This is a genomic window from Rhodopirellula islandica (assembly GCF_001027925.1).
GTDB classification, from domain to species: Bacteria; Planctomycetota; Planctomycetia; order Pirellulales; family Pirellulaceae; genus Rhodopirellula; species Rhodopirellula islandica.
In genome coordinates this window covers 1-57,671 of the sequence record NZ_LECT01000017.1, presented here as the reverse complement: position 1 = coordinate 57,671, position 57,671 = coordinate 1, and the positions used below count along the sequence as shown (strand labels likewise).

The 57,671-nt window shown below is 57.6% G+C and carries 50 protein-coding genes and 1 riboswitch (1 of these 51 running past the window's edge); of the genes, 17 read left to right on the top strand and 33 right to left on the bottom strand.

Translation table 11 applies throughout. The annotated features are described in order from the left end of the window. Positions 1-809, bottom strand: partial view of an AAA family ATPase gene (locus RISK_RS08675; protein WP_047813892.1) — the 5' portion only. 235 nt of this gene lie to the left of the window's left edge; 809 of the gene's 1,044 nt are visible here — the first part of the coding sequence; it begins with the start codon at positions 807-809; its stop codon lies beyond the left edge, outside the window. A 483-nt stretch (positions 810-1,292) separates the two neighbouring features. Between RISK_RS08675 and RISK_RS08670 the strand changes: the two genes are divergently transcribed. Then, entirely contained in the window at positions 1,293-2,102 is an 810-nt protein-coding gene (locus RISK_RS08670; protein WP_150122524.1) for a hypothetical protein, read from the top strand. Beyond that, positions 2,099-2,305, top strand: coding sequence for a hypothetical protein (locus RISK_RS08665; RefSeq protein ID WP_047813890.1), 207 nt, complete (start codon positions 2,099-2,101; stop codon positions 2,303-2,305). Before RISK_RS08670 ends, RISK_RS08665 begins: the two co-directional genes overlap by 4 nt. On the opposite strand, the gene RISK_RS08660 is transcribed toward RISK_RS08665, so the two are convergent. Together RISK_RS08660 and RISK_RS08655 are read right to left on the bottom strand one after the other, a co-directional pair. After that, on the bottom strand, positions 2,290-2,643 hold the full coding sequence (locus RISK_RS08660) for a hypothetical protein (protein ID WP_047813889.1): 354 nt from the start codon (positions 2,641-2,643) through the stop codon (positions 2,290-2,292). The genes RISK_RS08665 and RISK_RS08660 overlap by 16 nt on opposite strands. A 31-nt stretch (positions 2,644-2,674) precedes the next feature. Further along, positions 2,675-2,926: a helix-turn-helix domain-containing protein gene (locus RISK_RS08655; RefSeq protein WP_047813888.1), complete on the bottom strand. Its 252-nt coding sequence runs from the start codon at positions 2,924-2,926 to the stop codon at positions 2,675-2,677. A gap of 340 nt (positions 2,927-3,266) precedes the next feature. Next, positions 3,267-3,515, top strand: a riboswitch (cobalamin riboswitch). Positions 3,516-3,764: 249 nt separating this feature from the next. Here RISK_RS08655 and RISK_RS08645 point away from each other — a divergent pair. After that, the gene (locus RISK_RS08645; RefSeq protein ID WP_236696159.1) at positions 3,765-4,769 is read left to right on the top strand and encodes a DUF4465 domain-containing protein; all 1,005 of its coding nucleotides are present in this window, start codon (positions 3,765-3,767) and stop codon (positions 4,767-4,769) included. Here RISK_RS08645 and RISK_RS08640 read toward each other — a convergent pair. The 8 genes from RISK_RS08640 to tpx all read right to left on the bottom strand — a co-directional run bounded on the left by RISK_RS08640 (position 4,758) and on the right by tpx (position 15,465). Next, complete coding sequence (locus tag RISK_RS08640; RefSeq protein WP_047813886.1) at positions 4,758-6,224, bottom strand: hypothetical protein; 1,467 nt, start codon at positions 6,222-6,224, stop codon at positions 4,758-4,760. The two genes, RISK_RS08645 and RISK_RS08640, sit on opposite strands and share 12 nt — an antisense overlap. Positions 6,225-6,350: 126 nt before the next feature. Beyond that, positions 6,351-8,255, bottom strand: a complete 1,905-nt coding sequence (gene asnB, locus RISK_RS08635; RefSeq protein WP_047813885.1) for an asparagine synthase (glutamine-hydrolyzing) — start codon at positions 8,253-8,255, stop codon at positions 6,351-6,353. A 72-nt stretch (positions 8,256-8,327) separates the two neighbouring features. Next, on the bottom strand, positions 8,328-9,620 hold the full coding sequence (locus RISK_RS08630) for a hemolysin family protein (protein WP_047813884.1): 1,293 nt from the start codon (positions 9,618-9,620) through the stop codon (positions 8,328-8,330). Then, the gene (gene ybeY, locus RISK_RS08625; protein WP_047813883.1) at positions 9,617-10,180 is read right to left on the bottom strand and encodes an rRNA maturation RNase YbeY; all 564 of its coding nucleotides are present in this window, start codon (positions 10,178-10,180) and stop codon (positions 9,617-9,619) included. The genes RISK_RS08630 and ybeY overlap by 4 nt, the downstream gene beginning before the upstream one ends. Beyond that, on the bottom strand, positions 10,180-12,564 hold the full coding sequence (locus RISK_RS08620; RefSeq protein WP_047813882.1) for an HD family phosphohydrolase: 2,385 nt from the start codon (positions 12,562-12,564) through the stop codon (positions 10,180-10,182). Before RISK_RS08620 ends, ybeY begins: the two co-directional genes overlap by 1 nt. Continuing rightward, positions 12,561-13,619 (bottom strand): PhoH family protein, encoded by a 1,059-nt coding sequence (locus tag RISK_RS08615; protein WP_236696158.1) that lies wholly within the window; start codon positions 13,617-13,619, stop codon positions 12,561-12,563. The genes RISK_RS08620 and RISK_RS08615 overlap by 4 nt, the downstream gene beginning before the upstream one ends. Positions 13,620-13,725: 106 nt before the next feature. Continuing rightward, entirely contained in the window at positions 13,726-14,781 is a 1,056-nt protein-coding gene (locus RISK_RS08610; protein ID WP_047813881.1) for a phosphatidate cytidylyltransferase, read from the bottom strand. Positions 14,782-14,946: 165 nt separating this feature from the next. Further along, positions 14,947-15,465, bottom strand: coding sequence for a thiol peroxidase (gene tpx, locus RISK_RS08605; RefSeq protein ID WP_047813880.1), 519 nt, complete (start codon positions 15,463-15,465; stop codon positions 14,947-14,949). 684 nt (positions 15,466-16,149) lie between these two features. Here tpx and recO point away from each other — a divergent pair. The 3 genes from recO to lptE all read left to right on the top strand — a co-directional run bounded on the left by recO (position 16,150) and on the right by lptE (position 18,859). After that, positions 16,150-17,037 carry a DNA repair protein RecO gene (recO, locus tag RISK_RS08600; RefSeq protein ID WP_047813879.1) on the top strand — a complete coding sequence of 296 codons (888 nt, stop codon included), beginning with the start codon at positions 16,150-16,152 and terminating at the stop codon, positions 17,035-17,037. A 65-nt stretch (positions 17,038-17,102) separates the two neighbouring features. Then, positions 17,103-18,311, top strand: a complete 1,209-nt coding sequence (locus tag RISK_RS08595) for a tetratricopeptide repeat protein (protein WP_236696157.1) — start codon at positions 17,103-17,105, stop codon at positions 18,309-18,311. Beyond that, positions 18,308-18,859: an LPS assembly lipoprotein LptE gene (gene lptE, locus RISK_RS08590; protein WP_047813877.1), complete on the top strand. Its 552-nt coding sequence runs from the start codon at positions 18,308-18,310 to the stop codon at positions 18,857-18,859. The genes RISK_RS08595 and lptE overlap by 4 nt, the downstream gene beginning before the upstream one ends. Before the next feature lie 40 nt (positions 18,860-18,899). Here lptE and RISK_RS08585 read toward each other — a convergent pair whose 3' ends face one another. Continuing rightward, positions 18,900-19,913, bottom strand: a complete 1,014-nt coding sequence (locus RISK_RS08585) for an AEC family transporter (RefSeq protein WP_047813876.1) — start codon at positions 19,911-19,913, stop codon at positions 18,900-18,902. Positions 19,914-20,002: 89 nt separating this feature from the next. Between RISK_RS08585 and RISK_RS08580 the strand changes: the two genes are divergently transcribed. Together RISK_RS08580 and RISK_RS08575 are read left to right on the top strand one after the other, a co-directional pair. Then, positions 20,003-20,854 (top strand): tetratricopeptide repeat protein, encoded by an 852-nt coding sequence (locus RISK_RS08580; protein ID WP_047813875.1) that lies wholly within the window; start codon positions 20,003-20,005, stop codon positions 20,852-20,854. Positions 20,855-20,905: 51 nt separating this feature from the next. Further along, complete coding sequence (locus tag RISK_RS08575; protein WP_083434855.1) at positions 20,906-21,856, top strand: DUF1559 family PulG-like putative transporter; 951 nt, start codon at positions 20,906-20,908, stop codon at positions 21,854-21,856. A gap of 427 nt (positions 21,857-22,283) precedes the next feature. On the opposite strand, the gene RISK_RS08570 is transcribed toward RISK_RS08575, so the two are convergent. The 6 genes from RISK_RS08570 to RISK_RS08545 all read right to left on the bottom strand — a co-directional run bounded on the left by RISK_RS08570 (position 22,284) and on the right by RISK_RS08545 (position 27,040). Further along, positions 22,284-23,345 (bottom strand): GNAT family N-acetyltransferase, encoded by a 1,062-nt coding sequence (locus tag RISK_RS08570; RefSeq protein WP_047813874.1) that lies wholly within the window; start codon positions 23,343-23,345, stop codon positions 22,284-22,286. A 129-nt stretch (positions 23,346-23,474) separates the two neighbouring features. Then, positions 23,475-24,458 (bottom strand): dihydrodipicolinate synthase family protein, encoded by a 984-nt coding sequence (locus RISK_RS08565; RefSeq protein WP_047813873.1) that lies wholly within the window; start codon positions 24,456-24,458, stop codon positions 23,475-23,477. A gap of 7 nt (positions 24,459-24,465) precedes the next feature. Further along, on the bottom strand, positions 24,466-25,071 hold the full coding sequence (locus RISK_RS08560) for a thioredoxin family protein (RefSeq protein ID WP_047813872.1): 606 nt from the start codon (positions 25,069-25,071) through the stop codon (positions 24,466-24,468). 309 nt (positions 25,072-25,380) lie between these two features. Further along, the gene (ruvA, locus tag RISK_RS08555; RefSeq protein WP_047813871.1) at positions 25,381-26,004 is read right to left on the bottom strand and encodes a Holliday junction branch migration protein RuvA; all 624 of its coding nucleotides are present in this window, start codon (positions 26,002-26,004) and stop codon (positions 25,381-25,383) included. Beyond that, entirely contained in the window at positions 26,001-26,438 is a 438-nt protein-coding gene (nusB, locus tag RISK_RS08550; protein ID WP_083434854.1) for a transcription antitermination factor NusB, read from the bottom strand. The genes ruvA and nusB overlap by 4 nt, the downstream gene beginning before the upstream one ends. Before the next feature lie 269 nt (positions 26,439-26,707). Next, entirely contained in the window at positions 26,708-27,040 is a 333-nt protein-coding gene (locus RISK_RS08545; protein ID WP_007326964.1) for a HesB/IscA family protein, read from the bottom strand. A 672-nt stretch (positions 27,041-27,712) separates the two neighbouring features. Between RISK_RS08545 and RISK_RS08535 the strand changes: the two genes are divergently transcribed. Then, positions 27,713-28,954, top strand: a complete 1,242-nt coding sequence (locus tag RISK_RS08535; RefSeq protein ID WP_236696156.1) for a Gfo/Idh/MocA family oxidoreductase — start codon at positions 27,713-27,715, stop codon at positions 28,952-28,954. A gap of 116 nt (positions 28,955-29,070) precedes the next feature. Here RISK_RS08535 and RISK_RS08530 read toward each other — a convergent pair whose 3' ends face one another. The 4 genes from RISK_RS08530 to RISK_RS08520 form a co-directional block, all read right to left on the bottom strand. Then, a complete protein-coding gene (locus RISK_RS08530) occupies positions 29,071-32,502 on the bottom strand; it encodes a PVC-type heme-binding CxxCH protein (protein WP_236696155.1) in 3,432 nt (1,143 codons plus the stop codon). 47 nt (positions 32,503-32,549) lie between these two features. Continuing rightward, positions 32,550-33,476: a ThuA domain-containing protein gene (locus tag RISK_RS32975; protein ID WP_236696154.1), complete on the bottom strand. Its 927-nt coding sequence runs from the start codon at positions 33,474-33,476 to the stop codon at positions 32,550-32,552. Positions 33,477-34,046: 570 nt separating this feature from the next. Beyond that, entirely contained in the window at positions 34,047-34,325 is a 279-nt protein-coding gene (ppnP, locus tag RISK_RS08525; protein ID WP_047813868.1) for a pyrimidine/purine nucleoside phosphorylase, read from the bottom strand. A gap of 150 nt (positions 34,326-34,475) precedes the next feature. After that, a complete protein-coding gene (locus RISK_RS08520) occupies positions 34,476-35,810 on the bottom strand; it encodes a DegT/DnrJ/EryC1/StrS family aminotransferase (protein ID WP_315852642.1) in 1,335 nt (444 codons plus the stop codon). Between the two features lie 86 nt (positions 35,811-35,896). On the opposite strand from RISK_RS08520, the gene yajC reads away from it, so the two are divergent. The 3 genes from yajC (at position 35,897) to RISK_RS08505 (ending at position 41,332) form a co-directional block, all read left to right on the top strand. Then, positions 35,897-36,316, top strand: a complete 420-nt coding sequence (gene yajC / locus RISK_RS08515; protein WP_047813866.1) for a preprotein translocase subunit YajC — start codon at positions 35,897-35,899, stop codon at positions 36,314-36,316. A gap of 78 nt (positions 36,317-36,394) precedes the next feature. Then, entirely contained in the window at positions 36,395-39,688 is a 3,294-nt protein-coding gene (locus tag RISK_RS08510; RefSeq protein WP_047814144.1) for a protein translocase subunit SecDF, read from the top strand. A 159-nt stretch (positions 39,689-39,847) separates the two neighbouring features. Then, complete coding sequence (locus tag RISK_RS08505; RefSeq protein ID WP_236696153.1) at positions 39,848-41,332, top strand: sulfatase; 1,485 nt, start codon at positions 39,848-39,850, stop codon at positions 41,330-41,332. A 1,043-nt stretch (positions 41,333-42,375) separates the two neighbouring features. Here RISK_RS08505 and RISK_RS08495 read toward each other — a convergent pair. From RISK_RS08495 to RISK_RS08465, 7 genes are all read right to left on the bottom strand, one after another. Further along, positions 42,376-42,972: a cytochrome c oxidase subunit 3 gene (locus RISK_RS08495; protein WP_047814143.1), complete on the bottom strand. Its 597-nt coding sequence runs from the start codon at positions 42,970-42,972 to the stop codon at positions 42,376-42,378. Between the two features lie 118 nt (positions 42,973-43,090). After that, positions 43,091-43,318: a hypothetical protein gene (locus RISK_RS08490; protein ID WP_047813863.1), complete on the bottom strand. Its 228-nt coding sequence runs from the start codon at positions 43,316-43,318 to the stop codon at positions 43,091-43,093. A 330-nt stretch (positions 43,319-43,648) separates the two neighbouring features. Beyond that, positions 43,649-43,864 carry a SlyX family protein gene (locus RISK_RS08485; RefSeq protein ID WP_047813862.1) on the bottom strand — a complete coding sequence of 72 codons (216 nt, stop codon included), beginning with the start codon at positions 43,862-43,864 and terminating at the stop codon, positions 43,649-43,651. A 2-nt stretch (positions 43,865-43,866) separates the two neighbouring features. Next, positions 43,867-44,730 carry a thiazole synthase gene (locus RISK_RS08480; RefSeq protein WP_047813861.1) on the bottom strand — a complete coding sequence of 288 codons (864 nt, stop codon included), beginning with the start codon at positions 44,728-44,730 and terminating at the stop codon, positions 43,867-43,869. Positions 44,731-44,953: 223 nt separating this feature from the next. Then, positions 44,954-45,157, bottom strand: coding sequence for a sulfur carrier protein ThiS (thiS, locus tag RISK_RS08475; protein ID WP_047813860.1), 204 nt, complete (start codon positions 45,155-45,157; stop codon positions 44,954-44,956). A gap of 5 nt (positions 45,158-45,162) precedes the next feature. Beyond that, positions 45,163-46,167, bottom strand: coding sequence for a sugar phosphate isomerase/epimerase family protein (locus RISK_RS08470; RefSeq protein WP_047813859.1), 1,005 nt, complete (start codon positions 46,165-46,167; stop codon positions 45,163-45,165). 387 nt (positions 46,168-46,554) lie between these two features. After that, the gene (locus RISK_RS08465) at positions 46,555-47,076 is read right to left on the bottom strand and encodes a CBS domain-containing protein (protein ID WP_053061128.1); all 522 of its coding nucleotides are present in this window, start codon (positions 47,074-47,076) and stop codon (positions 46,555-46,557) included. 278 nt (positions 47,077-47,354) lie between these two features. On the opposite strand from RISK_RS08465, the gene RISK_RS08460 reads away from it, so the two are divergent. Both RISK_RS08460 and RISK_RS08455 read left to right on the top strand, forming a co-directional pair. Then, positions 47,355-47,834 (top strand): hypothetical protein, encoded by a 480-nt coding sequence (locus tag RISK_RS08460; protein ID WP_047813858.1) that lies wholly within the window; start codon positions 47,355-47,357, stop codon positions 47,832-47,834. Between the two features lie 233 nt (positions 47,835-48,067). Further along, positions 48,068-49,138 carry a hypothetical protein gene (locus tag RISK_RS08455; RefSeq protein WP_236696151.1) on the top strand — a complete coding sequence of 357 codons (1,071 nt, stop codon included), beginning with the start codon at positions 48,068-48,070 and terminating at the stop codon, positions 49,136-49,138. A 20-nt stretch (positions 49,139-49,158) separates the two neighbouring features. On the opposite strand, the gene RISK_RS08450 is transcribed toward RISK_RS08455, so the two are convergent. The 4 genes from RISK_RS08450 to cysS all read right to left on the bottom strand — a co-directional run bounded on the left by RISK_RS08450 (position 49,159) and on the right by cysS (position 55,171). Then, positions 49,159-50,508, bottom strand: a complete 1,350-nt coding sequence (locus RISK_RS08450) for an outer membrane protein assembly factor BamB family protein (RefSeq protein WP_053061096.1) — start codon at positions 50,506-50,508, stop codon at positions 49,159-49,161. Between the two features lie 651 nt (positions 50,509-51,159). Continuing rightward, complete coding sequence (locus tag RISK_RS08445) at positions 51,160-52,734, bottom strand: hypothetical protein (RefSeq protein WP_083434853.1); 1,575 nt, start codon at positions 52,732-52,734, stop codon at positions 51,160-51,162. 299 nt (positions 52,735-53,033) lie between these two features. Then, the gene (gene ruvC / locus RISK_RS08440; RefSeq protein WP_173442637.1) at positions 53,034-53,570 is read right to left on the bottom strand and encodes a crossover junction endodeoxyribonuclease RuvC; all 537 of its coding nucleotides are present in this window, start codon (positions 53,568-53,570) and stop codon (positions 53,034-53,036) included. Then, positions 53,552-55,171 carry a cysteine--tRNA ligase gene (cysS, locus tag RISK_RS08435; protein WP_047813856.1) on the bottom strand — a complete coding sequence of 540 codons (1,620 nt, stop codon included), beginning with the start codon at positions 55,169-55,171 and terminating at the stop codon, positions 53,552-53,554. The genes ruvC and cysS overlap by 19 nt, the downstream gene beginning before the upstream one ends. Before the next feature lie 619 nt (positions 55,172-55,790). Between cysS and RISK_RS08430 the strand changes: the two genes are divergently transcribed. From RISK_RS08430 to RISK_RS08420, 3 genes are all read left to right on the top strand, one after another. Continuing rightward, entirely contained in the window at positions 55,791-56,396 is a 606-nt protein-coding gene (locus RISK_RS08430) for a hypothetical protein (protein ID WP_047813855.1), read from the top strand. Next, positions 56,393-56,920 (top strand): hypothetical protein, encoded by a 528-nt coding sequence (locus RISK_RS08425; protein WP_047813854.1) that lies wholly within the window; start codon positions 56,393-56,395, stop codon positions 56,918-56,920. Before RISK_RS08430 ends, RISK_RS08425 begins: the two co-directional genes overlap by 4 nt. A gap of 194 nt (positions 56,921-57,114) precedes the next feature. After that, complete coding sequence (locus tag RISK_RS08420; protein ID WP_007326931.1) at positions 57,115-57,312, top strand: cold-shock protein; 198 nt, start codon at positions 57,115-57,117, stop codon at positions 57,310-57,312. The last annotated feature ends 359 nt before the right edge of the window (positions 57,313-57,671 follow it).

Genomic DNA, 57,671 nt, shown 5'->3' with positions numbered 1-57,671 from the left:
CGAGCGTCTATCACTTTCGGGATCCGGTTCGCCGAGGTCGTCGGGTGGAGTTCGTTGTCGATGATCAATACATCGCCGGGTTCGGTGTCGAACCGTACGAGCCAAGAACGTCCGATAACCACGGCGAGTGCCATGTCGCTGGCCAACCACGACTTGCCGACCTTCGGTGGCGCGATGACGTTCATCGTTTCGCCGGCACGAAGCAGCCCATGAATGACTGGCGGTTTGAGCAGCGGATAGCGATCGAGCAGTCGTCGTCGACTCCGCGGTCGGATGTCGGCCGCCCGAGGCAGCGTATCGTGTGTCAGTTCCCATGATTGGCGAATCTCATCGAGGCGATCTTGCGTACTGGCATCGAGGTTTTCGTGCGGCCGAGGCGGAACGATGATCTGGTCGGGACACAGCAAGCCTTTGCACCATCGTTGCACGCGAGCGTTCCATCCCGTCATCGCCACGGTGCGAATGGTCTGCGTATCGAAACCCTCGCGACTGAAATGCCGCCACCCTTCGATAGCGATCCAAACCGCCTGGGCTCGCCCGCGAGCTTTCGACGCTTCGATTGGATGATCCGGCCGAAACACACAAACGCCGTGGTCCGCACCGACAACGGCTTTTGCACGCAAGCGTTCCCTGGCCAACATCAGTTGGCGAAACAGAGTCCGGTTGGGTTGCTTCCAAGCTGGAACGCTCATCGCGGTCTTCGCAAACCAATCGCGATACGCCTTCTCCGCTTCCACCGCCAACGTGGTTCGCGGGAAGCAAGGTCCGTCGTTGTAGATTCGGGTTGGTTGGTTATCGCTATCGGCCATGGCGGCGAGTTCTATTGAGCATCATCGTCATTGAGAAATCAAATCGATCACAGCGAGCACGGGCATCGCACACATCTGTTGACGTTGGCATCTACTGAGGCCACAATCTTCTACCCTCTTCCACCGAAGGGTTAGCCGCAAAACCGCTCAAACTACGAGGGGAGCTGGCCCGTTGTTTCAACGGCATAGATGGCTAATCCGGTTAACCGATGAGTTCTTAAATCTTGAGTAGAATGAATCGAAATAGTGTTTGGTTGCCTGTGGTCTTTTGTTCTTTAGTCTTGTCGTTCGCAACTGGCTGCCGACCTGCAATGAACGCTGCCAAAGCAGCGAGATCAGCCGCGCCGACAATTGGGCGTGAAGGAGGAAAAAAGGCAACTGGGGGAGCAGGAATGATGGCGGGACAAGAAGCATACTCTGCTGGAAAGGAATACATGAACTCAAGTGAATAGCTCAGTAGCATCAGCGTGAAGCTACAGGAGCTTGATCATTAAACAGATTCGCAAGTATGAACTGCGTGCCAACGTCATCCAAACCACGAACCGCATGTCTCAACCACAGTCATTCATTGCTTCGACGATCGGCATCTTGCTGCTGTCGTACATACCACTTCCGATCTATTTGCTGATTCCTGTGCTGGGTGCACTCGCCTACTTCATGCACCTTCAGGTTTTCTACACACGTACGCTGGCGCGTGAATTCTGGATATCAACCTATCTTCGCGACGAGAGTCCCATCCGAACGTTTCTGCGAACGACTAAATGGCTAAGGCTGATTTCGGTTGCACTCTGCATTCCACTTGCACTCGCAACGTACATCGTGATCTTTTCGTACGACTTCATTGATTGCATTGCTATTTCCGCTGCGGTTTTCGTGGCCTCAACTATTCACAAGAAGTTGTCACGACCAGTGGATACGAACATAGCTGAGCGACTGACGGAGCTGACGCACGTGCGAGTCTTCTATTGGTTCGCGGTGATCTTGGTTCTGTGTTTCATTGCTTTGACCAGCGTTGCTAAGGGAATTGCAACTGATCATTCGGCGTCGACAAGCAACGAGATTGCCACAGAAACAATTAATGGCGTTAAACACCCAGTTTTGATCGTTCGCCACTGCGTGCGGACATTACGCTATTTCGATCTTCAAATGCTTCGGATCCGCGACTTAAATGGCTGGCCATATGGATGGTTGATATACTTCTTTTTCCTGATACCCAATGCTCTGCCGGCGTACGGGCTAGTAACGCTCTTTTCTGGAATCGATTGCCAAATCAAAGGACTAGAACGAACATGAGAATCAAGTTTGTTGTTGCTGTTTTCGCGATGCTACTGATCGCCCCAGGATGCATGCCCTACCAAGACGAATACGAGCAGGCGATGGAAGCCAAAGAGGAAGCCGAACGCATGTACGAAGAAGCGAAGGTTGAAGCGGAGACCGCGAAGGGCGCACTTGAGGCTGAGCAGCAGTCTGTACAAAGAATCTACAACGAAGACTGATGTTTATTGTCGGATTCTTTAGTTGAGGTTTCCGTTCCGCTCGAATTGGACAGTCGCCGATTTCGTGACTCCATCAACTGCCGAGCGGTATCTTCGGCCGCAACCTCGGCTTCGGGATGTCCGTCATCGTCTTGCACCGACTCCTTCTCCGCATCTACGCCAGAGTCGATCTTTGTGTTTTCATGCACGTCGATCAGCACGGCCGCCCAGGTGTCGGCTACGCGCTCGGGGAGATCGATACTTCCGTCATCGCCATCTTCGCTCCCGTCGTCCTTGGCGACGGCGGACAAATGCCTCATGGCGTTGTTTGGGGAAGACGCGGTGTTCGCGTTCGACATGCTTTTTGAATCTATTCAGAACTTTCGGAGCCTATCCGTTGGCGTGGTCGGTCTCTGGCATTAGCCAACCCCGACGGGGAACATGGAGCAGCAGTCCGAGTTTCCCTGCCCGATGCAAATGCGTTTTCACCGTTCCGTAGATCCGCGACAAACGATCCGCCACATCCTTCGTCCGAACCGGCGTCTTCCCGTCAAACATTTCCCGAACCGTCTCCGCCATCTTCTCGGGTTCGGTCAACGGTCGGTCCAGATCCGCTTCGGTGAACTCAAGCAGATACGGCATCGTTCCGCCACTGAACTAAGCAGGTACGCAGGTGTCATCGGGTATGTGAGCCGCTGGCGTTAGCCACGGTTTTCACGCACAACCGGGGCTAACGCCCAAACGGCTCACATGGTTGTGCTTGATCACTCCTGCCGACCTGCTTAGACGTGCTTGTTGTTGCCTTCCTGCCGCCAGAGCTGAGCGAAGCGGGGGGACGAACATCGGATGCAGCGCGTCCCCCTCCCTGGCCCAGTGCGGCCTGCGTCCTCTGGAGGAAGGGTAAAGTAGAGCCGCTTGACCTCCGTTTTCTCTGGCAACTCAAAGCGTTTCGAAATGTGTTGACAGGAGATCGACCGTGGCTAGAATCGCCGGCGTTCGAGGTGACTGATTGGGTTTCAACCCAATCAGTGAACAGGGAACTCCGGTGAAATTCCGGGACGGTCCGGCCGCTGTGTGCCACCAGAGATCTTCGGAAGTCGATCTCATTGTTCACTTTTTCTATTCAGCCATTGTTCTCGTTTTTGCGTCGTGACGTGATACGTGAATGAGAAGGCAGTGAGTGAACAAACGGGTGGTGAGTCAGAAGACCTACCTCGCGCAAGACGTTTGGGTGCCTTCTTGGATTGAGGCAAACGTTGCAACGTATGAAACCAATGTTGCCATGCTTTGATCGAGGTTGCGGCGGTTCATGTGTTGGGTTTCCGTCTTCAGCAATTGAATCGAGTTTTCGTCGCAGCGTCTCCATGGATTGAACTTCTCGCACTTGGCTCGCAATTTTCGCGAACAAGCTGGAAGTCATCAGGGGAAATATGCGCCGACAACAGAAGATTCAATGCAAAGTGCATTTGGAATTGTCATCATGTCTTCTTCTCGCCCATGCCGTTTTTGTTGGGTCACCGTTTCTTCACGCGATCCGCTACAGGACCATTCACTGGCACTGCCTCGGTGGGTGCTGCTGGCTTTGGTTTGTCTCTCGAGTTTGCGAGGCAGCGTCATTCAGGCCGATGTGGTGGTTGGTTTCGAGAACCAAACTCTGGGGGCATCAGGCGTGTTCAATGGGCCTGTCAACAATGCCTCCGTCGTACCGGGCACCTATGGAGGGAATGACCACATCGGAGTCTTTTCCGCTGATGGAGTGGACTTTTCCAACCGCCACAATGATCTGTACGGCAGTTGGAGCGGGTTTGCCGTTTCCAATCACACCGACACCACCACAGAGGGCTACACCAATGAATTCAGTGCTTACCCGGGGGCGGGATCAGACGGTTCCAGCAACTACGCAGTGGCCTTTGGCTATGCCAACTCGACTCCAACCAACATCAACACGTTGACCGCCCTGCCAAGCATTTATCTGCCCGATGGGGAGCAGGCGATCCGCTTGGATGTGAGCAACACGACGTACGCAGCACTTTCGATGCGTGACGGCGATTCCTTTGCGAAACCGTTTGGTGGAGTGTCGGGAACAGATCCCGACTTTCTCAAACTGTCCATTTTTGGAATTGATGCGAACGACCAAATCCTGGACACCAGCATCGACGTGTTCCTTGCGGACTTTCGCTTCACTGACTCACTGGAGGACTACATCCTGGATGAGTGGCGGACCGTCGATTTGTCTTCTCTGTCCGAAGCCACAAGCTTGCATTTCAATTTGTCTTCCAGCGACGTGGGACCCTACGGCATGAACACGCCGGGTTACTTTGCACTGGATAACTTTGCGACTGTGACCGCGGTTCCTGAACCGGGGTCACTGGCGTGGATAGCCTGCGTGGGGTTGGGGGTGGCTTGGCAACGACGACGTCGCCAAAAACACGGTCTCGACAATCGTGAAATGCCAGGGAACGTTGGGGCGAATTCAATTGGATGACTTCAGCGTACCGGCTTCTCCAGCCACGATGGCCTCGTATTGCGCGACAAGCCGTTCGTCACCGAGACGCCGGAGGTTCTCCCCCAACGCGACATTGTCAGCGATCCGAACGAATCGTTCGTACTTCACTTTCGTTTTGGCTTCATCGGATTCGCGGGCATCGGTTAGTTCGCGAAAACGCGGGTAGTCGGGATGGTTCTCCACCACTTCGACAAACTCGTCTTGGCGACTGGTCAGCAGTTCGATGGCAACTGGGTTGAGGACGTTGGCCAGTTCCGGCCATTTGCGTTCCAAGTCACGTGTGATCTGACGTCGCAGGCCATCCTCCGGGGAGGAGCGTCGGCGGCGGCGATTCGAATTCCGGTCTCGATCGGATTGGGTCGTCTTCCAGGCTTCATTGATGCGTTCATCACCGGAAAGATTCAATTGATCGGACAAACCTTCCAGCATCGCACGTTGGGAGGGAGTCGCCAGATCCAGGATCAACGCGTAGGACTCATCGTTTCGCAGTAGGTCCGGATTGTCTTCGTCGAAATGGCTGTGGATGCTCAGGAACTCGCCCGAACTCATCACGGGCAAATCGATCGTGTCGGCGGTGATCACCGTGTATGCATGGGCTTCATCAAATGAAACAACACCATCGCCGTTGTAGTCCGGACGTTCAATCAAGCGTCCGGAACGGTTTCGACCTGAGAGTGCCGCCCAAAAGTAGGTGCTGTATTCGACGTAGCTGGCTTCGTCCACCTCCGGGGTGCAGCCCGATGCGGGGCGATCGTGCACGGTGGCGAAGAAGCCAATTCGGTTTTGTTGAGAAAGGCCTTGGTCGGGATCGCCTTCATCGAAAATAAATCTCGCGAACCCGCCCGCATGGCACTGGACCATGATCGCAACGACATCCACTCCCTTTGGCAGACCATCCAACATCTCAACGAACTCCTTCATTCGAATGGAGCTGTTGTTCCAGGTTGCGATCGTGGTGTCATAGGGCGATTGGCGATCGCTGCTTCGGCTTCCATGGGCGGTGACGTAAACATACAACCGATCTCCTGATTGCATCGTTTCGCCCACGTCTCGAAACCAATTGCGAATGTTTTTGGGTTCGGTGCTGCCCTTCACGTTGGGAACACTGTGGTTGCGATAGGACAGCCCCAGAGAATCGCGATTGCCGAAGAACTCGGCCATCAAGCGATTGGCTTTCGGAACCGAGTTCGGATCCATCACTTGAAGGTCCTTTCCGACCGCATCCCCATCTGAAAAGTAGATGTCGTTGTGCTCGCCGAGCACCCCTTGCTCACTCAAGGCGCGCTGCGAGAACAGCACGTTGTTTTCTAGCGAGGCTTGATTGCCCGAGGGCGAGTACCCGCCCCCGATTGTGAGGAAGAAATCTTCGGCAGTGGCGAAGGAGCAACAACCGAGCAGCCAACAGCCAAGCAAGCAGCACAAAGTTCGTCTCATCAGATACTCAATCGAATTCGCGGGAGCGCGATGCTGATTCGTGGATGATCAGCAAAGACCGCAGTTTATCAGTTCATCCGAGAGTCGTTTGTATCTTCTTGGTGGGGGGCGGGCGATCAGCGAGCCCTAAAGCTGACGCAGCCAGGTTTCCAAAACCAGCAAATTCCAAAGTCGATACCCATGATTTTGCTCGCCGTTTTCATGGGACCGGACCAAACCCGCGATGGCCTCGGGGCGGAAAAATTGATTGATTCGAGCGTCTTGAGCCAGCATCGTGTCGTGGACCAACGGTTTGAAGTCCTCCCGGAACCATTGCCCGATTGGGATCCCGAAGCCCATTTTGGGACGAGTGAAGATCGAGGCAGGAATCCGATCACCAAAGGCATCTTGCAGAATCAGCTTCCCGCGTCGCCCACGGAACTTGTGCTCCACGGGAAGGGAGGCCGCCAACTCAACGAAACGATGATCGAGCATCGGTTGGCGAACTTCCAAACCGTGAGCCATCGATGCGATATCGACTTTGGTGCACAAATCGCACGGCAAGTACGAAAGGATGTCTGAGGTGGAGGCTCGCGTGACAACGTCTCGCCCTTCACTGCGAGCCCAAACGGATTCCAGAAAGTCGACGGGGTCATTCCCGGGCAATCGTGCGATGAAGTCATCGTTGTACATCGACGCCCGCATCGATTCGGGAAAGATCTGCAACCAATTCAGATAACGCCGAACGACGGGTTGGTCGATCGCTTCCAAGAAACGCTTGGCTCGCCGGATGACCGAGCGGCGGCGATTCGAATCGGGAAGTTTTTGAATCAGTCCAATCCCGGGGATGCGGTTCAGTGGAAACAGGCGAGCAATTTTTTGACTCATCCAAAGAGCTCGGTAACGCTCGTAGCCAGCAAACAGTTCGTCGCCACCATCGCCCGACAACGCCACCTTGACGCTTTCGCGGGTGAGTTTCGACAAGTACCAAGTTGGCACCGCAGATGAATCACCGTAGGGTTCGTCGTAGTGCCAAACCAGCTTTTCAAGAATCTCGATGCCGCTGGGTTGGACCTCAAACCGGGTGTGGTCGGTTTGCAAGTGTTCCGCCACCTGCGCGGCGTAGCGTGTCTCGTCAAATTCCGCGACGGGGAACCCGATGCTGAACGTTCGCAGGGCGGTGTCGGTGTGATCGCCCGCCAAGGCCGTGATCAACGACGAGTCAATTCCGCCTGACAAAAACGATCCCAGCGGAACGTCACTGCGCATTCGCAACCGCACCGAGTCGGAAAGCAAGTCGCGAACTTTTTCAGTGGCCTCTTCCCGACCGATTGGACGTTCCACCGATGGATCAAAGTTCCAGTACCGTTCCACTCGAAGCCCACGCTGGTCCAAGACCGCGAAATGGCCAGGCGGTAGTTTGTGAACGCCTTTGAAAATGGTTCCTGGATGGGGGATGTATTGATAAGTCAAGAACTCATCGATTGCGTTGGGATCCACTTCCTCACAAACGCCAGGCACCAATCGAAGTGCTTTCAGTTCGCTGGCAAAAACCAAACGCCCATTCTTGTACGAATAGTAAAGCGGTTTTTGACCAATGCGATCTCGAGCGAGAACGATTCGGTTGCGTCTGGCATCCCAAATCGCGATGGCGAACATCCCGTTGAGCGACGAGAAACAGTCCGTCCCCACATCTTCATAGAGGTGCAGGATCGATTCGCCGTCACCTTGCGTTGCGAATTGGTGCCCAGCGCCCTGCAAGCGTTTTCGCAGCACTTCGTAGTTGTAGATCTCCCCGTTGAAGACCATCCGGACCTGGCCGTCTTCGTTGGCAAGTGGTTGGCGTGCGCCGTCCACGTCGATGATCGACAAGCGTCGAAATCCCAGCCCAACCCCCATGGGTTGGCCGGTCGCATCGCGATGCTCGGCGTCCATCCAGATTTGCGAATCATCGGGACCGCGATGAGCGATTTCGGTTGTCATCCTGGACAGCAATTCGGCGCTGATCGCTTGGTCTTCGCGTTGCCAGAGACCGCCGGTGATACCGCACATAGATAACGAGAGGGCTGGAGTCAGGAAGGGAAGTTAAATCACATAATCGAACGCCATCATCTCGATGACGATTTAGCCGACGCGTTGAGTTTCGCCGTTTGCACGACGAATCCGCATGCTTTCAATCTTGCGACTGGTGGCGTGCAACACTTCGATCTCCCAATGGCCGACGCGAATCAGATGCCCGGTGGTGGGGATCATTCCCGTGTGATGCAGCACCCAGCCGGCCACGGTTTCGTAGTCATCGCTTTCGGGCAGGTCCCAGTGAACCAAGTCGTTGACGTCATCAATCATGACCCGTCCGTCGACGTCGATGGTGTCGTCGTCGATCACTCGCATTTCGATCTCTTCTTCTTCGTCTGATTCGTCAACGATTTCGCCAACGATTTCTTCCAACGCATCTTCGATGGTCACCACACCGGCAGTTTGCTGAAACTCATCGAGCACAATCGCCATGTGCGAGCGGCTGTGTAGAAATTCACGCAGCAACAGGTCGACGCTGCGATCTTTGGGCACCGACCAAGGGCGACGACAGAGATCAATCAAAGGTTTGTTCGGCAAACCTTCGCCCGCCAAATACGGCAGCAAATCTTTGACGAACAAAATCCCCACCACATTGTCGATGGTGTCTTCGTAAACGGGATAGCGTGTCCGTCCGGTTTCGATGATCGACTCGATGGCTTCTTCCCAAGTCGCTCTGATTTCGATGGCATTGACGTCAACACGAGGCGTCATGATGTGACCCACGGTGTCCTCGTGAAGTTCCATCACCCCTTGGATCATTTCGCGAACACCGGGGGCAAAGAAACCTTCCCGGGTTCCCGCGGCCACGATCGTGCGAATTTCGTCTTCGAGTTGTTCTTCGTCCTCGTCTTCTGTTTCTTCCACGCCAGCCAAGCGGCGAGAGATGATCTCGAGCAGTTCACCGGGAGCATGCAGCGGGCGCATCACAAATGACATCGTTCGCCAAAACGGCCACGTGTGGTAAAGCAGTGGTGCGGAGGCGAACCGAGTCACCGCGTTGGGCAACCAAGTGTGAGTCAGCATGGTTAGACCAGCGGCCGCGATTCCCCATGCCAACAACGTGTTGAGATCCACATCCACGCGATTGACGACCACGATTGTGCCGAACAGAACGAACATCACCGAACCGATGACGTGCAGGTAGGCGCCCGCGCGAATCACGGTGTCTTGGTGGTCCAGCACCGAACCAAAGCGGTCCCGGTTCTTTTTGACCCGGCAATAAATCTCCAGCGACCGACCGGCGAAACGATCCAGCAGTTCACTCCCCAGACCGCCGATGCTGCCGAGCACAAAACCCAGGGCTGCCCACGGCAACGCATTGAGATCGCTCAAGTTGCTCATGAAAAGTCTCCGCTCGACATGCCGTCGTCCGACGAGTCATCGTCCGGGGACGTCTCCAACAAGGAAGGGGGGCTCAGTGGCAATTCGATCCCGATCGCTTTCATGGCCACGGCTTCTGCGCGACGCATGGCAGCACGAGGCTCTGGAGATTGATCGTCATGACCAACGATGTGCAGGGTTCCGTGAACGACGTACAGCAACAATTCTTCGCGGGGCGAAAGCGGGTTGCTGGGTTCACTTGCGTTTTCGATGGCGGTTTCAAAGCTGGCGACCAATTCGCCTTCGACCTGAGGCGGGGCCAGTTCATACGGGAAACTGATCACGTCGGTCGGGTAATCGTGCTGCAAGAATTCGCGGTTGATGGGATGGATCGTGGCATCGTCGCAGATCCGGACTCCGATCGAACCATGGTCGCAGCCTTCCACAGCGGCGGCGGCAATCGCAGCTTCCGCAAGTTGCGTGCGCGCAATCTCCAGGGAACCAAACCACACCGATAAGTCAGGTTCTGCTTCCTCGTCGACGAGGACATCCGCGGTCAAGTTGGTCTCGAGTTGTCCCATCACGCCGATTGTTGTCCTGGATACTTCACGCGAGCGTGATAAATCGCAGTCAACGATTTCACGAGGCTTTGTCGCACACGATGCAGCTGGGCAAACGTGATCCCGCAGTCGTCGAACTGACCGTCCGCGACTTTCTTTTGGGCGATCGCGTCCACCAAGCCTTGAATTCGAGCGGGGGTTGGGTCGACCAGCGTCCGCGAAGCGCTTTCGACGGTGTCCGACAGCATCAACACGGCGGCCTCAAGTGTCTGCGGTTTGGGGCCTGGGTAGCGGAAGTCTTTGTCGCTGACCGCTTCGCGATTGGGGTCTTCTTCGCTGCGTTTGGCGGCTTCCCGATAGAAGTATTCGACCAGTGTCGTGCCGTGGTGCTGCAGGATGAAATCGATGATCGGTTCGGGCAGGTGGTGATTGCGAGCCAGGTCCGCGCCGTCTTTGACGTGCGCGATGATGACCAGCGTGCTCATTGCCGGTTGCAGGGAATCGTGCTGGTTGATTCCCGCCGATTGATTCTCGATGAAGTATTCCGGTTTGAACATCTTTCCGATGTCATGGAAGTACGCTCCCACGCGAACGAGCAAGCCATTCGCACCAATCGCATCGGCGGCGGCTTCTGCGATCGACGCCACGTTGATGGAGTGGTTGTAAGTCCCTGGGGCTCGTTGTGCCAAGCGACGCAGCAGCGGGTGCGATGCATCGCCGAGCTCCAACAGGCTGAGGTCGGTTTGAACGCCGAATGCTTTTTCAACCAAAGGCAACAAACCCGTCATCGCCAGCGACGAGAACAAGATGCAGACGCCTGCCCAGCCCGCTTCGCCGATCAATCCATTGACGACGTGATTGAGCGATCCGCCGCTGAGCATGCCTTCCAGGTTGCCGCCCGGAGCGCCCGAGGAAAGGGTTTGTCCAGTGACGATCCCGACGCCGACGACCGTGAACATGGTGATCGTGGCGGAGATCAGGCCGACGGTGACCAGGTAGGTGCGAGAACGGATGCGACCAGTCAACAAGGTGCAGGTGGTGCAGGCCGCCGTCACGGCAACCAGGTTCGGGATGTCGGCACCGAGCAACAGGATCACGGACAAGCAAACCGACGCCATCAGTAGAATTGCCAATTCACGACCGTAGATCACCGCGGCCGTGATCGACGCCAAAACCAGAGGAACCAGTTCGGCTCGCCAGGCATCGCGTGAGGCGTGGTAGGCCAACGCAATGGTGATCACCATCAACGCGAGCAGTTTGGCGAGTTTGTTGCGATCCAGCAGCAGGGAACGGTCGTCAACAAACCAAATGTACGATCCGCACAGCAGGTAAAGTGCGGCGATCATGCCAGCGTAGGCAGCGACTCGAGCGACACGGTCCATCCAACGCATGGACTCCACCAATTTGGACCACTCGCTGCGGAGCAGCCCCAATTCGCGGCCCGTCAGCGGTTTGCCAGCATCGGCCAATTTGGTTTGGCCAGCGTAGAACGTCATCATCACGTCTTCGACCGCCGCGGCCGCTTGATCGCGAACCTTTTGGCTGGCTTCGTCGTCGTATTTCAGTGTCTCAAATTCGGGCAGTCGTGTTCGCAGCCAATCGCCAATCATGTCGGCGGCGATCAAGCCTTCGTCACCGGGGAATCGTGACCGAAATTGGTCACGCAGTTCTTTGACGAGTTGGTTGCCGGCTTCCGCGATGATGACCTTGGACAGTTCCACGGGGACCGCTTCTTCGGTTTGATCGCCAGTGAAGACACGGATCATCCGCTGCGACCCTTTTTCGGGCGGGTGCTGCGGGGCCTGCAAAATGCCGTTCTTGTAGAGCTTCAGCATCGACGAATCGACGGCGGCTTCCAGCGTTGCCAGGTCCTTGTCCTTGCTGAAGACTCGCTTGAGCAAAGCAAAACGCTCGGCCGGTGATTCACCATCGGGAGCGGTCTCGCTGCCCTCGTAGAATTCCGTCAGCGCGGATCGTTCTTCTTTGCCGAGTTGTTCGTAATTGGCAGCACCAAGGACCAGAAACAGTCGGTTCTTGAGCGCGGCACGCAATTGTTCCAGACGCTGAGGTGAATTGCGGTACAGCGTCATCACTTCCCGACGCCGGCGTTCCTTCAAATCACCGGTTGCAATCGCGTCCGCCACTTGAAAGTCAACACGTGAGATCAAATCGCGAGCGGGGATGGCGCCGCTGCGATAACTGAAGGCTGGTTTCCAGGTGGAGCACAAAACCAGGATGGTGATCGCTGCGATCAGCGTCATCCCGACGCGGAGCGACCATTCCGCTTTGTCTTTTCGAGACCACCAGGTCGCCCATTTGGACTTCGGGATTCCCAGCGACTCAATGCGTTCTTTGCCCGCACGTTGTTTGCCTTTGGTCGTCCCGCTTTTGCTCGCTCCGCTCATTCGCTCGCAGCACCCGGATCGTTTGAAATGGCTTCGTCGTCGCTGTTGAGTTTCGTTGACGAAGACACTTCGTCCACAACGGTTTCGCCGTCTTTGTTTTCGTAGGCAGCCACGATTTGTTGCACCAGACGGTGACGCACGATGTCGGCGGCTCCCAAGCGAACCTGAGCGATGCCTTGAATGCGGCTGAACCGATAAACCGCGTCATGGAGCCCACTGCGGACCCCGCGTGGCAAATCCAGCTGGGTTGCATCTCCACTGACCACCATTTTGCTCCGTTCGCCCATCCGGGTCAGGAACATCTTCATTTGTGCCACGGTCGTGTTTTGAGCTTCGTCCAGAATGATGAACGCATCGTTGAGTGTGCGGCCTCGCATGTACGCCAAAGGAACAATTTCGATGACATCATGTTCCATCAATGCACGGGCTTGGTCAAAGTCAACCATTTCGCCCAGGGCATCGAGCAGGGGCCGCAAATAGGGGTTCAGCTTGGCTCGCAAGTCACCCGGTAGAAAACCGAGGCTCTCGCCGGCTTCCACGGCGGGACGCACCAGCACAATTTTCTTGATCGATTCGTTGCGAAGTGCTTCGACGGCGGTGGCCACGGCCAAATAAGTCTTGCCGCAGCCGGCGGGGCCCGTCGCGATTGTTAAATCGTGCTGCCGGATCGCTTCGACGTAGCGAGCTTGACCAGGCGTTCGCGGGGCGATTTTGCGTCCCGCGTTCTGCAGGTTGATGGCTTCGCCACTGGGGGTCGGTGGGCGACCATTTTCGATTTCGGCACCCTCTTCGGCGGCCGCGGTTTCAATGTCGCCCAGACTGAGTGAGCCATTTTTGCGGCAGAGCAAACGCAGTTTTTCCAGCGTTCGGATCGCCGCCCCCACGCCGGTCTCTTCACCAGCGACGCGGATTTTCCCCGCTCGATGCGTGATGTCGACACCAAACAGCCGTCGCAGCTTTCGCACGTGTTGATCGCGAGGACCGAACAGCGTCAGGACTTCATTGGGACCCGCTGTCGACAGCGTGGCTTCGTTCATTGCAGATTGGACCGACATGCGTCAGAGCGTTTCATTAAGAGTGACTCATTCTAACCGTCCCACACGTGGTCCGACCATCGTGCGGCGTTGGATTGGGCAGAATTCACGGGAGGCCGGGGGGCCGTCATGCCGCTGCCGCTAAACACAGGAAAGCCGGCAAAATCGCAGCAATCAATGAATCCGTCACATCCCAGACTCCCCCCAAACCGGGAAGCCAATTTCCGGAATCTTTTGCCCCGCAGTCGCGTTTGAACATCGATTCCGCCAAATCACCGACCATGCCTGTGATTGCCAGAGCCGGGCCCAAAATCAACGCCCAACCGATCGAGGGAAGCGAGGCAGGAGCAACCGAACCGGCAACCATCGCTGGGAACAACCACTGGAAACAAGCCATCGCGACCAACGTCGACATGAGCACTCCGCCGATGGCGCCTTCCCAAGTCTTGCCAGGACTCAGACGCGGAATCAGTTTGTGGCGGCCCAATGCCTTGCCGGCAAAGTAAGCCCCTGCGTCGGCTGATTTCGTCACCGCGATCATGGTCAACAGCGCCGCCAGCCCCCAGGAGGTGCTGATGTCGCTGCCCAAACCGCGAATCGAGAAGAGCAAACTCATTGGCAACCCGATGTACAGGGAGACAAACGCGGCCCGCATGGTTCGGTCGATGCTGCTGGATCGGTCCCTGCCACTGGGGCGGTCCATGCTGCCTGCACTGGGTTCGGACGCCGTGTCGCTGGACGCGATCGAGGCATCCAAGTCAATCGCGGTATCCAAATCGTTCGTCGCTGTCACGCCATAGGTTCGCATTTCGCGAATCAACAACGCGAACAGGGACGCGATGGCCATGGTCATCGCCCACCCCAATGGCCCGATCGGACAATTCTCAGGGTACACCCCGATGGCACCCCCACTGAACTGGGACGCTGCGTTGACCAAGGTCGGGATGGCCGAGCCTAAGCTGATTGCTCCCACCGCGATCATGCACCCGGTTCGCCACAAGTTGCGGCCAGATGCCAGCAAGAGAGACGTGACGTCCCAGGTGGTGCCCAGGGCGAAAAACAGCAGCAACGGAATCAGAAGGAAACCTTCCGTTCCAGGGGCACTGAATTTCGAATCGGCGAACAGGCACCCCATCGAGATCGCTATCAACACCGCTGCGCTGCGAAGCCGGTCGATCAACAATGAAGGGGGTCCTTGAAAAAAAACGAATCGAGAAATTGAAATCGGGGCACGAAAGGTGACTCAGATATCAGGAGCGGCTGACTGGAAACGATTTCCCTCGCGTCGACGTTGCCGACGGAGGAAAACGTTTTCAGGGCCTTCATTTCACTCTGCCAATCAAGTCAATCAGCCAACCAGATCTTTGAGAGCCTGCAGGGCTCCGTCGTAGTTGGGTTCTTCGGTGACTTCTGACACGACCTGCTTGTAGACCACTTTGCCATCCGCGTCCAAGACGATGACAGCACGACTGAGCAATTTCAGTTCTTCGATTTCGACGCCGTAGTCTTCACCAAACGCGTGCGTTTGATAATCGCTGGCGGTTCGCATCGAAACGTTTTCGGCTCCGCAGAAACGAGCTTGTGCAAACGGCAAATCGCGGCTGACGGTGACCGCGTTGATCTTGTCGCCCAGTTCGCCCAACTGCTCATTGAATTTTTTTGTTTGGATCGCACAGGTGGGCGTGTCCAAGCTGGGAACGATGCTGATCATCGAAGGTTTGCCCTTCAGGTCCGCCAACTTCAGTTCTTTCAAACCTTCGTGGGCGTAGTGCAAGCTGAAATCGGGAGCCGCTTGGCCGATTGCCAATTCGCTACCAGCGAGAGTCATCGGATTGCCTTTGAACGTGATCACACCACTTTGACTCATCGAAATTCACTTTGATTGAGAGAACAGGTTGGACGGGAACCCGGCAGTATGCGCATCGCCGTTCCGGTCGTGAACCCCGGGGCACTTCTCAGGTTTCCCGGCGGAAGATGTCGTCAATTGGAGCGTCGCCGCGAGAGTGTCCCTGTCAAATCCAATCGGAATCAGGATTGATCCGCTGACAGCGGACAAATCCGACACAGTGCGGGAAAATTTAGGTTGCAAACATCACCCCGGAAGATGCAAATAGGTCGTTTCGGTTGGACGCAGCTTTCCCTGAACGGCCCAGTAGTTAGACTACGAAACACCGTGGTAGAATTCACTTCGCAACCCAGTTTTGCTGTGTGTTCAAATGGAGTGCACCGCAGAGCGAAGGCTTGCGGAGGTAAAATTCCGCGGCGGCGAATTGCGTCCGGACGGGGTGCGCAGGAGTAATGGGATTTGCATGTAACGGCTGTGTATTTCAAGGTTCCTCGCACTCCCTCCGGGCGCAACTCGTTTTGGGAACACTCAACCCGGAATGCCCAAGCAGTTCAGCTTGCCGCCTTCCGTGGTGTCGCTGATGTCAATGCAGGCGATAGGAGGCGTTCGCCCGCTTCTCACGGTTGCTCTGGCGAGGACAAGCGATCGCTGCCCTGACGCTGAACCAATGAACAACCTTGGGTCGGACCCCATCCCACTTCATCGATGATCAATCAATCCACCACCGCGATTGTTCTGCGAACGGTGGAATTCAGCGAAACCAGCCTGATCGTCACGTTGCTGACGAAGGATCTCGGGCGGATCTCGGCGCTCGCCAAAGGGGCTCGGCGACTGAAAGGTCCGTTTGAGGGATCGTTGGACCTGTTGTCAGTGTGCGCCATCACGTTGATTGACAAACCAGGCGATACACTGGATTTGTTGACGGAATCCAAGCTCCGCCGCCGTTTTCGCGGCGCCCAGCGATCGTTGGACCGACTGCACGCTGGGTACCACATCGCGGAAATGCTGCGGTTGTTGGTCGACGACGACGACCCGCACGGCGAATTGTTTGAGATGACATTGTCGGCCATGGGGATGATCGATGGGGATGGCCCGGTCGCGGAAACGTTGTTGGCCTTTGACGCCCAGTGTTTGAGATTGCTGGGGCATTCGCCAGCAACCGATCGTTGCACGGTGTGCGGGAAGGACGTCGAGCGAAGCCGACGACGTGCTGCGTTTTCATTGGTCGGCGGCGGCGTAGTGTGTGAAACCTGCCGTCCGGCGCAGACCCATCTGATGACAGTCAGCTGGGATGCCCTGGGGGCGCTGCGTGAACTGGCCCGCGACCCTAGTGAAGACCCGGTCGGCGCGGCAAATTCAGCCACCCGGAGTGGTGAAAATGGCGTCGCAGGGGGCACGCCCTCGGTGAATCCCAGACCCGATAATCCGAGTCTGCTGCCTACGGCCGCGTTTCCGATTGGCCGCCTGTTTCCCACGCTGACCCCGGCAATCTACCGCGACCTGCGTGGGTTGCTGAATCGTACTCTGGAAGCACTGATCGGGCAGACGCCGCGAATGCAAGCATTCCTGCCCAGCAAGCTCGATTCGCACTAGCGACGCGGCGAGCGAGTTGAGTATCTCCAACGAGTCATTTCGAACTTGACTGAAGGAAGCTGCTCGTGACGTTTCGCCGTTCGCTGTTACTCGCATTCGCTGTTTTTACTGCTCCGTTGTTGGGCGTGAATTCTCTTCAGGCCCAAGATGGGTTTTGGGACTCGACGAAAGATTCCACTGACCGTGCCCTGCGGTTTCTCACCATGCGTGAGCAACCCGATGCGGAGCGAGCCCGAGAGCTCTACCAAGAAGCCGACCAGTTGTTCCGTGCTGCTGCCGCTCGCACCAAGCAAACCGAACTCGATGGCGAAGCGGAAGGCACGGAAAAGAAGGACTTTGCCCGCGCCGCGAAACTATTCGCTCGCGCCGCCGACGCGCAGCCCGGCACAGCGTTGGCGCAAGATGCGATGTTCATGCAAGCGGAGAGTTTGTTCTTCTCGGACCAACTCCCCGATGCGACGGACGTCTACGAACGCTTGAACAAAGAGTTCCCCAACAACCGCCATGTCGACCAGGCCGCCGCACGCGCGTTTGCGATTTCTCAGTACTGGATCGACACCGAACGGGCGACCGAAGACGATTGGTTCAAGTTCAATCTGTTCGACCCCAGTCGCCCGCGTTTGGACACCGAGGGACACGCGGTTCGCGTCCTGGACCAAATCCGATACGACAATCCAACCGGACGCTTGGCCGATGATGCGACGATGGCCGCGGCCGTCGAGTACATGCGTCAGGGCGATTTCGAAACTGCCGATGAATTCTTGACGGACCTCCGCGAAACCTTTCCCGAGAGCGATCACTTTTTCAACGCTCACCTGATGGGCATCCGATGCAAGCTCGAGGTTTTTGCGGGGCCCAAGTACAGCGGGTTGATGTTGGAAGAAGCTGACAAGTTGGTTCGGCAAACCAGGGAGCGTTTCCCGGATCGCCTGCAGGATCCAGAAACCTCCGAGATGGTGGCTCGCGCCGCCGCCGAAGTCGCCTTCCGCCGCGCTGAAAAGCTGAACGACCGAGCGACCTTTCGTGAGAAGCGATCGGAGTATGGTGCGGCACGCTTGCACTACCAAATGATTCTCCGTGACTATCCCAGCACTCCCTTCGCAGAACGTGCCCGTGAGCGTTTGGAGGCCATTTCAGGGTACCCCGCCGTTCCCGCTGAGCGAGTCACCGCGATGATGCTCAAGCGAGTCTTCCCAGACAGTCGCCGGTCGCCACCTCTGGAAACCAAGTTCAACTCGTCGACCGGTGAACAAAACGAGTCGATCTACCGATGAGTCAACGCACAAGACGACCGAATTCAGGGACGTTGTTTGGGATTCTTGCCACAATCGTTGTGGGATGCCTCTCGGGTTGCACGCCGTATCAATTCGGCAATGCCTCGATGTTCCCGCAGAACATTCGAACTGTGCACGTGCCGGTCATCCGCAATGCGACGTTTCGAGAAGACCTTGGTGTTCGCTTGACCGAAGCGCTCAACAAAGAGATTGAGCTGCGAACCCCTTACAAGGTCACGGCGGACCCGCTCGCCGACACGGTGCTGCGTTGCGAGGTCGTCGACGAAACCAAACGGGTACTGACCGAGAACGATGCTGACTACGTGCGTGCTCTGGATGCAGCGATTCAGGTCCGAGCCTCTTGGTCGGATCGGCAAGGCCGATTGCTGATGAAGAATTCCATTGTCCCCACGGATGACCTGACAATCCTTTTCAGTCAGGACGAACGCTTTGTTCCCGAAGCTGGTCAATCGATCGACACAGCCACACAGAAAGCCATTGAAGATCTGGCAAACCGAATTGTCAGCCAGATGGAAGCTCGTTGGTAAGCCCGTTTGATCGGAGCGTTTGATCGGAGCGACTCGCGAATCAGACGCCCAGCCACCAAGCACCGATGGCCATCCAGACCGGAATCAACACGATTCCGAGCAACGAAGTCGACAGCACGACTCGCAGGGCCGTTGCCGTGTCACCTTCATAGAGCCTGGTCAAGACGATCGGGAACACCGCCGATGGCATGGCGGCTTCTAGCAGCAACACTTGCTTCAGGTCGGTGGCGGTCACCGTCACCGAGGCGACGCCGAGCATCACGACCGGCATGAACAACTGGCGGAAACCAACCGCCAATCCAATCACCGGTGCGGACCCCGTCCAGTCGGCTGCGCGTAGGAAGTCGACCAGGATCGCTCCGCTGAGCAGCAGTCCGAGCGGGATTGAGCTGGAGGCCAGCAATCCCACCGAACGCATCACGGAGGTTGGAATCAAGGTTTCGGCTCCGGTGGCGCGAAGGAACAGGGCAACGATCACAGCGATCAGGGGGGCGCTTGTGGCAACGGGGCTGATTCGGTTCCAGTTTCGGCGCCACACACTTGTCTGTTCTTGGGGGGCCTTCTTTCCGCTGCTGCCAGTCACAATCGCGACGCCGACACTCCAGAGCGCGATGTCGACGCCGACGTTGTGCAGAATCATCTCGACTTCCGCGTTGGGGTAAGTGATCTGGGCCAGTGGCAGCGGGATGTAGCCGTAATTGCAGATCCCTGCACACAACGCGAACGCTCGTTGCTGGGCGTCGGTTTTCAAACCCACCCAGGGCCCCATCTTTTTGGCGACATACCACGCCGCAAGAAAACCGAACGTGGTGATCGAAAAACCAAGCACCGGGGGCAGCCACGCCGACGCCAGGGAGTCCAGCGTCGGATCACCGAGAATCCGGTCCAGAAACAGGCAGGGCAGCAGGACTTTCGCCGTCAGTTTGGCAAGCGAAACATCGGCCTGATGAGTCAACCAATGCTGAATCCGGCACACCGCACCGACGCCCATGACCAGGAAAACGCCGAGGACACTGCTGATGATGATGGCAAAGGCTTCTGGGTCCATCAGCATGAGCAAGTTCCCTGGCTTGGACGGATGCGAGTTTCGCTTGCTGCGTTTCGACTTGCTGCACAGGCACTGAATTTCGTATTTGTCGTGCGATGGAAATCGTGTCGATCCAAGCGAAACATTATTGGACGTGCCTGTGGCCGGGGATGTCGGAATTGTGGTGGCGTGGACGGTTGTCGGCTCTGCCTGCGTCCGTCGCGTTTGCCGCGGTGGTCAACGCATTGCTGATCGCCAAGTTCATTTATCCCGGATGGTTGTCCGGGGCATTGGTCATGCTGGCCTGTTGGATCGTTGCCGCCGCCTGGGGTGTGTTGACGGTTCGTTCGATTCGCGAGTTGCCGTTGCTGTTGTCGCCCCGCCAAGTCAGCGACCAGCCGGACCGCTTTGCCGAAGCACAAGTCGCTTATTTAACGGGCAACTACGCGTTGGCAGAAGAGGCGTTGACAGCTGGGCTGTCAATCGAGCCGCGTGATCCACCTGCACTGTTGTTGCTGGCCGCCGTGCTGAGGCACACCGGGCGATTGAACGCCGCAGACGCCTTGTTGACCGAAATTCCAAAATTGGAAGCCGCCGCCGCATGGAACTTGGAGTGGGAAAGCGAGCGGGCTCGGTTGGAGCGCGACCTCGATTCGCGAGGTGAACTGCAAGACGACTCGGGGGACCCCGCAGAAGAAGCGGACGAACCAGAATCCGGGGACGACGAGCAAGCCAAGGCGGACGCCGCCGCAGTGGCATCGCGCGAGAACACCGGCGAAGAGGACATCTCCCCCGCTGCGAACGCCCCCAGTCGATTGGCCGAGCCAGATGGCGAGCCATCGACCCTGTCGCTGGACACGGCACTGGAGTCGTTTTCAGCAGTAGACCTCGAGGAGCAGACGGACGACCAGCTCGATGGGCAGCGGGATGCCGATCAGAAATCCACCGATTACCCTGAAGCGGCTTGACCAGGATTCAGCGATCTTCGCGAAGACGCCTTGGCTCGATAAAGTACGGGCATGAATGCTGCTTCCCATCGCCGACTCGTTCGTTTCGAAACGTCACTCCCCTGGAACCGCCGCCAGCGTCCACTGCCGCGACCTGGCGTTTCTTTGGTGGAAGTGATGGTCGTCGTGCTGATCGTGTTGATCTTGCTGTCGCTTTCAATCCCGTTCGTTCGCAACATGCGCGAACTGACTCGGCGCAGCAACTGCGATCAAAACCTGGTCCGACTCTCACTTGCGATGCAGGCCTATTCGACTGATCAGGCTCATCTGCCCACGGGCACGGCTTCTTTCAATGCCACGTTTCGATTTTGGCCGGAGGTGCCGTCGACGGGCGAACCGGTTGCCGCGGACGCGGAGCTCGCGATCGCCAGCGCTCCCGAAGGTTATCACCACAACTGGGTTCCGGCACTGCTTCCCTACGTCGATCAAACGGGACTGTTTCAGTCAATCGATTTCACGTCCAGTGTTTATTCCGATTCCAATCGCTTGATTCGCGAAACAATGGTTCCTGTTTTTCGTTGCCCCTCCGACGATTCCGCACCCACCAATTCAAGTTACGCTGGGTTGCATCATTCCGTCGCCAGCCCCATTGGCACGTCCAACGATGGGCTGTTGTTTCTCAACGCCTGGGTTCGCTCGGAAGAAGTTCCTGACGGGATGTCTGCCACGATCTTGCTGGGAGAAAAGCTTTCGTTTCCAGGCGATCTGGGTTGGTTGAGCGGCACACGAGCGACGCTCCGCAACTCAGGCCACCCAATCAACTCGTTCCCACAAGAAGAGCAGCTCAGTGATCTGAGTTTCGTTGGAGGGTTGGGCAGCCGGCACTTCGGCGGCGCCAGTGTCCTCAAGGGCGATGGTGCGGTGACGTTTCTTTCCGAGACCGTTGATCAGCCGCTGTTTCAATCCATGGTCAATCGGAATGATCGAGCGGACGCCGAATCCAACGCAGCGGATGCCGAATGAAATGCATCGAAGCAGTGAGGCAGGAACGATCGAAATCGCCTCCTGTGCCATTGGGCGCTGGCCTGGACTGCTGAATATTTGGCGTTGTGACGCACTGTGGTTGCGCAAGTTTTCATCCCGGTAGGGATGTCAGAGGGTAGCCGTCGGCAAGCGATCGCGCCACCGACGGACAGGTGAAACCCACGTCACCACTCTCCATCCCGCCGTGGCCATTGGCCACGGCGGGATGGAGAGTGTTTATTGGGGCGCTCGTTTTCCGGGGGTACGCTGCTACGCAGCAACCCCCGGCTACCATCTGGCATCCCTACCGGGATGAAGAAAGACAGCATGCCGGAAGAAAAGTTGCATCCGCTATCGGAGCGTCAACACCAAACATTTGACAGTCCAGCGCTGGCCCCGGTTGCAGGTGCGAACCGTGATTGTCGATTCAGGCGAAGTCTTTTTCCCATTGGCGACCTTGTTCGTCATCGCTGAACTTCAGCGTCCCGAACTGTTCTTTCAGCTTCACCGCGTTGCAGTCGATCGTGGTTTCAACGGTGAAGATTTGCCGGTTAGAAAGTGACTGAACGATCGATGCCACTAAGAATTGTTCGTGCGTCGACAATTCGCGTTCGGCCATCGATGTCACAAACCCTTTCTTGGGCTTGGGTGCCGGGTAGCCATTGAGTTCCACCGGATGCATCAACCGCAAAGACAAGATCGAACGGGCCCCATCCATAACTTGGCCTTCGGGATCACCCACCCACAGGTCAATTGCGGCGAGTGGCTCGTTGGTTTGGTGGTCCATCAAGACATTGCGTTCCATGTCGAAATGGCTCATCGCGACTGCCGTGCGATGATTCAGCGGCAGCATGGGCAACCGGTCGATCCGAGTGGAACGACGCAGTTGCAAAAACTCTCGATTGACTGGCGGGCGATAGGTCGATGTGTTGGCGACCAATCGCAGCAAACTGCGAGCGACACGGAAACCATGTCGCGACAACAGGGAGGCAACGCGCGCGTCCGAAACGGGGACCCCCATCCCGTGCCCGATGGGAGGCAAACCGCCATATCCATTTCTTGCGTCGCGAACGGGACCGACGCACATCCGTTTGACGCCCGCGTCGACGGCTCGCTGCATGGTTTCGATCAGCAAGGAATCGCAAACCGCCAGTCCAGCCTCGCCGGCAAAGCAAATCGCGGCGACCAGAGATGTCGGCACCGCATCGACTTCGGGAACTTCGTTGAGGGCAACCTGCGAGTCGCCTTCCAACAATTCCGGCGGGGGCGATTGCCAGTCGTCTGAAAACTGATGGCACCACGCCACGACTTCGCCATCCACCTCCGCCACCAGCAGGCTGGCAGGGGAAAAGAACGTTCGTGAAAGCACGGCTCGTTCGAGGATCGAAACGCTGACCGGAGGGATTTGGCCGGCCGCCTCCCAGTGACGCATCCAAACGTCAAACAGGCCCGGGAGATCAGAGTTGCGAAACGGTCGGATGTTCGCCATGACGGTAAAACACGATGCAGTGAAAACGAAGCAGGTCGACGCGTTATCCTACCGCGCAATCGCTTTGATGTGTCCCACAGATCGGCACGTCTGGCTTCCCAGGCGACCTTCTTTTTCAAAAGTGGCTCGCTACTTCTGAAGCTGTTCCATCACTCGGCGAGCGATCACTTGGATTGCTTCCAGCGGCATTTCCGATGTGGCAGACATCTTGGCTTGCGTGGAATGGACCATCGCGTTGATGTCGCGTTCCGCCTCTGCGATCAGGGCTTGTTGTATGTCCGACAGTGGCAAGCGACTGCGACCGAGGTCCCAGCCACGGGCACGGGCTCCTGCTCGGAAGCCTTCTGGGAATTCACCCAAACCGATCATTGCGTCGAACAATGGCAGCAACAAATACTGCAGTTCCATGGCCAGCTTGTGATCACCTTCCCCGCAGGCGCGGTGGATGGCCCGGGTCAGTTCCGGCAACACGCCGCTGGTTGCGTTGGTGCCGCCGTCCGCTCCGGCGATCAGCATCGGTGCAAGCGACGCGTCCCAGCCGGTCAAGAACGAAAAATCGTCTCGCATTGGGCGAATCGCGGCCATCATTCGCATCAAGTTGGGAAGATCGCCTGAGCTATCCTTCAGGCCAATGATCCGGGGATACTCTTCGGCCAGCCGGATGACCACATCGACCTCGATCGGTGACGCAAACATCGGGATGTTGTAGAGCGTCACGTCGACTCGCACGTCGCGAGCGATCCGGGCGTAGTAGGCATGCACGCCTTCGCTGCTGATCGGGTAGTAAAACGGCGCCACAATCGCCACCGCTCGAACTCCCATGTCTCCGTAGGCGTTGCAGGCTTCGATGGTTTCATCAACGTTTGCCTCCGCGGCACCCGCCAGAACGGGGACTCGACCGGCGGCTTGGTCCACCACGATGCGAACGATCCGGCGGCGTTCCTCCGCCGTGAATCGAACGAATTCGCCTGTGCTTCCATTCGGGTACAGCCCATCCACGCCATGGTCGATCAACCAATCCACGTACCCTCGCAACTGGTCTTCGTCGACACGTCCCCGGTCATCGACCGGCGTGATGTTAGGAGTCAAAATGCCGGAGATGCGTCGATTCATAGTGGGGTCAGTTCGGAGGGGAAGGGGCCAGGCCCAACAGTTCGTGGAAACGGTCAGGAGGTTGATAGCCTACTCGGTGAGCGATCACTTTGCCGCGCGGAATGGCCAGCAAAGTGGTCGGGTACGTTGTCACAGGGATTCGCGACAGAATCTCTGGGTTGGTGTCCGGTCGAAGGATAATCGGCACAAAACCATTCGCCAATCGAGATTGAATCCCAGCGTCACACAACGTGTTTTGTTTCATCGCGTCACAGAATCGGCAATGTTCTGACGTGATGAAGATCAACATCGGTCGCCCTGAGCGACGAGCTGCGGCCCAGCCGGATTCAAAGTTGTCGTGCCACTGGGGCGTCTCTGGTGAAAAGAGTTCCTTGACTGGCGGGCGATTCGAGTTTGCCGACGAGAGAGCCGACGCGACTTTGCCAATGATTGGCAACTCGGCTCGGGCTGTGGTGGCGAACAGGCCAAAGAAAGTGGCCAGAGCAATGTTCCAGCAAGGCTTGGCCGGCCGGACCAGAAAGAAAACTCGCTGTGAAAAGCGTGGCGTCACCGAGTGGCGATCTTCGCCGGTTCCGCAAAAACGGCTGCGTCCCGCAACCATCGACTGAGCCATAGGATTCCCCTTCTTAAGGCAGCCACCTGTCCCTCGTGACCCGAAGATGGGCGTCGAAAGGACCTTGGACCGGGGAAACCTAAGCGTCTCAAAATGGAATCACAAGAGTTCAACATGGAGGCCTAGGCAATTTGCGCAGTTTTTTTGACGACAGTCGCGGAAACGCTCGTTCGTCGCCCCTCGCGTTTCTGTGCCTGTCCCAACCGTCGTAGGGGCAATACCAAAAACGTCTGAACAGGCGACCACCGGCTCAGGAGATCCACGGCAGGTCCTTCGGCCTGTTGCCTGGACCTGGTTGCTTCGCCCTGGTTACTTCGACCGCTGATAGATGGCGGTGAGGAGCGACTCGGTGTCTTTGAACTTTTTGCCGGTCGCCAGGGTTTCGTCGATCAGCTTGCGAGCATCCGCTTCGCTGTGACCGAGCATCACGAGTGCCTCGTAAGTGTCCGACATGATGGGCGACTCGGACTGCATCGAATCGGCGACTTCGCCACCGGCCACCATCAACGCGAATCGTGGCATCTTGCGACGCAGTTTCGCAATCACCTTTTCGCTGGTCGCTGGTCCAATGCCAGGAAGTGCTGACAGCGTTTTTGCGTCTTGTTCTTCGATCAACACCGCCAGTTCTTTGACGGGGCGGACCATTGCCCGCAGAGCCTTTTTCACGCCGACGCCGTCCACGCTGCAGAACAGGTCAAAGAATTGACGTTCAGGAAGGGTTGAGAATCCGATCAAGCGTGGTGTCAGGCGTCCGCCTTGAGCGTTGCCTTCGATGTAGTCCAGCGTGTGCAGCCGAACTTCGTTGCCGATTTGGTTCTGCAATTGTCGGCGGGTGAAATCGCCCACGTAGACCTCGTAATCAAACGGGGCCGCCTGGATGATGACGCTGATCTCGCCCACCTGGACCAATTTGCCGGCGATCGAAACGATCATGAGGAAATGGATTCAGGGCTGGAGTGATACTTGAACAACCGGTCCAAAACGCCGTTGATGAACCTCGGACTGTTCTCGCCGCCATAGCGTTTCGCCAACGTCAGAGCCTCTGAAATCGCCACTTGGCCCGGCGTTCCACTGTAGAGGATCTCGTAGGCACCCAGACGCAAAACATTGCGATCGGTCACCGGCATGCGATGCAATGCCCAGTTGGTGGAAAGCTTGGCGAGCTTGGCATCAATGTCATCCCGCCGAGCCATCGTGCCATCGAGCAAGTCAGAGGCAAAGTCGGTGAGGACTTTGCGACCTTGCAAGCGAGAGCGGATGAACTTGCGTGATGTGGCGGCATCACGCCAATCATTGAGATCGGCTTCGTAGAGAAGCTGCAGGACTATTTCGCGGGCGCGTCGACGTGTGGACATGCGAGCGATCATCCCGCAGGAACCTCAGAAGTGTCAACTAGGCCAAGGCAAAGTTGTCGGAGGGATTTTGGTGGAGCGCCTGTTGGACGCGATCGGACGGGCCAAACGAAGTGGACGAGGCGATCGCAACGGTTGTTTCTCCCCAGACGATTCGCGAAGGACTTCCCCGCCAAGAGCGGTTCTCCATCCCGGGGCAATCCGCGCAGCAAAAAACGAAAGCCGGCCGCTTCAGGGAAGCGAGCCGACTTTCGATGAGTCGTTTTCCATTCGAGCGAGCTCGATCAGGCTTGGAAGGAGCTGCCGCAACCGCAGCTTTTCACAGCGTTGGGGTTGTTGAACGTGAAGCCTTGCTTTTCGAGGCTGTCGTACCAGTCGACTTCGGTTCCATCGAGGTACAGCGAACTCTTTTTGTCGACGACGACGCTGACGCCGTGACAGTCGTATTTCGAGTCGGCTTTCATGTCAAAGCTGTCGTCGAAGTTCAGCGTGTAATTGAATCCGCTGCAACCACCACCGGCGACACCAATCCTCAACAGCATCGAATCGTCGAAGTTGTGTTCCTTGCGAAAACGCATGACTTCTTCGGCTGCGCGTTCGGTCAATTTGATTGCCATCGTTCGGATGATCCTCGTGAATGGATGGACAGTTGTTTTGAAGTTAGGTCCGAGAAAGGCTCGCCAATGCGAAAATCCGGCATCTTGGCAGTTTTGGCACCAATCGGCCCACTACTGAGTGATCGGAAATTGTACCCGCAGGCCAACCCGATCAACAACCTCTTTTCGCAGCGAAGGAGTGTCCGGTTCATTTGGAAATCCAAGGCGAACCCCCAAGGAACTCGGCGGACGGCGGCCAAATGCTAGCATTCCACTCCGCATTTGACGCCATTTCATGGGCGATCGCAGATTGGGAACAGTTTGAAATGGGGCAACGATCCGGTGAAATTTGACGCCCGAAAATTGAAAATTGGTCCGCAAGCTGCTTGACCGGTAGAATGCTCGCGTCAGGCGGAGACTCGCTGAGAACGATCGCAGCGAGGTCTTTCGCTTGTCCTTTTCTCTTCTTTGCACCGTCAGGTGATCGCAATGACCGATTCTTTGGCCAGCCGGGGTGGACGCTGCGCGTCCGCCGACCGTCGCTCTTTTCTGAAACGTTCGACGCTCGCTGCAGCGTCCGTGATGATTGTCTCCCCCCATGTTTTGGGTGGACCCGGCAAAACTCCCCCCAGCGATCAATTTCGATTTGCCCAGATCGGCGTTGGAGGTCAGGGGGCCCGAGATGTACGCCGAATGATCCACGCCGGTGGGACCCCCGTGGCGCTCTGTGACGTCGATGTTCAAAGAGCAGGCAAAACCTTTTGCCAGCATCCCGATGTCGAACGGTTCACGGACTATCGGGTCATGCTCGATGAGTTCGACAAGGAATTCGACGCGGTCGTCATCAGCACACCAGACCACACCCATGCGGCCATCGGTTTGGCAGCGATGCGGCATGGAAAGCACGTTTACTTGCAATGCCCAATGGCTCGCACGTTTGATGAAGTCCAACGGTTGCAAACTGCCGCCGCGGAATCCGGATTGGCAGTCCAAGTTGGCAACCAGGGCCACTCGAGCCTTCATATGCGAGCCTTCCAGGACTTCGTTCAGCGTGGCGTGTTGGGTGAGATCCAATCGGTTCACTGCTGGACAGACCGTCCGGAATGGCCACAAGGAATGGCGACGACACCGGTTTCGACATCGCCCCCCATTTCGCTGGACTGGGACCTGTGGCTCGGCCCGGTCGCGGATCGTCCGTTCTGCAAAGGCTACCTTCCCGTGGCCTGGCGCGGTTGGTGGGACTTCGGCACCGGAGCTCTCGGCGACATGGGGTGCCATCTGCTGGATCCCGCCTTCACTGCGCTGCGGTTGAAACTGCCGCGAACGGTCACTGCCGATTGTGAAACGGCGGCGTCGATTTCTTATCCCGTCTGGTCCCAAGTCCAAATGGAGTTCGATGCCACCGATGTCTGTCCCAAGGGATTGAAGCTGACCTGGGACGACGGAGGCAAGCAGCCCGAAACGCCGACCATCATTGCGGATGAAACCACCGGCGAACCTGGTTTCTCCGCCGGCGGCAGCGGCTGCATGATTGTGGGCGACAAGATGACACTTGTCGGATCAACGCTCGCGAATGAATCGGATCAGATGCCGCAGATCGTTGCCGTTGCCAGCGATGACGACAGCGAACTCGCCGCAGCACGGCAAGCTGCTCGGGAACGGGCTGAGCAACTGTCTGCCGAGGGCAGCAAGACATCGAAGTCTCACTATGAACGCTGGATCCAAGCCGCCCGAGAAGGCAAGTCGGATGCTTTGGCCAGCGATCTGCAAACGGCCGGCACCATGACGCAGGCGTCTCTGCTCGGCTGCATCGCGACTCGTTTTCCCGGTCAGGCACTCCGTTGGGATGAAGCCAAGCAGCAATTCGCTGGCTCCGACGAAGCCAATTCATTCCTGAGTTTCGAACCTCGCGAAGGCCACTCCTTTGAGGCCTGAATGGGCATCGGCTTCCAACCGGTAAAGTCGAAGGCAGCCTCGTCTCGGTGAGGCTCACCGAGCGACAGGTTGGCAGCACGCGTTTTCCGTCGACGTCGTCGGCACGTGCTGGCCCCTCACGACTTCTTCTTCAGTCCCATCAGGTACTCCACCATGTCCACCAAGCCTTGTTGGTCGGTGGTGTGGTGTAGGTTTTCGGGCATGATCGACTTCTCGCTTTTTTTGACGTCAACGATTTCGTCTTGGTCCAATTCCAAGTCAATGGCTTCTGCCGTTCGCAACACAAGTTTGTCGTCGGTCTCCGAAACCAGCACGCCGTTGACGACGCGGCCATCCTCGGTCAACGCGATCATGTTCTCGTAGTTGTGGCTGATGCCGGCGCTGGGGGCCAAAATCGAGGTGAACATGGCTTCGCGAGAAAGCTTGGACCCGATTTCAGAGAGGTCCGGGCCGACTTGTTTTCCAAACCCATTGACCAGGTGACAGTTCGCACAGGTCGCGACGCCACGGAAGATGGTCAGCCCCCTTTTCGCATCGCCGCTGAGGCGCACCAGTTCATCCAGCGGAGGAAGCGGAGCGTTATCAGCCGCGGCGGGTTGAGGCAGCAACTTCTGGGCGCGTTTTGCGATCGTTGGGTTGGCGTTGCGACCGAGCAAGCCGCCCGCCAGCAAATGCGTGTCCGCTGGAAGGTGATTCTCCTGCGCCATCTTGAGCAACTCTTCGGCGCCACCGTTGGACTTGGCCATCGCGCGCACCGCGGCGCTTCGCAAACCGTAATCCATCTCCTCGTCACCAGCCATCTTGGCCAGCAATCCGATTGCACGCCCGTTGCCCAGTGAACCGAGCAGCGACAGGATTCGGCCTCGTTGGCCGGGATCGTACGTCGAGTCCTTTGCTAAAATGACAACGAAACGGTTCCAACCGTCCGTGCGTTTCAACAACAAACGCAAGGCGGAAAGCGACAGGTTGTCGTCGCCGTCTCGAAGCATCGCGGCAATCAGATCCTCGTCCATGTCCGTGATCTGAAACTGCTCAACCAGCTCGACAAAGTCGGGCTCGCCGGCGCGACCGCGGATGTAATCCGTGATCGCGGAGTGGGTCTTGGGGAACTTCGCCGGATCGAAATCGGGCATTCGCGTGACGGTGTGGATGAGAACTTGAGGATCCACAACAAGCTCGCTGTTTTCATCGGGCAGCAACTGACGCAGCACCAATCCACGCACCGCATCGGAGTGGTATTCCAGTGACCGGAAGTAGCGTTTGGCTTCGTCGCTTGGCATCCCAGTGGCCAGCAGTTCCACCATTTTGGCTGCCGCGTCATCGGTACGCAGTCGCCAGACCAAGTCGCGTCCCGCGGGCGTGTTCCAGTTGCCATCGTTGGCTTTCATCCAAGCCGCGTAGCAGTCGTCGGCTCGCAAATCGCTGGCGATCCCCAACGCTTCCAACATCCAACGGTCGTTGCCGTCGTACTGGACCGCAAGTTTCGCCCAAACCGCTGGCATGGCGTCGGACTTGTCGAATCGCAAGGCCACAGCGAGTTCACGGCGGACCGCGGGAGCTGGATCGTGGGCTGCATCGCCACAAGTTTCTGCGGCTGAAAGACCGAGTTGTTTGCACAGCCGAATCGCCGTGCATCGGATGTCAGAGTTGTCGTCGGCCAAGGCTTGCTCGACGTAGAATTGCCCGCGACCATCGATCTTGCCAAGCAACCACAAAGCACGAGCCCGATAGCGAGGGTTTTCATTCTCGTACAGCGAAAGCAAGGCGGGCTCGGCGGCTTTGCCCATCGCGTGCAGCGATTGCCAGGCCAGGTAGCGAGCGGAACGGTTAGGGCTTTGGAGTGCTTCGATGGCACCTTCGACGGTCGTCCAGTCAAACTTCGGCACGGAGTATTTCACACCAGGCGGGGCCACGCGAAACAGGCGTCCGCGGTCGCTGTCCTTTTGTTGGTGGCCACCGACACCGGGGTCGTACCAATCCGTCACAAACAGCGATCCATCGGGAGCGACACACACATCGGCTGGACGAAACCAATTGTCCGTCGTGCCGGTGATCAAGGGTTCAATCGTGGCTGAGTATCCTGCACCGTCGGACGTCATGGGATAAGCCCGGACCACATTCGGTCCAGGGTCACAGTGGATGACTTCGTCCCAGAAACGCTCTGGCAACAAGCGTCCTTCGTACAGGCAGATTCCGCTGGGGGAACCCGCGCCGGTTTGCAACACGTTGGGAACCACACCGGGGTCGTTCAAGTGCCAGTGTTGAAGCGGGATTTCATCTTCCAAGGTGATCCGGTCGGCTCGCCACGAGGCCCCGGTTTGCTCGTCTTTGTATCCGTAGTTGCCTTGTTCCATCACGAAGTTGATTCGTGTGCCGCGGTTGCCATCGTCATCGTTGTCGCTCTGCCACAACGCGCCGAAGGAGTCGACGGTGGTTTCCCAGTTGTTGCGAAAGTTATGAGCCAGGACTTCGAAGTTGGAACCATCGAGGTCGCATCGAAATGGCATTCCGCCGAACAGAGGCTTGCCGTCGTCGACAACCGCCCGGCCGTGGATGTCGATCACCGTTTCGCCCTCGGCATCCTTGACCTGCATGCCGGTGTTGCCGAAGTTCCAATACAGTTTGCCGTCGTCGCCGAAGAGGAACGAGTGGGCTGAGTGGTCGTGTTGAGGTTGCCCCGTTTCGGTGAACATCGCGACCTTGGAATCTGGGATGTCGTCACCGTCGGTGTCGGTGAACTTCCACACGGTTGGCGAAGCCGACACGATGACCTCGTTGCCGAGCACGCAGATCCCCATCGCCGAATCGATGTCACGACCTTGATAGTAGGTGTGAACGCGATCGAGTTTTCCGTCGCCGGTGGTGTCTTCCAAAATCAAGATTCGGTCGCCTTCGGGACGCGATCCCTGATTGCCGCGATAGTTCATGACATCGCAAACCCAAACCCGCCCGCGATGATCGATGTCGAGGTTGGTCAGGCTGGAGAGGTCCGGTTCGCTGCCCATCAGTGTGACTTCCAGGCCTTCAGCGACCTCCAATCCCGCAATGGCAAGTTCCGGCGAACGTTGGTTTTCCGCCGCCTTGCCATCGACTTCATTGAGATGCTTCGGCGGCGATCCGGCGTAAACGGCAAACCGGACGCTGGTGCTGTTGCCGCCCTGCTGGTTGGTGCCGCCACTTTCTAGAGCCCCCGTCACGGTCAGACGGTCGTAGCCGGGTGGGACATCAAATTCGATGATGCTGGGAGCGTGGGTTCCAATCGCAGCTTTGCCCGCGAGCTGGTTTTCAACCAACACCGGGCCCCCCGAACAATTGGCGTTCTTCCGGACCTCGCCGAATCCGGCTCGAGCGCTCACCCAGCCGTGATCAACTAAACCCAGTGGTCCCTTGGCACCATGAAGCGTTGGTGCCAACCAAGCCACATGGTCACACGAGTAATCGTTGTTGCCTTCGCTGACCACCAGGAACAGTTTTTGACGCGCGGCTTCGTCGACCTCGGTCAGGTCGACTTCGATCGATACTTGGTGTCCTTCGGTCGCAGTGGTCACCAGTGGGCTGGCGAACAACAGCTCAGCGGGCGCCGCCGTCGATCGGTTCAGCGTTTTTTTTTTGCGTTGTCCTTGGACGTCTCACTGGTGGCCGGAATGGCAAACTGTTTCGCGACCGTCTCCAGATCGAACGTCGTGGGCGGTTCGAAGTCTTGGTCTGCCAGCAACCTTTCTGCCGAGATCGGTTGAAGCGAGTTGGCTTCCTGGGTCGGATCGTCGCCAGCGGTCCAACGAATCGCGTTGGTCACCAATTGGCGTACCGGAACATGGGACCAATTCCAGTGATGGTGCCCGCCAGTGAAGCCGAAACTACGGCCGCCGAATTCGGGTTCATAGGCCCAGGCAACTGTTTGGGGTTCGCCCGCCGCGACTGATTTGCGAGCGTGTGGGTTGCCGGTGTGAGCACCATCTGGGCGTCGCATCGTCGATTCTGGTGCGACGGACTGCAGAATCGGAGTCAGCTTGCCTTGGTCTGAAAAACGCAAGTGGAAGTACCACTCGTCATTGGTTGCAAAGGGTTCGACATTGTGAGTGATCGGGTGCTCGGGAAGCGAATCAAACTTCGCGATCCAGTGCGGGTTGACGCTGTAGTGGACTTCAAAGTGACCGCCCAACAGTTCGACCATGTCATCCCCGGATTCGCCCGGCGTCATCTCGGTGGCGTAGTGCAAGCAAACCAGCCCGCCACCACGCTTCAACAGAGTCCGCAATTCATCGCGGTGATCAAACGCGACATGGCCACCTTGCCCGTCGCTGTACAGGACGACGCTGTCGGCTGATTCCACCTTGGAAGCGTCCTTGGGCCATCCACGAACGACTTCGGTTTGAAGGTTTGGATTGGCTTCCAGCAGCGACTGTTCGAGAACTTTCAGTCCAGCGTAGTGCTCATGAGCACCGTAGCCGTGGCTGGGGGAACCAGCGATGAGCAAGACTTTTTTCTCAGCGGCGTCCGCGAATCTTGCCGTGGTAGCCAAGGTGTTCCAACCAACAACGACGCACGCGAGAGCGGCGATCCGTGACCACGAGGTGGCCGATAAGACATCATTTTTCATGGAAGGGGGAGAACCAAGGTTCCAGGCGGGAGGATTCAGGCGGGGTGAGGCAATCGTCGGCGCTCACAGACATGCCGTCTGATTGTAACCCAACCTGAAGTCCATCGCGTTCCCATGCGATCGATTCGCATCGGCCGGTCCAAACGCAGGAAGCCCCGGCCCCAGAGTAGAGCCGTTGTCCTCAACTATTCCGTCAGAAATCTTGCCAACGCCAAGCCACGTGGTCTCCCAACCAACCCGCAAAACATCCGCATCGCACGTCTCGGCAGTTCAATCCAAACACGCAAACAGTTGAGACAAATGTTCTAAGCAGGTACGCAGGTGTCATCGGGTATGTGAGCCGTTGGCGTTAGCCACGGTTTTCACGCACAACCGGGGCGAACGCCCAAACGGCTCACATGGTTGTGCCCGATCATTCCTGCCGACCTGCTTACTTTGCCCGATTCCATCGAGCGGAGTCAGAAAGGCGACAATTGGCGGTCGCGAACCCGCTCAGCTGTAGAAGCACAGGTAGGCGGTGGGTTCGAGCACGCGAACTTGGAATTTTTGGTTGGCATCGATTCGGAATTCGGATCCGGCTGGGTAGGCCCGGTAGCCAGGTTCACTGGGCAGCTTCGCTTCGAGTTTGCCGGAAACGATTTTCATCAATTCCTTTTCGCTGGTTCCAAATTCGTAATCTCCCACCAACATCACGCCCGATGTCGCTCGGCCTTCGCCATTTTCAAACGCGATGGAAGTGACATTGCCGTCGAAGTACTCGTTGACTTGCATGTTGATCTCAGTGAGAAGGGGATTCGGTGATAATGGCTCGGCGAGAGCACGCGATTGTCCAGCTCGCCCGCCGCTCTCGGGGTTGGAAGGCTGGGAACGCGGAGAAGATAATTCAAGCCGCTTCCATTCGCGAGATCTCCCTGGGCGGACTCAACGCATTTCAACCAAACACTCGCGAATTCGTTCGGTGATGTCGGGGGAAAGCAACGCGCGGTGGTCGATGACCAGCAACGAGTCGCTCAGTTTTTCAGCGTTCGTCAGCGGGACTGGTTTGTCGCTCCGGCGGTCGCTGGTTCGATGCATCGCACGAAATCCCTCTCCGCACGGCAGCTGTCTGGAACGCAGGGCTTGCAACACGTTCGCCCGGGTCGGAGCGTCTCGAGCCATGACGGGGAACTTGTATGGAGCCCGGACGTCGGTGGGATCGTCGTTCCAGATCGCGGTGCATCCGACCGATGCCCAATCCAGTTCACTTAAACGTGTCGCGTTTTCGCAGCGGATTTGGTTCATCCGAGTCAGCCAGCTCAATTGCGGCAGCAGTGCGGCACATTGCAGCGGGGACAGCGGGAACGCATCGCTTGGCCGATCCACCATCCCCTTCAACTTTTGAAATTTGCCTTCGACTCCAGTCGCCAAAGCGCCTCCGTTCCCGCACGTCAGTGGCTTGCTGCCGCCAAAGCTGTAGGTGGTCCAGTCGGCCATCGCCCCCACGGGCACAAAAACCAGTTGTCCGGTCGCGGCCGGTTGAGTTCGCCCTGCTCCGATCGCTTGGCAAGCGTCCTCGATCAACCACCATCGGCGTTGGCGACACAGTTCCGCCAGGGCATGCGAGTCCGCCAACTGGCCGTGCAGGTGCGAGACCAGCAGGACGGATTCTGGCGGGGCCTCGATTCGCTCAATTGACTTCAGGGATGGTGAGATACCGGAAGGGGAGCAGCTGTCTGACGCTGCCTGGGGGGCCTCCGTGTCGCATAGCACCGGCCGGGCCCCAAGCAATTCGACCGTCCGAAAATTGCCGGGGTAATCGTAGGCCGACAAAATCACCTGAGTCGCAGCCTTTTGCTTTCCCCCCGCTGGCCCAGCTCCCAGCGATCTCAGGGCAAGCTCAATCGCCGACGATCCCGAGGGGCACAAACGGACCTGGGGCGGAACACCGAACAGGTCGACTCCTGGGGGGGCCGCCCAGCTTGTTGCGGCCTCAGCCACGGAGGCTCGACATCGTTCGTAAACGCCGGGGGAGCCCGTTTTGCCCGCGGTTGTCTCGGGATAGGTCCCCCATTGGCCGTCGTGCAGAACTTCTGTCACCGAGCGTTCGATCTGGCTGGTCAATTGGGCGTTTTGAGGTGGCCAAGCCGGCCACCCATCGGAGGAGGCCTCGAACGATTCTTCGGCGGGGAAATCCAATTGATTCTCTGTGCTACGCAAAGGAGGATGGCGAGGCAAGTTAGGGCTGGGCTTGTGGCGATTTTTTTGCTTCCATATCATGCCGCATTGCGAATGACGCAGGCAACCACCAGCCAGGACGGCTGGGGCCGCGTCGAGCTAGTGTCATCTTCCCCGGAACCCCTGTCTTGTTGCCTTCTTTCGATCTGTTCTTAACTGATCTGACGCGGCAGGCAACCTTGCTCGCATTTCAGTTGCTGGCACAGGATGCACCGCCTGCTGGAGAATCCTCGATTCTGCAGCGAATTCTCGAAAACCCGTTGATTTTGCCTGTTGGCGTGGTGGCCATTTTCTACGTCACCTACTTCGGCCCTGAACGACGCCGGCGTGCCGAAGAAGCCAAAATGATGTCCGCGCTGGGCAAAAACGATCGCGTGGTCACGATTGGTGGCATTCACGGCACGATCGTTTCCGCTGCACCGGACAGTGACACGGTGACTCTGAAAATTGACGAGAGTGGTTCGACACGCATCAAAGTCAATCGGTCAGCCATCGTCAAAATCGTCGGCGAACCGAAGAACAAACCCGACAACGATTCGTCGGACTGACCTCTTCCCAAACCATCCTTCCCACAGCGACTGGTTTTGGTCGCAGCGGACACATCGCACCCGTACTTAGAAACCACGATGGATCTTTCGACTCTTCCCGATATTTGCCAAACGATTTCGGCTCAGTGGCTCGCGCAAACCGACGCTGCCGTCGCCAACGAAGTCTCCAAGGGCATCAGCATCGAACAGTTTCTGACTTTGCTCAGCGCTGCGGCCGTTCTGATTCTGCCGTTCATTGTTGGCAACTTCTTGGCGAAATCCTTGAAGATGCCAACCTACGGCTCTCGCTTCGGTTTCATCTTGCTTGCCATCACGGCCAGCGCTGTGACGCTGACGAACAAGTTCCCCAGCCTCGGCATCGACCTCTCGGGCGGTACCATCCTGGTTTATGAACTGGACCCGGAAAAGCAAGCCGCTGTGATCGAGGGCGGAGGCCAGCGAATCACCAGTGAAGACTTGGTGGCACCGTTGACCCGTCGTATCAATCCGGCAGGCACACAAGAAATCGTGATTCGCCCCTACGGCGAACAACAAATCGAAATCATCATCCCGCAAAAAGATCCTGACGCGGTCAAACGCATCAAGGACTTGGTCGAAGAGGCCGGTCAGTTGCGATTTGCGATTTTGGCCAACCAGTTTGACCACCAAACTCTGATCAACGAAGCAATTGAGCAAGCTGAATCGCCGCAACCGGGCGTCGCAACCAAAGACATGGTTGGATCGCCTGAGGATTCGCTCTACGGCTTTTGGGCTCGCATTGGTTTCGAAGAAACCGAGACCGATGGCGTGCGTCCTCTGTTGGTGCCTGTCACCGGTGCGTTGGCTCGTAACCCACGCACGGGTGCGATCCTCAACGTCCCACCGGAAGCACGCATCGGCGATGAGTCGGTTTCTGTCGCCAAATGGTTGAAGACTCAAGATTTCGACAACATCGAAGTCCTGATGGTCGTCAACCCGAAGCTGGACATCCTCGGGGAAGACCTCGCTTACGCCGCCAGCACCTTCGATGAGACCGGTGCTCCTGCCGTCGCGTTCACCCTGACCGACATGGGTTCGGGACGTTTCCGTGCTCTGACAACGAACAACGCTCCCGATGGTTCGCGAACGCGACAATTGGGCATCGTCTTGGATGACGAGCTGCTTTCGGCTCCTTCGATCCAAGAGCCAATGAACAAGAACGGTCGCATCACCGGTAACTTCACTCGTGATCAAGTGGACTCGTTGGTTCAAATCTTGAAGGCGGGGCAGTTGCCTGCAACGGTGACCAAGCAGCCCATCGCTGAAAACGAAGTGGGAGCAACGCTCGGTGCTGACACTCGGACCAAAGGTTTGTACTCGATCGGTGTTTCGCTCGGTTTGGTGCTGGTTTTCATCCTGTTCTACTACCGCTTCGCCGGCATGGTCGCTTGCATCGCATTGGTCATGAACATGGCGATGATCTTGGCCACGATGGTGTTCATCAGCCAGCCACTGACCTTGCCCGGTTTGGCCGGTTTGGTTTTGACCGTCGGGATGTCGGTGGACGCGAACGTGTTGATCTTTGAACGGATCCGCGAAGAGCTGGGCAAAGGTGCCAAGGCTCGCATGGCGATTCGCAACGGTTTCGCTCGAGCGACCACCACGATCATCGATGCCAACCTGACAACGTTGATCACCGCCATCGTTCTTTATGCGATCGGAACGGACCAAATCCGGGGCTTCGCCGTCACGTTGATCTTGGGCATCTTGTACTCGATGTTCACCGCGATTTACGTTTCGCGAACGATCTTTGATTTGGCTGAACGCCGTGGGTTCCTGTCGCTGGGAATGTCCGATGGCGTCAACAGCATCCGCTCGGCATTCGCCGGTGGTGGGCAGTTCAACTTCATCAGCAAAGGCAAGGTGACACTGACGATGTCAGCCATCTTGGTCGTTTGCGGTCTGGGTGCCTTGTTCGCTCGCGGTCAAAGCATTCTCGACATCGATTTCGCCGGTGGTTCCTCGGTTCAATTCCGCGTGGATCAACCCACCGAAGCGGATGAAGTTCGGCAGATCATGAACGATGCCGTGACATCGTCGGGAATGGAGTCCGTTCAGTTCACCGTCAACGGCGTTTCGATCGATGGCACCGAAGAAGGCACTGTCTTCAAGGTGGATTCATCCGTTGACCGAGTCGACGATTTGAAAAAGGTCATCCAGGAAGGCTTTGCTGCCTCGGAATCGGTTGGCTTGGTGACTTACACCGTCGACATCACTCCTGCTGATCTGTCGGGTGCCTCGCAAGAATCGGCCGAGCCAGAGGCAGAGGCAACGAGTTCCTCCGATCCTGTCGAGCCCTCGGAAACCACGACCAGCCAATGGCAGGCGTCCGACAACGGCGTGATGTTGGTGGTTGCTCAAGCTGATGACGAAGAAGCTGTCACCGAAGAAGTGGCTGTGGAAGAAACCACGGAAGCTGATGAAGTCGTAACCGAAGAAGCTGAAGCCGAAACCAAGTCCGTCGAACTGCCTGGTTTGGCATTCAGCACCTCGGACATTTCGCTGGGCATCAAAGGTGGTGATGGAGTCGCCGTCAAAAACGAAGAAGGCCTGGTCGATTCAATCGTTTCAGCGGCAGAAGCCGTCAACGTCCCAATCAATGCAGAAGGCATTGTGGTTCAGCCACTCGGTGACGACGTGGACGCTTGGTCACCAGGTTCGACCTTGGCGTTTTCGAAGTGGCGGGTTCAGTTGCCTCTCGGTGGAGACAACGCCATCAAGGTGATGGCTGAGATGGAACGTCAGCTCGACAGCGATCCGGTTTGGATCAGCAGCAGTGCCGTTGGTGCACGTGTTGCTGGCGACATGATCAGCCGTGCCTTCGGTGCCTTGTTCGCTTCGCTGCTGTGCATCATCGGCTACATCTGGTTCCGATTCCAACGTGTGATCTATGGCTTGGCTGCTGTGGTTGCTTTGCTGCACGATGTTGCCATCACCTTGGGTGCGATCGCAGTCAGCTACTGGGTGGCGGACGCCCTTGGGTTCCTGCTGATTGATCCGTTCAAGATTTCGCTGACGGTTGTCGCGGCCCTGCTGACGATCATTGGTTACTCGCTCAATGATACGATTGTGGTCTTCGACCGCATTCGTGAAACGAAGGGCAAGGCTCCTCGTTTGACCGGCGAAATGATCAATACCAGCATCAACCAAACGCTCAGCCGAACCTTGCTGACATCGATCACAACCTTGATTGTGGTTGTATTGTTGTACGCCTTCGGCGGCGAAGGCATTCATGCATTCGCGTTCGCCCTGGTGGTCGGCGTGATCGTCGGTACTTACAGCAGCGTGTTTGTGGCCAGCCCCGTTTTGCTGTGGTTGGTCGAGCGAGCTGAAAAGAAAGCCGCCAACGCCTGAACGGTTTGAGCGGCTGGCCCTGCGAAAATCTGAGAGAACACGAAACTCCCTTTCGAGGCATCGGAAGGGAGTTTTTCATGCGCGGTCCTCAACCGCCCCAGCGCAATGGATTATCATTCGAGGTCCCACCATCCAATTCCCCACCCATTGGAAATCACTGTGACACTTCGAGTGCCCCCGTTCGCCCTGGCGATCGCGTTGATCGCATGTTGCTTCTCTTCGCAAGCACGCGCTGATCAGTCCAACATCCTGTTGATTTTCATCGATGATCTGGGGTGGAAAGACATCGGTTGCTACGGCAACGATTTGGTCGAGACACCGCACATCGACCAACTCGCCGCCGAGGGCCTGAAGTTCACGAACTTCTACGCTTCCGGTGCTGTCTGCTCACCGACACGGTGTGCCGTTCAATCGGGGCAGAATCAAGCTCGGATCGGAATCACCGCTCACATCCCGGGGCACTGGCGTCCGTTCGAACGAGTCATCACGCCGCAGACCACCATGGCGTTGCCGCTGGACACGGTCACCGTCGCGGAATCCATGAAGGCGGCGGGTTACACGACGGGGTACGTTGGCAAGTGGCACCTGGGCAACGGCCCTGAATTCCAACCCGATCGACAAGGCTACGACTTCAGCGCCGTCATCGGCGGGCCTCATCTCCCCGGTCGCTACCGAGTCCAGGGACGTTCCGATCTGAAACCAAAACCCAACCAGTACCGCACTGACTTCGAAGCCGACCTCTGCATCGACTTCATGAAGCAGAACAAAGACCAACCGTTCTTCCTGATGCTATCGCCATTCGCGGTTCACATTCCGTTGGGTGCGATGTCAGAGAAAGTTCAAAAGTACGAGGCCAAAGCAAAGCAGACCGGCAAGTCACTGCCTCATCCGGTTTACGCCGCCATGATCGAGCACTGCGACGACATGGTCGGCCGTTTGCTTGAGTCGCTCGACGAACTGGGGATCTCGGATGACACGATGGTTGTGTTCACTTCCGACAACGGCGGACTCTACCAACGATACGACTACCGAGAAGCCGCCGACGATCTCGTCAGCACACAAGCTCCTCTGAAAGGCGAAAAAGGCTCGCTTCACGAAGGCGGCATTCGAGTCCCCTTGATCATCCGTCATCTAGCGACCGTGAAATCAGCCGGCGTCTGTGACGAACCGACGATCAGCCATGACTTCTACCCCACGTTTGTTGAATTGGCCGGTGGCGAACTGCCCGCCAACCAAACGATCGACGGCCACAGCCTGGCGCCACTGCTGTCTGATCCAACCAGCCGACTCGATCGAGATGCACTGCATTGGCACTACCCGCACTACCACCATGACCGACCCGCCAGCGCCATTCGCGAACGAGAGTGGAAGCTGATCGAGTACTTGGACGGCACCGGGGACCTCGAACTTTACAACCTGGCAAACGACCTGGGCGAAACGAAGAACCTAGCCTCTGAGAAGAAAGGTCGAGCAGGCGACCTCAAACGCAAGTTGACGCAGTGGAGAAGCAGCGTGCTGGCCCGGACGCCAATGCCGAACCCGAGCTACGATCCCGAACGAGCTCACGAATGGTGGAACCTCAAAAGCGGCAAACCAGTCCCCAGCGATCAACGCCAACGGTTCCCAGCCACTGAAAAAGACTAGTGGCCTGTCAGGACTTGTTTTTAGGGTAGTGGACGAGGCCACGAGTCCTGAACTGGCGTAAAATCCAAGGACTCGTGGCCTCGTCCACTACGATCAACCCTAACTTTTAGCTGTGACAAACCACTAGTGGCCTGGACTTGTCTTGGACTGCGATTTCGATGGTGCTAACGCAGTTGGTTTGTTGGCCAACGGCCTTTTTCAACATAGCCAGCCGGCAACGCCTGGGCTGATAAAAATGAAATCAACCAGGCGGTTTGGGCAGTTTCCGACGAATGCTATTGATACGGCGTTGGTCGTTATTGAAAAAGTGAAAGTGTAAATTGACAATTGTAAAATGCCGGAATGCGTGGATGAAATCGCATCAATTTGCATTTTTCAATTGTCAATTTAACTTTTTCAATGAGTTGAATTCGGTTCGCACACTTACCATCCTGCCAACATTTTTATCAGCCCAGGCAACGCCCCTGGACCAGGAAAACACGCTCCCATTTTGGCCAACGGCCAAGTTCAATCCAAAACGTGTGGGTTGATGTTGGCCGTCGGCCAACAAAACCGACCGCAAAAGCGCAACTTCAAAACGCGTGACGATCGCCGGATTGTGCCACCCACCATCCGGTACACCGTTCTCTCCGGTGCACTGATTAGCCATGCAACCTGGTCTTGAGTGACGCACATCTTGCGTGAGAACTCGCTCATCCGAATCATGGCTCCCGACTGAAGCAAGCTGATAGCGACTAGCGATTAGCTGCTAGCTTGGGGCCGTACAGTGCCATCTGCGAATGGTTGAAGTTGAGCTCACTCTAGGCCCAGAGGGGCCGACACAGCCATTGCCGGGGTCGCCAGGCCCCGGAAAAGGCGGCTTGAGGCAACGTCCTTTCGGCGTGTCACTTGGCTCCTCACCACAACCCGACGCGTCAGCGAGGGACTCACCACTGATCCGCCGCATGGTCCCTCGCTGACGCGTCGGGTTGTGATTTTCGCCACGACAGTGAATGAGCAGGGCTTTGGAAAGCGGTTCTAGCATTGCCATCCGTGCGTGCGGCCTACAACGAGATGCCTGCGAAACCACCGGTGGTGACAACGAACGTGCCGAGCATGCACAGCCAAACCACGTCCAAGAAGTGCCAGTACTGGGCGGCGAAATCGACCGGCCAGTGTCGTTCGTGGTCATATTTCCCAAGCATCGATCGCACGGACACGATGCCCAGTGCGATCACGCCACCGGCCACGTGCAGGGCGTGCAGGAACGCGAGCACCACGACCATCCCAGCGACACCTTTTCCGGTGCCGCCTTGCATGGCGGGGCCGCTGAGCAACTCTAGCATCGCGACGTATTGGATCGCCATGAACGCGACCGCGGCAATCGCACTGGTCGCCAGCAGCGATCCAGTCAAGACGCGTTTCGACCGGCGAACCGTTCGTGTGCCCCAGTGCACCAATCCGCTGATCACGAGCAAGCACGCCGTGCTGGTGAGAAATGCATCGGGCAACGGAGCCGACGATTGCGAGTCGCCCAGCCGACTGCTCGCGTAAATGCCGTAAAGCAGCAGACTGCTGAGGAAGAACACCAGCAGTGTTCCCAGGAACAGCCAGCCACCTTGTTGATAGCGTCGGTCGGTCGGGAGGACACTGGTGGGCATGGGCAACATCAATTGGCTGGCGAAAGCGGCGGTCTTCGATTCGTTGAACCGTGACGGACTGCCAAGTTTAACCGTTCCGCGCAAAAGCCATAGCCAGCGACCAGGTCGATCTGGCAATTCAGGCGGCGCGGCGCTGAACCAGGTTGTCTTGCAACGCAATGATGGCCGCGTCGAGCGAGCCCAGCGAAGCAACCAGTTGCTGGATCCCACGTGCGAACTCGGGCCGAGGGTCAAATCCCATGTCACCGAGCAGTTCTTGGACCTCTTCGACTTCCATCTGAAGGATCAATTCTTCCGCCGTCAGTTCGTTGGCGGGCGGTCGCTGAGAAGGTGAATTGGATGACATGTGCAGCAGCCAAGATCGATGGGAGGAAACGAGACACGGTCCCCTCTGCCATCGGCAATCCACCCAGTCGGCCTCCACGGAAAAGTCCGCCCAGTCGGAATAAAATCGCACGTCGGCTTTCTACGCCCGTCGCAGAGCGATGAGCGGTGACGTTCAGCCAGTTGCCGTTGTTAAACGGCGGCCTCTGAATGGCATCGCCAATCCGCGGGAATTTGCGTCGCACTCGGCGGCAGGTCACTCGGTTCGACCAGCCCACCTGATCCCAACGGCCACCTGATCCCAACGGCCACCCGGTTCAATCGGCCAGCCGATTCAATCAGGGCTGGCGGTTCAATAGTGCGGTGGTCGTTCGTCTTCCAGGTCGCCACCGCGTTCGGTGGCCTTGTTTTTGAGGTCCTTCAATTGATCGGCGAGTCGCTTCATTTCACGTTCGCGACGTTGTGCATCGAGTGACAGCTCGGTCACGATTTCGTTGAGTTGCTCGCAAACTCGTTGGGTGTGAACGAGTTGGATTTCAAGTTCGGTGATTCGATCTTCCATCGACATGATCAATCCCCAATTTCATTGGCTTGCGAACCGTAAGGACGCGTGCTGATCACACCTTCCTGTGGGCTGCTTGCGGTTCCATACAAACGTTTCGGGATGCGTCCGGCCAGGGCGGCGTGGCGCCCAGCGTCGACCGCCATTCGCATCGCATGAGCCATCCGAACGGGCTCTCGAGCGTGCGCGATCGCGGTGTTGAGCAACACACCATCGGCCCCCAATTCCATCGCCACGGACACATCGCTGGCCGTTCCAACACCCGCATCAATGATGACCGGATAATCTTCGTCGTCTTCCTTCAGGTATTCCAAGATGATCTGCAGGTTGTTGGGGTTCAGGATCCCCGCTCCGCTGCCAATCGGGCTGCCTGCTGGCATGACCGCTGCGGCACCCACCTTTTTCAGGCGTTGGGCAGTGACCGGGCAGTCGCTGGTGTAGCAAAGCACCGAAAAGCCATCGGCAGCGAGTTGCTCGCACGCCGCCACGGTTTCCACCGGATCGGGAAGCAGCGTTTTGCTGTCACCGAGGACTTCCAGTTTGACCCAGTCCGAGCCGGGGTTGCCAAGCGTCCGCAAGATTTCTCGACCAAGCTTCGCTGCACGCACGGCATCGGCCGCGGTGTAGCAACCCGCCGTGTTGGGAAGCAGGATGTAGCGATCCGAGTCGATGAAATCCAGGATATTCTGGCCCGTTCGGTCGTACAACCGCTCGCGACGAACCGCCACCGTGACGCATTCTGTGCCGGATGCGTCCAGGGAATCACGCATCTGTTCCATCGTGTCGTAACGCCCGGTGCCAACCAGCAATCGGCTGTTCAGCGTGTGCGATCCGATCTTGAGCGGTGAATCGGAAAGAGCGTCGGTGGTCATAGGAAACAGATGGGTGGAAAGGGAAGGAAAGCGTCGCAACGGTCTCGTTTGGAATGCGAGGGACCGATGCATCCGCCCTGATCAGACAACCGATCGATCGCAGCAACAATCCCCGGTCCTTTCTCTGCCCAGCAATTGGCCAAGCGGACTCGGTCGTCCAAACTCGACGAGGCTGATGTGGTCGGGCAATCAACGTGGAATCACCGACCACCGATCCGGCCGATCAGCCGCCACCGACCAAGGTCACCACCTCGACGCGATCACCTTCGCCAACGATTGTCGCGGCGTAGTTCTCTCGCGGGACGACGTCTTCGTTGACTTCGACCGCGAGATAATTCTTCGGGACTTCGACCGTGACCAGCAACTCGTCGATCGGCATCGGCCGATCGATCTGCGTGGGGCGGCCGTTGACTGTGATGTCGATCATGCGACTCAGGCGTTCTCGTCGTCGAAGGCGGCGTCAAAAGCACGGTTGCTGGGCGAGAAGTCCAGCTTCTTGGTGAACTCGCAGGCCTCCCGAGCACCAAACGTGCGTTCCATGCCACTGTCTTCCCATTCGATCGACAGGGGACCTTGGTAATCGATCTCATTGAGAGCACGAATGATCTCTTCAAAGTTCACGCCACCGCGTCCAGGACTTCGGAAGTCCCAACCGCGTCGTGAGTCACCAAAGTTCAGGTGACTGGCGTTGATTCCCGTGCGACCATCCAGGGTCACAATCGCGTCTTTGATGTGCACGTGGTAAATGCGGTCGGGGAACATGCGGATGAACTGGACCGGATCGATGCCCTGCCAGATCAAGTGACTGGGGTCAAAGTTGAATCCAAACTCAGGCCGATTGTCGAGTGCTTCCAGGGCTCGTTGCGCGGTGTAGATATCGAACGCGATTTCGGTGGGGTGAACTTCCAACGCGAAACGCACGCCGCACTCACCAAACACATCCAAGATTGGATTGAAGCGTTCTGCCAACAGGTCGAATCCCGCGTCAATCATGGCGGGGGAAACGGGTGGGAACGAATACAGCAGGTGCCAGATGCTGCTGCCGGTGAAGCCGTTGACGACATCGACGCCGAACTTCTGGGCCGCACGAGCGGTGTTCTTCAGTTCTTCGATCGCGCGTTGGTTGACCGCTTCAGGATCGCCATCGCCCCAAATGTATTCAGGCAGAATGGATTTGTGCCGCTCGTCGATTTTGTCCAGCACGGCTTGCCCGACCAAGTGAGCGCTGATCGCGTGGCATTGCAGGTTGTGCTTGGCAAGCAACGCGTGCTTTTTTTCGCAGTAGTCGTCTTCTGCGAGCGCTTTGTCGACTTCGAAGTGATCGCCCCAGCAAGCCAATTCGATCCCGTCGTATCCGAAGTCGGCGGTCATGGCTGCCATCTCTTCGATCGGCAAATCGGCCCATTGACCAGTGAAAATCGTAACGGGACGTGGCATGGAGGTCTCCAGGAAAACAGGGAACAGGATCCATTCAAAACGGATCGTAACACGAGAGCAAACGCCCTCGTGGCGATGGGCCGGCATTATCGCCGAACACTGTTCCCCGGGCAATTCCCCTGCAACCCATGAATCCAGTTCCCAACGGAATCCAGTTCGCAGTCGCCCCTCCCACTCATTCGCCAGCGAGACCGAACCGCCACGGGGCGCTCTCGTCGACCGAGGTCGTGCGGCTTCTTGATGTCGTTTTCTAGCGTGTTTCCATACGGCGCTCCCCTCACGAAACGAAGTTTTTGGGGAGGACGCGCGACGCCGTTCGGGCGTACACGGCATTCGAAAGCTGCTCGACCTCTACCACGGTGGGGGGCAAAACGCGTCGTGCCTGCGTCAGACGCGACGTTCGTCAGAGGAGAAAATCGCACTGAGATACAAACCGGTATGCGTTTGTGGTTTGGTTGGTGTCTGCATGTGACTGCGAACAGCACGCATCACGTCGCGGCGAGAAATTTGTCCGCGTAGCCTGCCCTCGCTGTCCAGCACTGGCAACCGACGACAGGCGGCGTTCAAGAACGTTTGTGCGATGGTCAACAAATCGGTTTCTTCACTGATCGTCGGTGGGTTCTTGTCCGTCAGATCACCCACCGGAATGCTGGGAAGATTTTCGTAGGCCATCCCCACGACAAACTTCATGCAAGATTTCTCTGAAAAGACACCGACGAAATGGCCGTCGTCATCCACCACGGGGGCACCGGAGATGCGTTGCCGCAGCAACACGTCGAGAGCTTCCAGGGAATCCATTTGGGGTGACAGCGTGATGAGGTTGCGTACCATCATCTCGCGAGCCGTCACATGCGGCATGGTTCCAGGGCTGGGGGTGGGAAGCGTTGCGGTTCCAATGGTTTTGGTCATGACGAGAGTCCTCATTTGACAAGGCAGGATCTGTAGAAAGAGTCTTCACCTGAGATCACTTTGAGGCCTCCAGGGAGACTCCGTCAAGAAAATTCCAGTCGGCAAATCCAAGACGGCCTTTCAACCCTGGGCTCACTTCGTGCGTACTGGGCGAGCGGCTTCGCCGTTGGGGTCGCAATTCACGGTGAAATGCGTCACAAAGGCAAGTCGCGTGCCCCGGTTGTCGAAACAGGAATGGGGTTTGTGAAAGTTGTCACGCAGTGCACCAGGAGAGTGGAATGTTGGGTCGTTGGGTCGAATTCGAATTTGATTGTTTGCCGCTTCGCACCGTTTCTCGGTTGGACGTCCCGTTGGATGCGTCGCCGAACTACGAAGCGTTTGTCCTGCGAGTCAAAGCGGCGCTCGCCAAACATGGCACCCACAACACGTATTACCTGCACCGCGCTCGCTGTGCCTTTCATCTGACCAACGACCCGGATCGAGGTCGCGTCGAGTTTCATGTCGAGGGCGTCGTGATGACCGGTGAAAAGGATCTGAAAACGAAGGCGGTCGATCTGTTGGTGACACTCAGCGAAGAAACCTGCGATTGGCTGAACGAACCGGCTGTGGAGTTCTTGGCTGAGTCGGTCAAGCATTCCATTGCGGTGGAGTTTGACCGCTACATCCAAGCAGGTGATCTGACCCAAACCGAAAAACGCTTGGAAAAAATCCAGCGGCAAATCGAAGACGGTGACGGCTTCCAAGCGATGTACCTGTGATTTTTGCAGTCGCGGATCTCTTGACACCACCGAGGCAGAATCCCTAGTTAAACAAGTCGCCTGGTGTGTTCTTCACATGGGCTGCTTGTATGACGGCCAATCGATTCGCGGCCGCCTGTATCAATTGGACTGGATTTTCCGGTTTGGCTTCATTGGACGATTGAATCGGTCGATTCAACGCACTGAAACCATTTCGACAACACCCAATCCGCCTCCGACGGAAGGACGCGACGATGACGACACGATCAACTCAAACTCGAAACGCCGCGCGAACCCTGGTCGCCCACGCCGCAATCGGTTTTTGTGTGACCGCGAGCATCGCTGCCACGGGCTGCCGCAGCGGACGTCCAAGCTTTAACATGTTCGGCATGCGAGGGGAACCCTCCGCTGAGACATTGGCCGGCACTGGCCCCTCACTGACTTACCCGCAGCCGCCATCATCCAAAGCGACACCGAACGCGATTGCATCGATCGCCGGTGGCACTGCACCTGCCACCACGCCGAGCGGAATGCCAGGTGGCTCCTCATCGAACATGTACGCGGCAACCAGCACCGCTGGCTTGCCAACGGTCAACAGCACACCCGGTGTTCCCAGCACGCCACCGGCTTCCGCGACCACCCCTTATGGCGCGGTCGCGTCGCAGTCCAATGGCTCTCTGCCGCCGGCTTCGTATACGTTGCCAGGAAGCCAGACCCCTTCGCAACCTGCCAGTTACGCGGCCGCTTCGGCCAATGGCTACGCAATGGGAACGCAGCCCTCTGCTTCGCCTCAAGCCACGACACCGCGCCCAACGGCAATGCCGCCAATCAGCGTGCCATCGACCTCGGCCCCGGCAGGAGCTGATGCAATCGCCGCTCAGTCAGGCACACCAGCAAGCAAGTCCAACGGATTCACTTTGCCAGGATCTGAAATGGATGCGATTGTGGCACAGCAACAATCCAGTGCACCAAAGACAGGCTCGGCGTTTTCGCTTCCAAGCGATTTGATGTCCGGGCCGAACGCATCGGCCACGGCGTCCAGCGAAACCAAGTCTTCACCCGCCATCTCGGCAATCGGGTTGCCAGACAACTTGGGTGAATCGATTTCCGCAACGAAAGACCGTGTCGCATCGGTCGCATCGGGAGCCACCAAGGCAACTGCCGACGCAGCCGCCAACGCCGCCGCTGCTGTGACGGAGTCCCCGGCTTACCAAACCGCAACCGGTTCCGTTTCCGGCAGTTCCAACTCGGTTCAGCCAGCCGGCTACATGCCTGGCAGCACGGGAGCGGCATCGGGTTACCCGAGCGGCTCGGTGACTCGCTGAGTGAACCACGGTTCGCTCACTCATTCGCTCGCTTCGCTGATGCAGTAGACCTTCGTCAGCGTGCGGATCAGCAGCCTGCCATCGCTCACGCTCGGTGTGGCGATGCAGAGTTCATCCAGCGGGTTGGTGTTGAGAACCTTGAAGTCCGGCCCAGCTTGGATGACGTAGGTCAGCCCTTGCTCGCTGAGGCAAAACACCTTTCCGCCGTACGCCCACGGCGAGGACGTGAAGGATCCTTTCGGCGAAAACCGCTGCTTGCCGTAGACTTCCTCGCCAGTCAACGCGTTGTGGCAGGTCATGAAGCCTTGGTCGTAGACCGTGTAAAGGTAGTCGCCGTCAACGATCTGGGTCGTGTTGTAGGGTGAAGCTCGCGGCTGATACCACTCGATGTACGGGTTGCTGGTGAAGCCATCGGAAGTGTCGATTTCTCCCGACGCTCCGGGACGAATCGCAAACGTAGGCCGGTGGGAATCACCGACGTAGCCGGATGACAGGTAGCACATTCCGTGCGCCGCAAACGGCGAGGGGATGACCAAGATCGACATGTCTCCATCGAAGCTCCAGAGCTCCTTTCCGTTCAGGGAGTAACTTCGGTTTGCGTTTTTGCCTGGGACAACGATTTCCGTGCGAAGTTCATTTTGCCAAACCAGTGGGGTTGCCCAGGACATCGTTTCGTCACGTTCGGTGCGCCAACGCTGTTCGCCGGTTTGGGTGTCGAAGGCGGCGATCCAAGACGCCTCTTTGTTGTCGTAAACCACAAACACTTGATCGCCATGCACAACCGGTGAAGCGGCCGCGCCGTAATCCATGTTGGTCTGCTTCGGTTCGATGTTTCGTGACCACAGCAGTTCGCCCTCAAGGTTGTAGCAGTACAGTCCCAGGTCACCGAACAAGACAAACAAACGCTCGCCATCGGTCACGGGTGTTTCCGCCGCGTAAGAGCTTTTGGGGTGTCGCGGGACGAGGGGACGGCCCGCGTGTGCCTCTCGCTTCCAGAGCTCCTTGCCGCTGCCCAGGTCAAAGCAGGTCACCATCCAGTGGTGGATTCCCGCGGCCGGATCGCGGACGCCTTCGCCCAGGTACAAGCCTCCCTGCGGGGGCGTGTTTGCCTCTTCTGCCACGACGGCGGAGACGAACACTCGTTCACCGACAATGACTGGGCTGCCCCAGCCCTGCCCAGGCACATCTGCGACCCAGGCGACATTTGTTTCGGTGTCCCACTGCGTCGGCAATTCAGGGTGGTCTGCCGCGACGCCCGTCGCATCCCCACCGCGAAAGCGAGTGAAGTCATCGCCGGCCCCCTCGCTTGCCATGCTCAACGCGATCGCCAAAAACGCGGCTGAGCCACCCCAAAATTTCAACGCGCGCATATCAACTCTCATCGAGGACAGAAGCCATTTGCCTCGAACATAACCGGAGTGCGATCCGTTCGCTTGCGGTTCGCAGCCGCGTCCATCGCGAATTCTTGGGGCGTCAAAAGTGGGCTGCGCTCTAGGAAACGCAATTCTTCGGCCTGCCGGTCCGATCCGAAACTGGCAACGAGTGAAGTCGGGCGAGCCTTTTAAGCAGGTCGGCAGGAATGATCGGGCCTAGCCATGTGAGCCGTTTGGGCGCTGGCCTGGACTGCTGAATATTTGGCGTCGTGACGCACTGGGGTTGCGCAAGTTTTCATCCCGGTAGGGATGTCAGATGGTAGCCGTCGGCAAGCGATCGCGCCACCGACGGACAGGCAAAACCCACGTCGCCACTCTCCATCCCGCCGTGGCCGATGGCCACGGCGGGATGGAGGGTATTTTTTGGGACGCTCGTTCCCCGGGGGCACGCTGCTACGCAGCAACCCCCGGCTACCACCTGGCATCCCTACCGAGATGAAGAAGGACAGCATGCCGGAAGAAAAGCTGCATCCGCTATCGGAGCGTCAACACCAAACATTTGGCAGTCCAGCGTTCGCCCCGGTTACACGTGGAAGCAACCACGCTTGCCAAGACATTTCAAACGCCGAAAGACTCCTGCCGACCTGCTTAGAACGGAGTCTTCACCACGGCATCGAGGCCTTCGGCAGTGATGCTGGTTCCCTCGCATTCGATGTGCTGCAGGAACGGCAGGTCGCTCAGGTGCGAGATTCCCCTGTCGGTGATGCTGGTCTGGTTCAGCCCAATGCCGGTGAGCAATCGCAGGTCAACCAGCTTGGACAAGTCCTCATCCTGAACACTCGTCCCAGCAAGCTGGATTTGCATCAGGTTGGGCAGGTGAGCCACGTGCTCCAGTAGCGAGGGATCAAAATTCTCCGCGGTGAATTCGATCGCGAAAATCGGCTGGTCTTCGGCGCGGCGAACCATTCGCACGCCCGCTTTCTGCAGCTCGAAGAGGGAGCGCCGGCTGTCGATTCCGACTCCGCTGAATTCGATTGTCGCCAGGTTCGGAGAGCCTGCCAGGGCAACGCCCTCATCCGTCTTCAGTCGCTCGAGGCTGTCCACTGGAATTCCGGCAAGGAACTCGTCTCGATCAATCGCTTGGGCGTTGCCCTGCGAATCCAGCGCGTAAAAAGCATCGTCGAGCCACGGCCGAGGATCCGCAAGATGCAATTTGTCGCCTGGCATAGCAACCTGTTCAAAGTAGATCCGGATCGTCCGTCGCTCTTTCGGAAACGGAACGTGCAGGTCGCCCCAACCTTCAATCGGATGGGTGCCGGTCCGCGAAGTGATCAGTCCTTGCGGGATCGAACCCGAGTAGAGCACGCCAGAAAACCCGTGATCGACGTACCCGCCATAGAACCCAATGGGGCCAAGCAAACTGACCGCACAAACCGCCTTCTCCCAGGCCGCGGCCGGCCGCCAGGACTTCGTGGTCAACATCACCCAAGAGCCAATCACCGCGACCGACAAGTTCCAAGGAAGCACGCTTTCGTTCCAGTTCACGATCAAGGGTGAGATCGTCAACGCGATCCCCAGGTGCATGGCCAAGCAGGCAGGTGCCGCCCACCGCGGCCGGAAAATCGCAAGCACCCCAACGGCGAGCTCAACGGCCGCCACTGCGCCAGCGAACCACAGGTAGGTTGAGTCGGCGTCCAGCCCACTGCGGGCGACCAGCCAGTGCGATGCGTACCCGAACCAATCTGGCGACAGGAGTTTGTGCAGCCCCGCCCAGACCCAGGTCGACACCAATGACCAGCGGGCGATTCGATGACCGGCGTCCAGCACGCAGGCCGCCATCAACAACGCGATGGAAAAGAACTGTGGCTGCAAACGAAACTGATCGAAGACGGCTGCAACAATCAACATGCCCCAGTGCACTGCCAACCCCGACCTCGGACGGATCACGGTCCAAGCAAGGGAAGCGATGAGGAGCCAGCCAAAGGAAAGCGAAGGCAGTTCAAACGTCGGCAGGTGCGGTGGCATCGCCCGCGCTTGCCAGAGCGGCCAGGTGATCGCAAGGGTGACGCACTGGCAAACAATGCCAAACATCAAGAGCCCATACCGCTGCCACCCAAGCCGCTTCGCCTCGCGGCCGACGGCATCCATCCATGTCCGCTGGCATTCATCTCCTTCGAGATCGCCTGCAGGTGGCGTTGGCAGACCGTTCGGTGAATCACTCAAAGGTCAAACCGACTTCCGCCAGAGGAAAAGAGCGTACTGCGGAAGCTGGTTTCAACATGGGGTTTCACATTGATAGGTGATCGATTTCTCAGGTAGGCCGGATCAAGCCGCTTCGGCGCCGCTCCGGCAGTTGAGCGGACCTTTTCAGGCAACTCCCTACCGGATGAGTGTTGCAAAGCCACCTTTACTGGGCCGACGTAGGCTAGCAAACTCCAGTCTTCTCAACCATCTCGCTCCCTTGGGGACTGTCGCGGTCATCGCGATCAGTCCACGCCGGAGGCCGACGAGAGCGCTGGCCTTCAAGCCAGCGCTTGGTCAATTGGGTTGTTGGCCAGGTAGTGCCCGCACAGGCAGATTGCCATCGCATCGGCGACGTCGTCGGGCTCGGGGGCAGATTGCAGGTTCAATTGCATCTTCACCGCCAATTGCATTTGGCTTTTGGGGGCTCGGCCGTTGCCAGTCATCACCTTCTTCACGCGAGTTGGTTCGTAGTGCTCGACCGGCACGCCAGCCGTCGCGGCTGCCAGGCAGATCACGCCGCGAGCGTGCCCCATCAGGATCGCCGTGCGAGGGCGATCGTAATGCGAGAACAATTGCTCCACCGCCATCAGATCCACGGGATGGGCCGCGAAAACTTCCGACAGCCCAACATGGATTTCTTGCAAGCGTTCTGGGAGCGTGTCAGAGCGGCGTGACTTGATCACCCCCGCTTCACGCAAGCACAGACGCGATCCCTCTCGCGAGATCACCGCGTAACCAGTGGTGTTGAGCCCCGGGTCGATTCCTAAAATGCAGGCTGCCGATCCAGGGCGTGCCGTTATGACTTGCGTTCCCAAGAGGTGCCTTCTTTCTTGTCGAGCAGGGCGACCCCGAGATCAGCCAGTCGATCTCGGATGGCGTCGCCAGTGGCGTAATCTTTTCGCTCGCGAGCTTCCTTGCGAAGGTTGATCAACAAATGCACCACGGAATCCAGGAGCTCTGCATCCGCTTCGTCGCCACCGGAGGTGGCCGGTGGTTTTGCAAACAAACCCAGCACACGCGACAGTTCCGCGATGACCGAGGTGGCTTTGACCAGTGATTCCACGGCGGGCGATTTCACATCCGCACCGGCGGCCAATTGGTTGGCGTCGACGTGACGGTTGAGGGTCCGCAGAGCGTCAAACAGCACGCTGATCGCGGCGCCCGTGTTGAAGTCATCGTCCATCGCGGCCAAGAATTTTTCGCGGATGGCATGGATCTCGGTCAGCAATGCATCGCCCGCCGGATCAAAGCTGCCTTCGGCACGTCGGGTCGCGGCGGTCAGGTCGTAGAACGAGCTGCCTGTGATCTCTTCGAAGCGATCGAAGTAACGATAAAACGCTTCCAGTGATGTGCCGGCTTCGGCCAAGGTCTCTTCGTTGTAAACAATCGTGCTGCGATATTGAGTTCGCAACAAGAAGAACCGGATGCGTTCGCCGGTCTGGCTGCGAATCAGATCGGCCAAACCGCCGGCGCCTTTGCTGCGGCTGATCTTGCCCGAGGCTTGTTCTTCGACGCTGGCTGCTTCCGCCGCCGCGTTTTCGCGGTCGCTTTTGCCGCCAACCTTGCCTTTCTCGCCAGCCCGCATCAAGCCGTTGTGCATCCAGTACTTCACCATCGGCGCACCGTGGCAGCACGTGCTTTGCGCTCGCTCGTTTTCGTGGTGCGGGAACATCAGGTCCAACCCGCCGCCATGGATGTCGAAGGTTTCGCCCAGAATTTCGTGGCTCATCGCAGAACACTCGATGTGCCATCCTGGTCGACCGTCGCCCCAAGGGCTTTCCCAGTACGGTTCGCCTGGGCGGGCTGATTTCCACAATGCAAAGTCGCCGGGGTTGCGTTTCTTGGCTGCCGCGCCGCCGCCCTCGCCCTGCTGATCTTCGACTGATCGATTGGAGAGTTGCCCGTAGCCAGGGTCTTTGGTCACGTCGAAGAACACGTCGCCGTCAATCGCGTAGGCAAAGCCTTTCGATTCCAGCGATCCAATGAACGCGATGATCTGCGGCATGTGGTCGGTGGCACGCGGCAAGTGGTCGATCTGATTGACGCCCAGTTCCCGGAGGTTGGCCAAGTAGTCCGCGGTCATCTCCACCGCGATTTGGCTCATCGGGATGCCACGTTCCTTGGACTTCTTGATCAGTTTGTCATCGACGTCGGTGATGTTGACCACCCACGTCACTTCGAACCCGCTGTAGGTCAGATAGCGTTTGATTGTGTCGAAAATGACCGGCCCAACCATGTGGCCAATGTGTGATTCGGCGTAGACCGTTGGCCCGCACAGATACATGCCCACACGCGGAGCACGCAGCGGCAAAAACGGCTCCTTGGTTTTGCTCAGTGTGTTGTAAACACGAATGGCGGGTTGGGAGGTGGAAGGGGAGGCGACCGATGAGGTCGGGTCAGCGGCGGTCATGCTCATCAGCGTGCGTGCGATTGGAAAGAAGCAAAGGCGAGGCGTCCTCGCGAATTGGAAGAGCCAGGAAGTATAGGGAATCAGTCCGGCTTGGATCGAGCCCGCTTTCCAAGCCCGTTCGATGGTTGCCGAATCAGCCCGTTTCAAATGCCTCTGAACTGGTTCCTCGTGCTGAGTTGCCGCTGGAAAGAAAGGGGATGATCTGAGCCGTTCGGGCGTTCGCCACGGTTCTGTGGTGGTGGAACCGAGGCGAACGCCGAAACGGCTCAGAGAAACAGCAGGCCACCAGCGCCGAATCGGCCACCCGGACTACGAAGCGATGACGCAGTGGGAAAGGCGTCCCAGGGGGCTCAAATGCTGAATGGACTGCCTCTGGAATGGAAAGACAGGGCAAATAAGACCTATGGGAGACTGTGCGTTCGCTTCCCCCGTGTCCGCGTTGAAATCCATTTTGGTTTGTCGCTCCCCAAAAGCGGGTGAACGCTAGGATGCCAAGGTGCGTAGCAAACCAGCGCTCGAAGCCATTTGTGACGACCCCATTTCGCGAATTGGCGCTTTCGCAGGCACGCTCTCACGATTTTTTCTCAGCGTTTCCAATGCCTCCCCTCCTCGGAAATCAGCCCCCATGACCAAGATCACCTTTCTCGCTTTGCTCTCGTTGGCCCTGGTGGCCACCCCTGGTTGCCAGCCTTCCAGCCCCACGGATTCGGCAGCCACGTCTGCCTCGGAATCCGGTGACGATCATGGTCATGATGATCACGATCACGGAGATCACGAGGGCCATGACCATGAGGGGCATGACCACGATGCTCACGGGCATGAAGGCCATGACCATGGTGACCACGAAGTCATTGACGCCGACGCGGCCGGGTTGAGCAGCGACGCTCTGGTGCATCTGGAAAAGCCCGATGCACCCAAGTCGTTTGCTGCTGCGGTTGAGAAGCTGTCCAAAATGAAGGCGACCATCGCGAGCGGCTTCGCGGATGACGATGTTGATTCGATCCACAACGAATTGCACGACATTGGAACGCTGCTGGAGCAAACAGAAGCCCTGGCGAAAAGCAGCGATCTGAACGAAGAGCAAAAGAAGCAGGCTCTGGCAGCAGTGGACGCTCTGTTCGACGCGTTTGGATCGGTGGATGCCAAGCTGCATGGTGAAAACGGGGCTGAATACAGCGAAGTCAGTGGCGACATTGACGATTCCATCAAAGTCCTCGGGGGCCTCCAATGACTCACCGTTTTCATTCCTTGGCATTGGCCGCCGGTTGCCTGATCATGGCTGTCGGCTGCGAACCATCTGGCAGCGAGACGGCATCTTCGGACGCTGACCCAGCGGTGCTGCTCAGCGAGGCGCCTGCAGACGCGCTCTCGTTGACCGAAGTGAAAGAGCGGTTCGGAGACGAGGCCACGCCGGCGCCCAGTGAGGTCACCCTGGTCGGGAGGATCGACGCGGGAGAGTTTGACGCATTTGAGCCCGGTTCAGCGACGTTCATGCTGAGTGAGTTGCCCGACGAAGATCACACGGGCGGCGATCCTGATCACGCCGACAACTGCCCGTTCTGCAAGCGTCGCTTGGCCAACGCGCCCAAGGCTGTGGTGCAGTTGATCGATGAGTCTGGTAGCGTTCGCACGACTCGGGCCGACAATCTTGCGGGCCTTTCCAAGGGAGATATTGTCACCGTATCTGGCAGCGTGACCTACGATGAGGGAGTGAATCTGATCACGATTCAGTCTCAAAAGATCCATGTTCGGTGACCAGTTTGCGGGTGACCGCAGGCCGGTTTCGTCAGGATATCAGCCGAAAAACACCAAATTTCACTTTTTCTGGGAAATCTGAGCGGCCGCAACTCACCACAAGCATCTGGAATCTGTTATACTCCCTCTCGTGGTGGTATAGCTCGCGCACTCGGCACGAGAAGCATCACAGTCTACACGAAGGAATTAGAAGAATGGCAGAAGGTACAATCAAACGGCTCACCGACAAAGGCTTCGGTTTTATCGACACTGGAGGGCCGAAAGACTTGTTCTTCCACTGCACGAATGTCGAAGGCGCGAGTTACGACGAACTGCAAGAAGGTCAAAAAGTCACTTACACTGAAGGTCGTGGTCCCAAAGGACCTTGTGCCGAAAACGTGACTCCTGCCTGAACGGCTTGATCTCGTAGATAAAATTGACACCGCCATTGATTCTTTTGATGGTGGTTTTTTTATGCGCCGACAGAATCCAGCCCCACCGCTCTTTCTGGCAACCCAATGCGCCACGGGCGGTCGATTGAATGCGTTTCGCAGTTCTCAAGATCAACCGATGATCGAACAACCGCGGAGCGGTGACAGTTGCCAGCCTCGGGTTTCAACCCGAGGTCTCGGGCGTCACCCCCTTCCTCGACGAGCCGCGGAGAAACTATGGAGGGGGCAAGTCAGAGTGGAAAAGATTTGGCACACTCGTTGGGACGTTTAATAGCTTTTGAAACAATCCACAACGAGGTACCAAATCCATGTCCAAGTCT

Coding starts and splice junctions, on each gene's coding strand:
- RISK_RS08630 (WP_047813884.1), bottom strand. CDS start 9,620: ATGAGCAACTTGAGCGATCTCAATGCGTTGCCGTGGGCAGCCCTGGGT.
- tpx (WP_047813880.1), bottom strand. CDS start 15,465: ATGAGTCAAAGTGGTGTGATCACGTTCAAAGGCAATCCGATGACTCTC.
- RISK_RS08615 (WP_236696158.1), bottom strand. CDS start 13,619: ATGTCGGTCCAATCTGCAATGAACGAAGCCACGCTGTCGACAGCGGGT.
- RISK_RS08495 (WP_047814143.1), bottom strand. CDS start 42,972: ATGCCCACCAGTGTCCTCCCGACCGACCGACGCTATCAACAAGGTGGC.
- RISK_RS08460 (WP_047813858.1), top strand. CDS start 47,355: ATGTTGGGTCGTTGGGTCGAATTCGAATTTGATTGTTTGCCGCTTCGC.
- RISK_RS08575 (WP_083434855.1), top strand. CDS start 20,906: ATGAATGCTGCTTCCCATCGCCGACTCGTTCGTTTCGAAACGTCACTC.
- RISK_RS08580 (WP_047813875.1), top strand. CDS start 20,003: ATGGAAATCGTGTCGATCCAAGCGAAACATTATTGGACGTGCCTGTGG.
- RISK_RS08660 (WP_047813889.1), bottom strand. CDS start 2,643: ATGTCGAACGCGAACACCGCGTCTTCCCCAAACAACGCCATGAGGCAT.
- RISK_RS08465 (WP_053061128.1), bottom strand. CDS start 47,076: ATGACCAAAACCATTGGAACCGCAACGCTTCCCACCCCCAGCCCTGGA.
- RISK_RS08585 (WP_047813876.1), bottom strand. CDS start 19,913: ATGCTGATGGACCCAGAAGCCTTTGCCATCATCATCAGCAGTGTCCTC.
- RISK_RS08520 (WP_315852642.1), bottom strand. CDS start 35,810: ATGATATGGAAGCAAAAAAATCGCCACAAGCCCAGCCCTAACTTGCCT.
- RISK_RS08450 (WP_053061096.1), bottom strand. CDS start 50,508: ATGCGCGCGTTGAAATTTTGGGGTGGCTCAGCCGCGTTTTTGGCGATC.
- RISK_RS08560 (WP_047813872.1), bottom strand. CDS start 25,071: ATGGCTCAGTCGATGGTTGCGGGACGCAGCCGTTTTTGCGGAACCGGC.
- RISK_RS08545 (WP_007326964.1), bottom strand. CDS start 27,040: ATGGCAATCAAATTGACCGAACGCGCAGCCGAAGAAGTCATGCGTTTT.
- ppnP (WP_047813868.1), bottom strand. CDS start 34,325: ATGCAAGTCAACGAGTACTTCGACGGCAATGTCACTTCCATCGCGTTT.
- lptE (WP_047813877.1), top strand. CDS start 18,308: ATGAGTCAACGCACAAGACGACCGAATTCAGGGACGTTGTTTGGGATT.
- RISK_RS08665 (WP_047813890.1), top strand. CDS start 2,099: ATGAGAATCAAGTTTGTTGTTGCTGTTTTCGCGATGCTACTGATCGCC.
- RISK_RS08565 (WP_047813873.1), bottom strand. CDS start 24,458: ATGAATCGACGCATCTCCGGCATTTTGACTCCTAACATCACGCCGGTC.
- nusB (WP_083434854.1), bottom strand. CDS start 26,438: ATGATCGCTCGCATGTCCACACGTCGACGCGCCCGCGAAATAGTCCTG.
- thiS (WP_047813860.1), bottom strand. CDS start 45,157: ATGATCGACATCACAGTCAACGGCCGCCCCACGCAGATCGATCGGCCG.
- RISK_RS08490 (WP_047813863.1), bottom strand. CDS start 43,318: ATGTCATCCAATTCACCTTCTCAGCGACCGCCCGCCAACGAACTGACG.
- RISK_RS08420 (WP_007326931.1), top strand. CDS start 57,115: ATGGCAGAAGGTACAATCAAACGGCTCACCGACAAAGGCTTCGGTTTT.
- asnB (WP_047813885.1), bottom strand. CDS start 8,255: ATGTGCGGTATCACCGGCGGTCTCTGGCAACGCGAAGACCAAGCGATC.
- RISK_RS08510 (WP_047814144.1), top strand. CDS start 36,395: ATGGATCTTTCGACTCTTCCCGATATTTGCCAAACGATTTCGGCTCAG.
- RISK_RS08425 (WP_047813854.1), top strand. CDS start 56,393: ATGACTCACCGTTTTCATTCCTTGGCATTGGCCGCCGGTTGCCTGATC.
- RISK_RS08485 (WP_047813862.1), bottom strand. CDS start 43,864: ATGTCGATGGAAGATCGAATCACCGAACTTGAAATCCAACTCGTTCAC.
- ruvA (WP_047813871.1), bottom strand. CDS start 26,004: ATGATCGTTTCGATCGCCGGCAAATTGGTCCAGGTGGGCGAGATCAGC.
- RISK_RS08655 (WP_047813888.1), bottom strand. CDS start 2,926: ATGCCGTATCTGCTTGAGTTCACCGAAGCGGATCTGGACCGACCGTTG.
- RISK_RS08645 (WP_236696159.1), top strand. CDS start 3,765: ATGTCTTCTTCTCGCCCATGCCGTTTTTGTTGGGTCACCGTTTCTTCA.
- RISK_RS08480 (WP_047813861.1), bottom strand. CDS start 44,730: ATGACCACCGACGCTCTTTCCGATTCACCGCTCAAGATCGGATCGCAC.
- RISK_RS08640 (WP_047813886.1), bottom strand. CDS start 6,224: ATGAGACGAACTTTGTGCTGCTTGCTTGGCTGTTGGCTGCTCGGTTGT.
- cysS (WP_047813856.1), bottom strand. CDS start 55,171: ATGAGCATGACCGCCGCTGACCCGACCTCATCGGTCGCCTCCCCTTCC.
- RISK_RS08455 (WP_236696151.1), top strand. CDS start 48,068: ATGACGACACGATCAACTCAAACTCGAAACGCCGCGCGAACCCTGGTC.
- recO (WP_047813879.1), top strand. CDS start 16,150: ATGATCAATCAATCCACCACCGCGATTGTTCTGCGAACGGTGGAATTC.
- RISK_RS08620 (WP_047813882.1), bottom strand. CDS start 12,564: ATGAGCGGAGCGAGCAAAAGCGGGACGACCAAAGGCAAACAACGTGCG.
- RISK_RS08470 (WP_047813859.1), bottom strand. CDS start 46,167: ATGCCACGTCCCGTTACGATTTTCACTGGTCAATGGGCCGATTTGCCG.
- RISK_RS08535 (WP_236696156.1), top strand. CDS start 27,713: ATGATCCACGCCGGTGGGACCCCCGTGGCGCTCTGTGACGTCGATGTT.
- RISK_RS08430 (WP_047813855.1), top strand. CDS start 55,791: ATGACCAAGATCACCTTTCTCGCTTTGCTCTCGTTGGCCCTGGTGGCC.
- RISK_RS08570 (WP_047813874.1), bottom strand. CDS start 23,345: ATGGCGAACATCCGACCGTTTCGCAACTCTGATCTCCCGGGCCTGTTT.
- ybeY (WP_047813883.1), bottom strand. CDS start 10,180: ATGGGACAACTCGAGACCAACTTGACCGCGGATGTCCTCGTCGACGAG.